At 47.8% G+C, this 56996-nt stretch carries 58 protein-coding genes and 3 pseudogenes (1 of these 61 running past the window's edge); 45 read left to right on the top strand and 16 right to left on the bottom strand.

The genetic code is table 11. The features are described 5' to 3' along the window. Both ushA and ybaK read left to right on the top strand, forming a co-directional pair. Positions 1-1370 carry the 3' portion of a bifunctional UDP-sugar hydrolase/5'-nucleotidase UshA gene (gene ushA, locus D908_RS02115; protein ID WP_005527142.1) on the top strand. Its footprint begins 292 nt before the window's first position, so only the last 1370 of its 1662 coding nucleotides appear in the window; its start codon lies beyond the left edge, outside the window; the stop codon is at positions 1368-1370. A gap of 141 nt (positions 1371-1511) precedes the next feature. After that, entirely contained in the window at positions 1512-1994 is a 483-nt protein-coding gene (ybaK, locus tag D908_RS02120) for a Cys-tRNA(Pro) deacylase (RefSeq protein WP_000186562.1), read from the top strand. 49 nt (positions 1995-2043) lie between these two features. Here ybaK and D908_RS02125 read toward each other — a convergent pair. Further along, a pseudogene (locus D908_RS02125) lies at positions 2044-3296 on the bottom strand (uracil-xanthine permease family protein). Between the two features lie 222 nt (positions 3297-3518). Between D908_RS02125 and D908_RS02130 the strand changes: the two are divergent. Beyond that, positions 3519-4640: a DUF2066 domain-containing protein gene (locus D908_RS02130; RefSeq protein ID WP_005527139.1), complete on the top strand. Its 1122-nt coding sequence runs from the start codon at positions 3519-3521 to the stop codon at positions 4638-4640. Positions 4641-4768: 128 nt separating this feature from the next. Here D908_RS02130 and D908_RS02135 read toward each other — a convergent pair whose 3' ends face one another. The 4 genes from D908_RS02135 to bepA are packed head-to-tail and all read right to left on the bottom strand — an operon-like array spanning position 4769 to position 7594. Beyond that, positions 4769-5185 carry a DUF2069 domain-containing protein gene (locus D908_RS02135; RefSeq protein ID WP_032467746.1) on the bottom strand — a complete coding sequence of 139 codons (417 nt, stop codon included), beginning with the start codon at positions 5183-5185 and terminating at the stop codon, positions 4769-4771. A 17-nt stretch (positions 5186-5202) separates the two neighbouring features. Beyond that, entirely contained in the window at positions 5203-5769 is a 567-nt protein-coding gene (gene wrbA / locus D908_RS02140) for an NAD(P)H:quinone oxidoreductase (RefSeq protein WP_000623688.1), read from the bottom strand. Further along, positions 5766-6116, bottom strand: coding sequence for an arsenate reductase (glutaredoxin) (gene arsC, locus D908_RS02145; RefSeq protein WP_005527138.1), 351 nt, complete (start codon positions 6114-6116; stop codon positions 5766-5768). Before arsC ends, wrbA begins: the two co-directional genes overlap by 4 nt. Positions 6117-6139: 23 nt before the next feature. Continuing rightward, on the bottom strand, positions 6140-7594 hold the full coding sequence (bepA, locus tag D908_RS02150) for a beta-barrel assembly-enhancing protease (RefSeq protein ID WP_032467744.1): 1455 nt from the start codon (positions 7592-7594) through the stop codon (positions 6140-6142). Between the two features lie 183 nt (positions 7595-7777). Between bepA and D908_RS02155 the strand changes: the two genes are divergently transcribed. The 3 genes from D908_RS02155 (at position 7778) to D908_RS02165 (ending at position 11127) form a co-directional block, all read left to right on the top strand. Next, complete coding sequence (locus D908_RS02155) at positions 7778-8014, top strand: sulfurtransferase TusA family protein (protein WP_000433301.1); 237 nt, start codon at positions 7778-7780, stop codon at positions 8012-8014. Then, positions 8007-9077, top strand: coding sequence for an AI-2E family transporter (locus D908_RS02160; RefSeq protein WP_000462618.1), 1071 nt, complete (start codon positions 8007-8009; stop codon positions 9075-9077). The genes D908_RS02155 and D908_RS02160 overlap by 8 nt, the downstream gene beginning before the upstream one ends. 178 nt (positions 9078-9255) lie before the next feature. Beyond that, complete coding sequence (locus D908_RS02165; RefSeq protein WP_005527136.1) at positions 9256-11127, top strand: methyl-accepting chemotaxis protein; 1872 nt, start codon at positions 9256-9258, stop codon at positions 11125-11127. Positions 11128-11224: 97 nt separating this feature from the next. Here the strand turns inward: D908_RS02165 and bcp are convergent, their stop codons facing one another. Together bcp and D908_RS02175 are read right to left on the bottom strand one after the other, a co-directional pair. Continuing rightward, positions 11225-11692, bottom strand: a complete 468-nt coding sequence (bcp, locus tag D908_RS02170) for a thioredoxin-dependent thiol peroxidase (protein ID WP_001094794.1) — start codon at positions 11690-11692, stop codon at positions 11225-11227. Positions 11693-11706: 14 nt separating this feature from the next. Next, a complete protein-coding gene (locus D908_RS02175) occupies positions 11707-12249 on the bottom strand; it encodes a glycine cleavage system transcriptional repressor (protein WP_000191988.1) in 543 nt (180 codons plus the stop codon). Between the two features lie 276 nt (positions 12250-12525). Between D908_RS02175 and dapA the strand changes: the two genes are divergently transcribed. Both dapA and bamC read left to right on the top strand, forming a co-directional pair. After that, positions 12526-13404, top strand: coding sequence for a 4-hydroxy-tetrahydrodipicolinate synthase (gene dapA, locus D908_RS02180; protein WP_000491220.1), 879 nt, complete (start codon positions 12526-12528; stop codon positions 13402-13404). Positions 13405-13461: 57 nt separating this feature from the next. Next, a complete protein-coding gene (gene bamC / locus D908_RS02185; protein WP_000672776.1) occupies positions 13462-14481 on the top strand; it encodes an outer membrane protein assembly factor BamC in 1020 nt (339 codons plus the stop codon). A gap of 104 nt (positions 14482-14585) precedes the next feature. On the opposite strand, the gene D908_RS02190 is transcribed toward bamC, so the two are convergent. From D908_RS02190 to D908_RS02205, 4 genes are read right to left on the bottom strand one after another with little or no spacing between them, the layout of a single operon-like run. Next, positions 14586-14798 (bottom strand): DUF2897 family protein, encoded by a 213-nt coding sequence (locus D908_RS02190; protein WP_000404234.1) that lies wholly within the window; start codon positions 14796-14798, stop codon positions 14586-14588. Position 14799: 1 nt separating this feature from the next. Then, positions 14800-15474: a M15 family metallopeptidase gene (locus D908_RS02195; protein ID WP_000123369.1), complete on the bottom strand. Its 675-nt coding sequence runs from the start codon at positions 15472-15474 to the stop codon at positions 14800-14802. Between the two features lie 2 nt (positions 15475-15476). Then, positions 15477-16610 carry a succinyl-diaminopimelate desuccinylase gene (dapE, locus tag D908_RS02200; protein WP_005527133.1) on the bottom strand — a complete coding sequence of 378 codons (1134 nt, stop codon included), beginning with the start codon at positions 16608-16610 and terminating at the stop codon, positions 15477-15479. Between the two features lie 31 nt (positions 16611-16641). Further along, positions 16642-16989 (bottom strand): ArsC family reductase, encoded by a 348-nt coding sequence (locus D908_RS02205; protein WP_000156586.1) that lies wholly within the window; start codon positions 16987-16989, stop codon positions 16642-16644. Positions 16990-17240: 251 nt separating this feature from the next. Here D908_RS02205 and D908_RS02210 point away from each other — a divergent pair, with 251 nt between their 5' ends. Beyond that, on the top strand, positions 17241-17528 hold the full coding sequence (locus D908_RS02210; protein ID WP_000423627.1) for a winged helix-turn-helix domain-containing protein: 288 nt from the start codon (positions 17241-17243) through the stop codon (positions 17526-17528). A gap of 67 nt (positions 17529-17595) precedes the next feature. On the opposite strand, the gene D908_RS02215 is transcribed toward D908_RS02210, so the two are convergent. Further along, the gene (locus D908_RS02215) at positions 17596-17952 is read right to left on the bottom strand and encodes a DUF2956 domain-containing protein (protein ID WP_000798561.1); all 357 of its coding nucleotides are present in this window, start codon (positions 17950-17952) and stop codon (positions 17596-17598) included. A gap of 142 nt (positions 17953-18094) precedes the next feature. On the opposite strand from D908_RS02215, the gene D908_RS02220 reads away from it, so the two are divergent. The 27 genes and pseudogenes from D908_RS02220 (at position 18095) to flhB (ending at position 44666) form a co-directional block, all read left to right on the top strand. After that, the gene (locus D908_RS02220) at positions 18095-18559 is read left to right on the top strand and encodes a DUF2919 domain-containing protein (protein ID WP_032467742.1); all 465 of its coding nucleotides are present in this window, start codon (positions 18095-18097) and stop codon (positions 18557-18559) included. Between the two features lie 65 nt (positions 18560-18624). After that, positions 18625-19533, top strand: a complete 909-nt coding sequence (locus tag D908_RS02225) for a Dyp-type peroxidase (protein ID WP_005527128.1) — start codon at positions 18625-18627, stop codon at positions 19531-19533. A 123-nt stretch (positions 19534-19656) separates the two neighbouring features. Beyond that, positions 19657-20793: a flagellin gene (locus D908_RS02230; protein WP_005527127.1), complete on the top strand. Its 1137-nt coding sequence runs from the start codon at positions 19657-19659 to the stop codon at positions 20791-20793. Between the two features lie 242 nt (positions 20794-21035). After that, a complete protein-coding gene (gene flaD, locus D908_RS02235) occupies positions 21036-22169 on the top strand; it encodes a flagellin D (protein WP_000290368.1) in 1134 nt (377 codons plus the stop codon). A gap of 231 nt (positions 22170-22400) precedes the next feature. Beyond that, a complete protein-coding gene (flaB, locus tag D908_RS02240) occupies positions 22401-23531 on the top strand; it encodes a flagellin B (RefSeq protein ID WP_000996994.1) in 1131 nt (376 codons plus the stop codon). 73 nt (positions 23532-23604) lie between these two features. Further along, complete coding sequence (gene flaG / locus D908_RS02245; protein ID WP_000405327.1) at positions 23605-24066, top strand: flagellar protein FlaG; 462 nt, start codon at positions 23605-23607, stop codon at positions 24064-24066. A 21-nt stretch (positions 24067-24087) separates the two neighbouring features. Continuing rightward, positions 24088-26088 carry a flagellar filament capping protein FliD gene (gene fliD, locus D908_RS02250; protein ID WP_000052029.1) on the top strand — a complete coding sequence of 667 codons (2001 nt, stop codon included), beginning with the start codon at positions 24088-24090 and terminating at the stop codon, positions 26086-26088. A 1-nt stretch (position 26089) separates the two neighbouring features. Then, the gene (gene fliT, locus D908_RS02255; protein ID WP_005527126.1) at positions 26090-26395 is read left to right on the top strand and encodes a flagellar protein FliT; all 306 of its coding nucleotides are present in this window, start codon (positions 26090-26092) and stop codon (positions 26393-26395) included. 10 nt (positions 26396-26405) lie between these two features. After that, complete coding sequence (gene fliS, locus D908_RS02260) at positions 26406-26816, top strand: flagellar export chaperone FliS (RefSeq protein WP_001214989.1); 411 nt, start codon at positions 26406-26408, stop codon at positions 26814-26816. Positions 26817-27048: 232 nt separating this feature from the next. Next, a pseudogene (locus tag D908_RS0119960) lies at positions 27049-28511 on the top strand (sigma-54 dependent transcriptional regulator). Positions 28512-28623: 112 nt separating this feature from the next. Beyond that, a complete protein-coding gene (locus D908_RS02265; protein WP_005527125.1) occupies positions 28624-29679 on the top strand; it encodes a sensor histidine kinase in 1056 nt (351 codons plus the stop codon). A 2-nt stretch (positions 29680-29681) separates the two neighbouring features. Next, positions 29682-31118, top strand: coding sequence for a sigma-54-dependent transcriptional regulator (locus D908_RS02270; protein ID WP_005527124.1), 1437 nt, complete (start codon positions 29682-29684; stop codon positions 31116-31118). A gap of 75 nt (positions 31119-31193) precedes the next feature. Next, positions 31194-31505 (top strand): flagellar hook-basal body complex protein FliE, encoded by a 312-nt coding sequence (fliE, locus tag D908_RS02275; protein ID WP_005527123.1) that lies wholly within the window; start codon positions 31194-31196, stop codon positions 31503-31505. Positions 31506-31520: 15 nt separating this feature from the next. Beyond that, entirely contained in the window at positions 31521-33260 is a 1740-nt protein-coding gene (fliF, locus tag D908_RS02280; protein ID WP_005527122.1) for a flagellar basal-body MS-ring/collar protein FliF, read from the top strand. Then, positions 33253-34299, top strand: coding sequence for a flagellar motor switch protein FliG (gene fliG / locus D908_RS02285; protein WP_001030088.1), 1047 nt, complete (start codon positions 33253-33255; stop codon positions 34297-34299). The genes fliF and fliG overlap by 8 nt, the downstream gene beginning before the upstream one ends. Positions 34300-34379: 80 nt before the next feature. Continuing rightward, positions 34380-35180, top strand: coding sequence for a flagellar assembly protein FliH (gene fliH / locus D908_RS02290; RefSeq protein ID WP_005527120.1), 801 nt, complete (start codon positions 34380-34382; stop codon positions 35178-35180). A gap of 3 nt (positions 35181-35183) precedes the next feature. Next, positions 35184-36503, top strand: a complete 1320-nt coding sequence (gene fliI / locus D908_RS02295) for a flagellar protein export ATPase FliI (RefSeq protein WP_000880265.1) — start codon at positions 35184-35186, stop codon at positions 36501-36503. Between the two features lie 17 nt (positions 36504-36520). Beyond that, on the top strand, positions 36521-36964 hold the full coding sequence (gene fliJ / locus D908_RS02300; protein ID WP_000367975.1) for a flagellar export protein FliJ: 444 nt from the start codon (positions 36521-36523) through the stop codon (positions 36962-36964). 192 nt (positions 36965-37156) lie between these two features. Continuing rightward, positions 37157-39109, top strand: coding sequence for a flagellar hook-length control protein FliK (locus tag D908_RS02305; protein ID WP_005527118.1), 1953 nt, complete (start codon positions 37157-37159; stop codon positions 39107-39109). Positions 39110-39143: 34 nt separating this feature from the next. After that, positions 39144-39644 carry a flagellar basal body-associated protein FliL gene (gene fliL / locus D908_RS02310; RefSeq protein ID WP_000797040.1) on the top strand — a complete coding sequence of 167 codons (501 nt, stop codon included), beginning with the start codon at positions 39144-39146 and terminating at the stop codon, positions 39642-39644. A gap of 7 nt (positions 39645-39651) precedes the next feature. After that, positions 39652-40701 carry a flagellar motor switch protein FliM gene (gene fliM, locus D908_RS02315; protein ID WP_000130775.1) on the top strand — a complete coding sequence of 350 codons (1050 nt, stop codon included), beginning with the start codon at positions 39652-39654 and terminating at the stop codon, positions 40699-40701. A gap of 72 nt (positions 40702-40773) precedes the next feature. After that, entirely contained in the window at positions 40774-41184 is a 411-nt protein-coding gene (fliN, locus tag D908_RS02320) for a flagellar motor switch protein FliN (RefSeq protein WP_001129784.1), read from the top strand. Between the two features lie 11 nt (positions 41185-41195). After that, positions 41196-41576 (top strand): flagellar biosynthetic protein FliO, encoded by a 381-nt coding sequence (gene fliO / locus D908_RS02325; RefSeq protein WP_032467741.1) that lies wholly within the window; start codon positions 41196-41198, stop codon positions 41574-41576. Next, positions 41554-42453 (top strand): flagellar type III secretion system pore protein FliP, encoded by a 900-nt coding sequence (gene fliP, locus D908_RS02330; protein WP_000831831.1) that lies wholly within the window; start codon positions 41554-41556, stop codon positions 42451-42453. Before fliO ends, fliP begins: the two co-directional genes overlap by 23 nt. A gap of 12 nt (positions 42454-42465) precedes the next feature. Next, positions 42466-42735 carry a flagellar biosynthesis protein FliQ gene (fliQ, locus tag D908_RS02335; protein WP_000187050.1) on the top strand — a complete coding sequence of 90 codons (270 nt, stop codon included), beginning with the start codon at positions 42466-42468 and terminating at the stop codon, positions 42733-42735. A gap of 8 nt (positions 42736-42743) precedes the next feature. After that, entirely contained in the window at positions 42744-43526 is a 783-nt protein-coding gene (gene fliR / locus D908_RS02340; RefSeq protein ID WP_000456296.1) for a flagellar biosynthetic protein FliR, read from the top strand. Positions 43527-43535: 9 nt separating this feature from the next. Beyond that, positions 43536-44666 (top strand): flagellar biosynthesis protein FlhB, encoded by a 1131-nt coding sequence (flhB, locus tag D908_RS02345; RefSeq protein ID WP_000840980.1) that lies wholly within the window; start codon positions 43536-43538, stop codon positions 44664-44666. Between the two features lie 7 nt (positions 44667-44673). On the opposite strand, the gene smrB is transcribed toward flhB, so the two are convergent. Then, positions 44674-45234 carry an endonuclease SmrB gene (gene smrB, locus D908_RS02350; protein ID WP_000041525.1) on the bottom strand — a complete coding sequence of 187 codons (561 nt, stop codon included), beginning with the start codon at positions 45232-45234 and terminating at the stop codon, positions 44674-44676. Positions 45235-45300: 66 nt separating this feature from the next. On the opposite strand from smrB, the gene prmB reads away from it, so the two are divergent. Together prmB and aroC are read left to right on the top strand one after the other, a co-directional pair. Continuing rightward, positions 45301-46233, top strand: coding sequence for a 50S ribosomal protein L3 N(5)-glutamine methyltransferase (gene prmB, locus D908_RS02355; protein WP_000357780.1), 933 nt, complete (start codon positions 45301-45303; stop codon positions 46231-46233). 229 nt (positions 46234-46462) lie between these two features. Beyond that, positions 46463-47548: a chorismate synthase gene (aroC, locus tag D908_RS02360; protein ID WP_005527110.1), complete on the top strand. Its 1086-nt coding sequence runs from the start codon at positions 46463-46465 to the stop codon at positions 47546-47548. Between the two features lie 100 nt (positions 47549-47648). Here the strand turns inward: aroC and D908_RS02365 are convergent, their stop codons facing one another. Further along, the gene (locus tag D908_RS02365) at positions 47649-48272 is read right to left on the bottom strand and encodes a trimeric intracellular cation channel family protein (protein WP_000927104.1); all 624 of its coding nucleotides are present in this window, start codon (positions 48270-48272) and stop codon (positions 47649-47651) included. 366 nt (positions 48273-48638) lie between these two features. Between D908_RS02365 and D908_RS02370 the strand changes: the two genes are divergently transcribed. From D908_RS02370 to D908_RS02380, 3 genes are all read left to right on the top strand, one after another. Beyond that, on the top strand, positions 48639-49169 hold the full coding sequence (locus D908_RS02370; RefSeq protein ID WP_005527107.1) for an elongation factor P hydroxylase: 531 nt from the start codon (positions 48639-48641) through the stop codon (positions 49167-49169). 39 nt (positions 49170-49208) lie between these two features. Further along, positions 49209-49472 (top strand): YfcL family protein, encoded by a 264-nt coding sequence (locus D908_RS02375; RefSeq protein ID WP_005527105.1) that lies wholly within the window; start codon positions 49209-49211, stop codon positions 49470-49472. Positions 49473-49667: 195 nt separating this feature from the next. Continuing rightward, complete coding sequence (locus D908_RS02380) at positions 49668-50195, top strand: NADPH-dependent FMN reductase (protein WP_005527103.1); 528 nt, start codon at positions 49668-49670, stop codon at positions 50193-50195. Positions 50196-50273: 78 nt separating this feature from the next. Here D908_RS02380 and mnmC read toward each other — a convergent pair whose 3' ends face one another. Further along, the gene (gene mnmC, locus D908_RS02385) at positions 50274-52289 is read right to left on the bottom strand and encodes a bifunctional tRNA (5-methylaminomethyl-2-thiouridine)(34)-methyltransferase MnmC2/FAD-dependent 5-carboxymethylaminomethyl-2-thiouridine(34) oxidoreductase MnmC1 (protein ID WP_005527101.1); all 2016 of its coding nucleotides are present in this window, start codon (positions 52287-52289) and stop codon (positions 50274-50276) included. 126 nt (positions 52290-52415) lie between these two features. On the opposite strand from mnmC, the gene fabB reads away from it, so the two are divergent. The 3 genes from fabB (at position 52416) to D908_RS02400 (ending at position 55973) form a co-directional block, all read left to right on the top strand. Then, positions 52416-53627 (top strand): beta-ketoacyl-ACP synthase I, encoded by a 1212-nt coding sequence (gene fabB / locus D908_RS02390; RefSeq protein WP_005527099.1) that lies wholly within the window; start codon positions 52416-52418, stop codon positions 53625-53627. 203 nt (positions 53628-53830) lie between these two features. Then, positions 53831-54976: a 4-phosphoerythronate dehydrogenase gene (locus tag D908_RS02395; RefSeq protein WP_005527097.1), complete on the top strand. Its 1146-nt coding sequence runs from the start codon at positions 53831-53833 to the stop codon at positions 54974-54976. After that, on the top strand, positions 54960-55973 hold the full coding sequence (locus D908_RS02400) for an aspartate-semialdehyde dehydrogenase (protein ID WP_000082622.1): 1014 nt from the start codon (positions 54960-54962) through the stop codon (positions 55971-55973). Before D908_RS02395 ends, D908_RS02400 begins: the two co-directional genes overlap by 17 nt. A 74-nt stretch (positions 55974-56047) precedes the next feature. Here the strand turns inward: D908_RS02400 and fcrX are convergent, their stop codons facing one another. Continuing rightward, positions 56048-56500 (bottom strand): ferric iron uptake transcriptional regulator FcrX, encoded by a 453-nt coding sequence (gene fcrX / locus D908_RS02405; RefSeq protein WP_001282829.1) that lies wholly within the window; start codon positions 56498-56500, stop codon positions 56048-56050. Positions 56501-56870: 370 nt separating this feature from the next. On the opposite strand from fcrX, the pseudogene D908_RS02410 reads away from it, so the two are divergent. Further along, positions 56871-56996 (top strand): annotated as a pseudogene (locus D908_RS02410) (DUF4442 domain-containing protein); the annotation flags it as partial.

The raw sequence follows: 56996 nt of genomic DNA, 5'->3' as shown, positions 1-56996 counted from the left end.
TGCAAGATGCTGAGCCTGATTTTAAAGGCATGAGCAAAATTGGTTACGATGCAATGGCGCTTGGTAACCACGAGTTTGATAATCCGCTCGAAGTGCTGTTTAAGCAAAAAGAGTGGGCGAACTTCCCAATGTTGTCTGCCAACATCTACGATAAAGCCACAGGCAAGCGTCTGTTTGCGCCTTACCACATCTTTGAAAAGCAAGGCATCAAAATTGCGGTTATCGGTTTAACTACCGAAGATACTGCAAAGATTGGTAACCCTGAATACATCGGCGGCATCGATTTCCGTGATCCAAAAGAAGAAGCGAAGAAAGTCATTGCTGAACTGAAGAAAAATGAGAAGCCAGACTTATTCATCGCGGTGACTCATATGGGTCACTACCAAAACGGTGAACACGGTGTTAACGCTCCGGGCGATGTTGCTCTTGCACGTTACTTACCAGAAGGCGAGCTGGACATGATTGTGGGTGGTCACTCACAAGAGCCAGTCTGTATGGAAGGCCCGAATCTGGTTAAGAAAAACTTTAAGCCAGGTGATGAATGTAAGCCTGACATGCAAAACGGTACTTACATCGTTCAAGCTTACGAGTGGGGTAAATACGTTGGCCGTGCGGATTATGAATTCCGTAACGGTGAGCTGAACATGGTGAGCTATGACCTGATCCCAGTAAACCTGAAGAAGAAGGTTGAAGTGAACGGTGAAAGTCAGCGTGTGTTCGCAACTTCTGAAATTAAAGAAGATGCAGCAATGCTCGATTTCCTGCGCCCTTACCAAGAGAAAGGCCAAGAGCAACTCAACATTAAGATTGCGCAAAGTAACGGTAAGCTGGAAGGTGATCGTAACGTAGTGCGTTTCGAGCAAACCAACCTAGGCCGTATGATCGCAATGGCACACATGCAACGTGCTAAAGCTGATTTCGCGGTGATGAACTCAGGCGGTGTGCGTGATTCTATCCAAGCGGGTGACATCACTTATAAAGATGTTCTGAAAGTTCAGCCGTTTGGCAACATTCTGACTTATGTTGATATGACTGGTCAGGAAGTACTGGATTATCTGAATGTTGTGGCAACTAAGCCTGTTGATTCTGGTGCGTATGCTCAGTTTGCTGGTATTGCTATGACGGTTGCGGACGGCAAAGTGTCAAACGTCATGATTGGTGGCAAGCAGCTACGTTTGGATGCAACTTATCGCTTCACTGTTCCAAGCTTCAACGCAGCTGGTGGTGACGGCTATCCAAAGATCTCTGAACACCCAGGCTACGTAAACACAGGTTTTGTGGATGCAGAAGTATTGAAAGACTTCCTAGAAGCTAACAGCCCAATCGATGTGAACCGTTTCGCTCCTGCGGGTGAAATTGTTTATCGTTAATAAGGTTTGACTCAGCGAGTCGAATTGCGTTTACTGACAGGCGGTGTGATTGCACCGCCTTTTTTATTTCTCCATATAACGATGGAGCTTAAGCTTAAACCTGCCTAGAAAGCAGTGTGAGTGTATGAGGACACGCGATTCATGACTCCCGCAATCAATCTTGCAAAGAAAAACAAAATTACCCATACCATTCATCAGTATGAACATGATCCTAACCATGCCAGCTATGGCTTAGAAGCGGCGCAGGCGCTTGGTCAAGATCCGAAGCGAGTGTTCAAAACTTTACTATTTTGCATGAATGGGGAAGAGAAGAATCTCGCGGTAGCGATTATTCCTGTGGATCTAAAGCTGAATCTGAAACTGGCGGCCAAAGCGGCAAAAGCCAAAAAAGCAGAAATGGCGAAACCAGACATTGCTGAAAAAACCACAGGTTATGTCGTGGGGGGGATCAGCCCTTTAGGTCAGAAGAAAGCATTGCCGACCTTTATTCACCAAAGTGCGGAAACACAAGCAACGGTCTGTGTGAGCGCGGGGAAACGTGGTTTGGAGATTGAGCTTTCACCGCAAGACTTAGCGCGCTTAACTCGTGGACAATTTGCTGATTTGTGCCAAGAGGATGCTTAACGCATAAAAAAACGGCCTCGTTAAGAGGCCATTTTTTACAATAGCGAAATTAATGACGCGCTTCTTCTTCCATTTGCGCATTATCAACCACATGGTTTTCACCCAAATCTTTAGGCAAAACGAGGTTTAGGACAATCGCTACAATACCGCACAAGCTCACGCCTTGTAGCTGAAATCACCCACACCAAACGCCATACCACCAATACCAAATACCAGAGTAACAGCCACAATCACTAAGTTGCGAGATTTGTGCAGATCAACCTGATTTTTGATCAGAGTATTCAAGCCCACAGTAGCAATTGAACCAAACAGCAGGATCATAATACCGCCCATGACTGGGACTGGGATAGTTTGCAGCAGAGCGCCTAGTTTGCCGACCAAAGCCAGAACGATGGCAGTGATTGCTGCCCAAGTCATGATTGCCGGGTTAAAGGCACGAGTCAGCATTACCGCACCAGTGACTTCACTGTAAGTTGTGTTCGGCGGCGCGCCCAGCATGGTAGCGGCTATTGTTGCCACCCCGTCACCTGTGATGGTGCGGTGTAAGCCCGGTTTTTTCAGGTAATCTTTGTTGGTCACATTCGAAATTGCCAGCATATCACCCACGTGTTCAACCGCTGGAGCAATCGCTACTGGGATCATAAACAGGATGGCGTTGATATTAAATTCAGGGAAAGTGAAGTTTGGCAACGCAAGCCAAGCGGCTTGTTCAACAGCAGCAAAACTTACAACACCCATCGAGAGTGACAGGACATAGCCGCTGACGATACCAGCCAAAATTGGCACGAGTTTGAAAAAGCCTTTCGCGAAGACACTGAAAACCACAGTCACCAAAAGTGAAATGCAAGAAATCCATAGTGCGGCTTGTGGGTCCACAAGCTGTACTGAGCCGTCACCAGTTTTGCCTAGCGCCATGTTCACTGCCGCAGGAGCTAGCCCCAAACCAATCACCATGATCACTGGGCCAACAACAACCGGTGGCAGGAGTTTATGAATGATCTCCACGCCACGCAGTTTAATCACTGCGCCCATAATAATGTACACCGCACCAGCAGCCATCAAACCACCCATAGTGGCTGGAATTCCCCAAGTTTGAATACCAAACATGATAGGAGCAATGAAAGCAAAAGAAGAGGCGAGGAAAATGGGGACAGAGCGGCGGGTTATCAATTGGAAAAGCAGAGTTCCTAAACCGGCACCGAAGAGTGCTACGTTTGGATCCAGTCCAGTCAACAGCGGGACTAGAACCAACGCGCCGAATGCAACAAACAGCATTTGCGCGCCTTGGATGGCATTTTTCATCGTTTTTTCCCTGATGCAAAATAAAAATTCGCGGGATTCTATCACTTCTGCAATCGATTGCGAGCTGAATGAGATCAAAAAATGACAGGATTATTAGTGCCCCATAAAAACGACGTGGATCTCGTCGCACAAATTCTGACAAACTCCTGTAAGCTCGTAGCCTTGCTGAACTAGGGATAGTTGCTTATCATCGACATTCAGTAAACAGAATGTAGGTATGGTATGCGCTATTTAGCTGTGTTAATGATGGGACTACTGACGTTTCCCGCATTCGCCCTCACCCGAGTCAACTTATATCAGACAGAAGTTGCGATAGATCCTCAACAAAGCAACGCTGATGCTGCCGCCCGTGTGCGCGGTATGGAAGAGGTGATTGTGCGCGCTACTGGCAGCCAAGATTCCCTCAAAAATGATGCGGTGCAAAAAGCGCTGCGCCAAAATAACCAATACATCACTCAGATCAGCACCCAGCAACAAGGCATGCAGCCTGTCATGCGTTTGCAATTTAGTGCGCCGCATATTCGCTCATTGCTGACTCAAGCTCAATTGCCTTTTTGGCCAGAAAACCGCAGTAACTTATTAGTGTGGCTGGTGGAAGAAGCAAACTATGATCGTAGTATCACGTGGGAACACGCGGATACGGCACTGCTAAATCAACTGAAAAACCGAGCTCGTTCTCGTGGCCTGCCGATCACGGTTCCCGTTGGGGATTTTGATGATGTGACTGGTGTGCAAGTGTCTGACTTGTGGGGCGGTTTCGTTAATCCAATCAGTGCTGCTAGCCAACGTTATCCAACCGATGCCGTGTTAGTGGTTCGTGCTCAAGGTTCAGACCTGCGTTGGAGTTTATTCGATCAATCAGCAGGTGCGATGTTGCAACAACCTAAAGCCCCGATTTCTGGCCAAGCTTCTGGTGAGCAAGCGGCTAACGAGATGATTGATGAAATCAGTGATTACTATGCGCGCAAAAGTGCAGTCGTGGTCAGCAGTGAATCATCACAATCGATCCTAGCGCAATTTAGCCCGCTTGATAGCGCACAAGATTTCTTTGTCGTTGAGAACAAATTGAAGCGTTTAAGCTCAGTGGCGTCGCTGGATATTCTGAAAATTCAGGGTACTCAAGTGACTTTCAAGGTTCATCTTCTGGCAAGTGCGGATGAATTTGCTAATGAAGTGGTGAGAATGGGGCAGGCTACATTGCTCGATATGCCACCGGAACAAGTTGTACCTGAAGAAACTTCTGAAACATCAGGAAGTGAAGGCAGCGAAATAAACGAAACAGAAGTTGCGCCACAACCTCAACCAGTTCAGCCTGCGACTCTCTACTTTTCTTGGCAAGGTTAAGCCTTGAGTTGAGAAGGTATCACGAATAAAAATAGCGCCCGTTGAGGCGCTATTTTTTATCTTTGCTTGTCGAGTACACAATTGATTTCTGGCTTCGAAGAGCAATTGGCACCTGATAAGCAAAAAGATCATGGGTGGTCAAAACGTGCTTTTTCCTGCTTCTCAACTTCAGAAAGCTTGGTCAGTTTTAATCCTAACTCCTTGCCACGTAAGCGAGCATAGAGTGTGTTACCGATAAACGCCGCAAAGGTGAGTAGTAGTTCAATCAATGCCAGCCAACGTTCACCACCATCTACATATAACAACGTCAAAGCATGCAAGAAATACAGCATCAACACAAAATTAGCCCAAGCATGGGTATAAGGTTTGCCTTTGATGATGCCGTACAGTGGCAGCAGCAGTGGGATAACCCAACCGATTGCAAGTGCATTGGCATTGAGGTGTGGATGAGGCGATAGCTTAAGCTGCCATAATACAATCCAAACCAACAAAGCAATGTTGGCGAAGAGAGCAAGCCAGCGATAAAACGCGGTGCGAGGCTGCATCGCGATGGAGGATGTGGTCATACGGATTCCTTTAACTGTTTGGCCACGTTGGCGAGGCGCTTTCCTAACTGGCGAGCCAGTTCTGCCTCTTCCGAAGAGAGCATTTTTTGTTGGTGAACATGGCTTGCGCCATAAGGTGTTCCACCGGATTGCGTTGTGTGCAGTGCTGGCTCTGAGTAGGGAATACCGAGAATCAACATGCCGTGATGCAGCAAAGGCAGCATCATAGTTTGCTGAGTGGTTTCTTGCCCACCATGCAGCGTTGATGATGAAGTAAATACGCAAGCCGGTTTATCAATCAGTGCACCACTGAGCCATAGCGGGGTCGTTTGATCCCAAAAATGTTTTAACGGTGCGGCCATGTTGCCAAACCAAACAGGGCTACCAAATGCCAATCCATCACACTGCTTTAATTCTTCCAAGCTGAGGTAGGGATCACTTGCGCCTTCGCTACCATCAATTTCGGCAACTGTACGCAGTAAGGCTTGGCATCCCGCAACGGATTCAATGCCACGAGCAATCTGACGAGCTAACGCTTGAGTGCTACCGTGACGACTGTAATAAAGTACAACAATGGAAATCATAGAATTTCAAGTACTTGCTCAGGTGGGCGACCATGACGCGCTTGACCATTAGAAACCACGATAGGGCGTTCAATGAGTTTGGGGTGCTCAGCCATGGCTGCGAAAAGATCATCATCACTGAGTTGGCTATCACCCAAATTCAGCTCTTTATACAGGTCGTCTTTGCTGCGCATCATAGCGCGCACATCCGACAGCCCCAGCTGTTGATAAAGGAGTTTGAGTTCTTCAACCGAAGGTGACTCTTCTAAATACTTGATGACTTGAGGAGCGATCCCTTGGCTTTCTAGGAGCGCTAAGGTTTCACGGCTTTTTGAGCATTTTGGATTATGGTAGATAACGACTGACATAGATTCTCCTTAATCAGATTTTATTATTGGAGGGATAAAAAGCGTTCGCGTTGAACCATCAACTGATCAATTCGCGCATCGTAACGTGCCTGAGCTAAGCTTCCTAGCTCAACTAATTGGCTGGCTTGAGTGTAAAACTGAATAGCTTTATTCCAGTTGGCTTGCAGCGCCATGATTTCTCCGCGCGCCGCGAGATCTTCTGCGCTATTACCTAAACGACTGTTGGATTCAGCCAGCAGCTGCCAACCGTTAATGTCATTCGGATTGTCATGGGTATAGCGTTGTAAAACGCGGATTGCATCAGCGAACTTATCTTGTTTGAGCAGTACGTTGGCGTGGTTGATGGTTAACACGGAATTATTCGGTGTTTGTTTTAACGCATTTTCCAGCAAGCGTTGCGCTTTAGCTGCTTGCTTGGTTTCTACATACAAGTCACTGATGGCATCCAGATAAAAATGGTTGTCTGGTTGCTCTTTCACTAATTGAGTAAGTAGTGGTTCAGCTTTATCAAACTGCTTCAGGTCGAGATAGACCAGAGCTTTGCCATATTGAATAGAAGGCAGCAGCGTTGCATCGATTTTTTTCTCGGTGCGCGCAAACCAATCTAATGCCGCATCCGCATCAATTCCTGCATAGCGGGCGATGATTCGAGCGCGAGCCAAATGATAATCCAAGTGCGGTGCGAGCTTGAGTGGCGGATACTGCCTTGCTCGCTCACGGCTATCGGTAATGCGGTCTTCCGGTAATGGGTGAGTCAGCAGCATAGGGGGCGGCTTGCTTGCGTAACGATATTCATCGGCTAAACGACCAAAAAACAGTGGCATCGCGTTCGCATCAAATCCGGCTTTGGCGAGAGTGGTGATACCAAAGCGATCCGCTTCTTTTTCATTGCTACGTGTGTAGTTGATTTGGCCTTGAATGCTGCCTGCCATGGTCGCGTTAATTGCAGCAATACCTGCTTCGGGGGCGGCAATCGCTAGTAACAGTGAACCTGCAAGTGCGGCAATCGTCGCGGGTGAGCGGCGTGCTTGCTCTTCCATGCTGCGTGCTAAATGACGTTGAGTCACATGGGCAATTTCATGCGCCATGACCGAAGCTAATTCACTTTCGCTTTGAGCGTGCAGAAACAGCCCTGAATGCAGTGCGACATAACCGCCAAAGAAGGCAAAAGCGTTGATATTACGGTCGCGGATCAAAAAGAAAGTAAAAGGCGTTTTGACATCATTAGCATTGGCCACCAAGCGATGACCTAAATTATCGATGTACTCATTGAGTACAGGATCGTTAATTACCGGTTGGTTATTACGCAGCATGCGCATGTAGGCATCGCCGTAAATTAGCTCTTGATCTATGGTCAAGGTTGAACCCGCTACCGTGCCGATATCTGGCAATTCGATGGTTTCAGTTTGTGCAACGGCTGGGAGACATTGAGCTGCAATGCATAAGCACAACAGGGTACGTGTCGGGAAGAATTTCATAATGGCTGCGAATACTCCGAGTTTATCTGCCAGTAAGACATAACCGATTCCAATTGGTTTCTCAATCCGGCCATGCTGTAGTGAATTTCCTGTCAAAATCCGCCACCTGCTTACGCACAATAGGTGTAACCCTGACTGAAAGCCGATACAATGTGCCACCTATATTAAGGATTAAGCGGCAGAATGGAACCGATTATTCTCGATTTGCGTGAGCAACGTTGCCCGATGGCTTTGTTGCTAGCTAAGCGGGCGACAGCGTCACTGTCTCCCGGTGAGTCGCTGACCATTTTGATTGCCGATCCCGCCTCACAACGTGACATTGAAAAGTATATGGCTCTGCAGCTACTTGATTGTCAGCGTACTCAAAAACACGATCATTGTTCGCTCATGGTTAGTAAGGAGACTTCGTCTAATGTTTGAAATGGTCAGTCGGTGGTATAAGCGACGCTTCTCCGATCCGCACGCAGCTAGTTTGGTCGCCATTTTACTGTTTGGTTTTATCACCATCTATTTCTTTGGGCACTTGATTGCACCTTTGCTGGTAGCGATTGTATTGGCTTATTTGCTCGAGTGGCCTGTTACTCAACTGCGCCGTTTACGAATTCCTCGTACTGTCGCGGTGGTCATTGTGATTACTGTGTTTACGGGCTTGATGATATTGGCGGTATTTGGTTTGGTACCAACGATTTGGAAGCAGGTGGGGAACTTAATCAATGATGTACCGAACATGTACAGCGGTACTCAACAGTTCATTACTTCTTTGCCTGAGCGTTACCCCGAGCTTGCGCATTTAGAAATCGTCGAATCGGTGATCAGTAACGCGAAAAACAAAGTATTAGGAATGGGGGAAACCGTGGTGAAAGGCTCGCTGGCTTCGCTGGTGAGTTTAGCAACCTTAGGTGTATATCTAATCTTGGTGCCATTGCTGGTATTTTTCTTGTTGAAAGATAAACAAGAAATGCTGCGAATGGCGAGCGGTGTTTTGCCTCGTAACCGTAAACTTGCGACAAAAGTGTGGGAAGAGATGAACCAACAAATCTCCAACTACATTCGTGGCAAAGTGTTGGAAATCATCATCGTAGGCACGGTGAGTTATATCACCTTCGCTATTTTAGATTTACGTTATTCGGTACTTCTGGCTGTCGCTGTTGGGCTTTCAGTGTTGATCCCCTATGTTGGGGCGGCTGCGGTAACCGTACCCGTGGCGATTGTGGCACTTTTCCAATGGGGGCTGACGCCACAGTTTTATACTTTGCTGATTGCTTACGGCATCATTCAAGCTCTGGATGGTAACGTGCTGGTGCCAATCCTATTTTCTGAAGCGGTTAACTTGCATCCGGTTGCAATTATTATTGCGGTGTTGGTTTTCGGCGGGCTATGGGGATTTTGGGGCGTGTTCTTTGCTATTCCGTTGGCAACGTTGGTTAAAGCGGTATGGAAAGCCTTGCCTAGCTTAGAAGATGAGCCTGAAGCGAGTATTTAAACCATCCCTACGGTTAACCTTTATTCTTATTTAAGCCTCACATCTGTGAGGCTTTTTTAACTTTGCGTTACTCATCTAATTGTAAATAAAAGCTAAAGGTTATACTCCTCATGGACGATATAGTTAATGTGTCGCATATTTCGCCGCAATAAAGAGTGCGGTATACATCGGAGTTGGTATGAAATTTAGTCATAAAATTGTGGCAGCGTCCTCTTTGCTGCTGTTGGTTGTTATTTCTCTGCTCTCCTTTCAGCAACAGACGACAGTTCGCAGCCAAGTTGAGTCCTTCGTCAATACCAGCTTAAAAGAGATGGTGGCAGGGGTAAAAAATACCATTGAAGCGGATTTGAGCAGTAAGAAAGCACTCGCTCAAACCACCACTGAGGTATTAGCTCTTGATCCCGATAATCGTGAATACGTTCGCCAAGTTTTAGAAACCCCGAAACTGAAACAAAGCTATATTGCTGTGGGTGTGGGTTACGAGAATGATGGTGCTGTTGTTGAAAACGATGATACTTGGGAAGTTGAAGCGGATTACGATCCACGCACGCGCCCATGGTACATAGATGCCAAACAACAAAGAAAGCTGGTCGTCACCGAACCTTATGTTGATGCCACAACCAAAAACACCATTATTTCAATTGGTACACCGCTTGTGGCTCAAAGCAAATTTGAAGGTGCAATCTTCTTTGATGTGGAGTTAACGGCGTTAGCGGACTTAGTGAACTCAATTAATCTGTTTGATGCGGGCTATCTGTTTATTGTGACTGAAGATGGCACCACCATCGCTCACCCGAAATCAGATCTGAATGGTGAGCCGCTCAATCGTTATTTACCGGGCGTTAAAATTCAGCAAGGAACTCAATCCATCGAGCACGATGGCAAAACCTACATTGTTAACTTCACGCTTGTACCAGAAGAAAAATGGTACATCGGTGCAGTGATTGATGAATCGATCGCTTTTGCTACGCTGGCTGAACTGCGTAATAGCTCCATCGTTTATACCTTAATTGGTGTCCTACTCAGTGTGATAGGGCTTGGTTTACTCATCAGAATGTTGATGAAGCCACTTGGGGTACTAAACCGTGCTATTCAGGATGTGGCTTCAGGCCAAGGTGACTTAACCAAACGTCTTGATACCAATACGGATAAAGAATTTGCGGAACTGGCTAGTGGATTTAACACCTTTACCCAGACTTTGCAGGGGCAGATTCAGCAACTCAAGGCAATTGGTTCTGAAATCATGCATGGTACAGAACAAACGGTGATGGGTGCTCAAGAATCGGCTCGAGCAGTGACTCAACAGTTACAAGAGCTAGAGCAACTTGCAACGGCGATGCATGAAATGGCGGTAACGGCGACAGAAGTGGCCAACAATGCTCAAGGTGCTGCCGCGGCAGCCCATGAAGCGGGTGAAGCTTCAATGGATGGCAGCAAGGTCGTGAGTGATACCACTCGCTCGATTGATGCGCTTTCAGCACGTATCGAACAAGCCGTTGAAGAGGTGAAAGGGCTGGAAATCGCGACAGGCAACATCGAAACCATCTTAAAAGTGATCAACGATATTGCTGACCAAACTAACCTATTGGCACTGAATGCTGCGATTGAAGCTGCACGTGCAGGAGAGTCTGGTCGAGGCTTTGCTGTAGTTGCTGATGAAGTTCGTACTTTGGCGCAACGTACTCAGCAATCCACTACAGAAATCCGAAGCATGATTGAACAGCTACAATCTGGTGCGAATGCGGTTTCGGTGGCGATGAAAGAGAGCCAACACACGGCGGATGAAGCAGTCGTCAAAGCCAAGCTGGCAGATGAATCATTGCAGCGTATCCGTGGTGCGATTCAGCGGATCAGCGATATGAACATGCAAATTGCTTCTGCTGCTGAAGAGCAGAGCTTGGTGGCGGAAGAGATCAACTCCAATACGGTGAAGATTAAAGATCTGTCGACGCAAGTGGCAGATGCTGCGGCAGGGGCAAGCATCGCGATGGAAGTGCAAACGGAGAACGTTCGTGAGCAAGACAGTTTGCTGAATAAGTTTATTGTCTAATCGTTATGTACCAAAGAAAAAGGCCAGTCATCGACTGGCCTTTTTCTTTAATCTATATCGCGTAGGCATGAAAGCCTTATGTAAAGGGCACTACTCTCTATTTATTGTTGAGGTAGTTAAGAACCACTTCATGGTGGTTGGTGGTTTTAAACTTATCGAAAACCTGCTCAATCACACCTTGTTCATTAATCAAAAAGCTAATGCGATGTAAGCCATCGAAAACTTTGCCCATGAACTTTTTCTCACCCCATACACCAAATTGTTCAGCCACTTGGTGGTCTTCATCAGACAACAGAGAGAAATTGAGGTTATCACGCTCGATAAATTTCCCTAGTCGCTTCACCGGATCAATGCTTACTCCAAGAACTACGACATTGTGCGCTTGTAATTCGGCTTGAATGTCACGTAGACCTTGCGCTTGTACTGTGCAGCCGGGAGTCATGGCTTTAGGGTAAAAGTAGAGCAGCACTTTTTTGCCTGCAAAATCAGCAAGCGTTACTGGATTGCCATCTTGATCGGGCAAAGAAAAGGTAGGGGCTGGAGTTCCAGCAGTAAGAGTGTTCATAGTGATCCCTTTGATTACTGACTGTTTTTTATAAAGTTAAGTGAACCTTGAACATCAAGTTTTTCACACAGAGCATCAAACTCTTCCTGCAACTGCATCAGGTTACAACCAGAATCCACACGCGCACTGATCGCGATATGGAACTGATCTTGTTCACTCTGCAGCTTGTCTTTACTGATGGTTTGCGCGCTCAGTGATGCCATACCGATTTGGCGTTCAGCGAAGAACTGGGTGAATTTCTCAGTCAGTCCCATTTTGTCGTCAGACTCGACGTACACTTCAACGGTATAAGCATGATTTTGATGATCATGAGGTGAAGTACGTTTCATCATGGTGATCAGATCATGTTGCTGACCAAGCAAAGGTAGCGTTGTTTCGACACGCGTGATGTTGCTCGGAGAGCCTGAAATTAACATCAATAGAGTAAATTCTTTTCCAAACAAAGCGATACGGCTATCGATGATATTGCAACCAGCTTGGGTAACCAGTCGAACCACTTCATTACAAATGCCGGGTCTATCGGTACCCACGGCGGTGATCACAAGATGCTGAGTCATACTGTCACTTTTGAGATGATTTTCGGGCATGTTAACACAGTTAAAGTATAGAAAAACCGTGACCAAGTGCGTTTTTCCGTGCTACCACACTGAAAATGACAGGCGTTTGACACCTGTCGAGAAGCGAGGTGTATAAAGGCGATATGCCCAGATGCCGTTTTAATGAGGGCATCTTATCAATATTCATCCGCATGGCGATTTAAGCCTATTTCTCCGCTTGTCTTTTTTTAGCGCCATGCATTACCATGCTGAGAGTATCAGATTAGGGAGATAGACATGTTTTCAGGAAGTATCGTTGCGTTAATTACCCCATTTACTCCAGACGGCGAGGTTGATTACGTCAGCCTTAAAAAGCTGGTTGATTTCCACGTTGATGCAGGTACCGATGCGATTGTTTCGGTCGGCACTACGGGCGAATCTGCCACGCTAACAGTCGAAGAACACGTTAAGGTAGTAGCGAAAACGGTGGAATTTGCTGAAGGTCGTCTGCCTATTATTGCGGGGACAGGAGCCAATGCGACTCACGAAGCTGTCACATTCAGCCGCCTGCTCAATAATACTGGCATTTCGGGTTACCTGAGTGTTACGCCTTACTACAACAAACCGACTCAAGAAGGGTTGTTCCTACACTACAACGCGATTGCACAAGAAACCGATATTCCGGTGATTTTGTACAACGTACCAGGACGTACTGCGGTAGATATGCGTCCTGAAACGGTGGCTCGCCTTTCTGAAATCAAAAACATCGTGGCTCTGAAAGATGCGACGGGTGATTTAAGCCGTGTCGCTAAACACCGTGAAATGTGTAAAGACGGTTTTGTTCTGCTCAGTGGTGATGATGCTACTGGCCTTGAGTTTGTGAAGCTCGGTGGAGAAGGCGTGATTTCCGTGACCAACAATATCGCTGCAGCTGATATGGCGAAGATGATGCACTTGGCTTTGGCTGGGAAGTTTGAAGAAGCAGAAATCATCAACCAACGTTTGATGACTCTGCATAAGAACCTGTTTATCGAATCAAGCCCTATTCCAGTTAAGTGGGCAGCGCACAAGATGGGGCTGATCGCAAATGGTGATCTGCGTCTACCTTTGACCCAACTTTCGGAACAAGCTCGCCCAATCGTTGCCCAAGCACTGTCTGAAGCCTGTATTTATTAAGGCGCTATCCATTACAATGCCGGGGTATCATTACCCCGGCAATTTTTAGGAGTTTCAATGAAGTTTTCTCGCCAGCTAGTTCTCGGTTCACTGGCTGTTTTGGTTTTAAGTGCTTGCTCCAGCAGTCCAACGCAGCGACGCCAAGCCAAAAACGATTTCGACTACCTCGAAACCACAGAATTAAAGCCTTGGGTATTGCCGCAAGGGGCAACCCCGCAGTTTTATCCTAACTATGATATCCCGCAAGGTGAATTCCACGGTGGTGTTGGCAGCGTGGTTGATATTCGCCCGCCGCAGCAAGTGCTGGAATTGATCCCTGGTGCCCGCGCAGAACGTCAAAATGGCGAAGTGACCTTATGGATGCTGCGTCAAGATGAAGCGAAAAAGGTGTGGGATACAGCATTAAAAATGATTGCCGAGCGTAATATCCCGCTGCGCAAGCAAAGCGATTCTGTCGTTGAAACGGACTGGGTAGATTGGGTTTCAGAAGATGAAGATGTCACCATTGGTAGCCGCTACTTAATGTCGATGGTGGAAAGTAACAACCGTTACGGTTTCAAAATCTCGTTGGTCGGTTGGCGTGAAAATGGTCAAGTTCAAACGGTAACCACCACCAATAAAGAGCGCTATAACGCCTTCATGACGAATTTGGTAACGACGCGTTATGATGCGGATGTGCGTGAAGAAGCGGCTCGTCGTGCTCAAGAGCTTGTGAAACAAATTCCGATCACTATGGGTGCTGACCGCAGTGGTTTCCCGGTAATTATTGCTCGAACATCTTACGATGTGCTTTGGCCGCGTTTACCAGATTTACTGCCGAAAATGGGCTTTACCATTGAAGAACGTAACCAATCACAAGGTACGGTAAAAGCGAAGTACGCATCACCAGATGATGAATTCTGGCAAGGCATTGGCGTTAAACCGATTGAGCTTAAATCGGGTACTTACACCTTCTTGTTTGGTGACTTAGGTAACCGTACTTCGATTAACGTGACTGACTCTTCAGGAAAACCTGTTAACGAAGCACTGCTTAAAGAAATGGTTCCTGTACTTTCCGCGGTAGTAGATAAGAAGTAATGTGAAAGGGGGCGATTTGATGATGTCCTCATTTCAAAACGAATAGCACAGTAAAAAAAGAAGGGATGCAACTGCATCCCTTCTTTTTTGAACTTCATCAGTGACTATGGCTTGTCTTCGGGTTCGGTCGGCTGTTTGGAAGTATCTCTAGACGGAGGATTGCGCTGTTGGTCGAGTTCATTCAATCGATCCAGTTCGCTCTTCTTATCCATCTGTCCAAATTTCATATTGGCCGTGTATTTCAGCGCCGCGATATTACCGACAATGACAGCGACGACAATCAGAGAGATGACCCAAGGGTTAAATAGTATCTCCATGTTATACCTCACAAATGTTAGTGATGAAGCGCTGATAAATTTCCGGCAACATCGTTTGGATTGCCGTTTTACCTTCAATGGCTGCTGCTGAGAGTTGCTGGTTCAGTAATGGCTCAGTGAGTGCACTTAAGCATTGCTGAGCAGTTTGTCTATGGCTGATGTGCCAAGGTTCAAAACCAATCCCTTGCCCGTGCTGGTAGGGCAGGAAGAAGCCAAACTCAGCAAGATGAGCGTTTAACCATTGATAGAACTTGCTTTGATGGCCACTCAGGTATTCCCAAGGTTCAAGCAGCAAATCGGTATTTTCAGGCAGAGCATCTCGATCGTAGACGTCAAAATCGGTTCCCCAATGGTGACGGCTCGCGCCCGGTAATGCTGACCAACGCAAAATCGCTAGCACTTTTTCTGCTTCACTCAGCGTTGCTGCATCCAATGGTTGGCTTTGTTCATCCAGTATCGGTTTCTGGCCTGACATTTTCAGATTCCAGATTGCAAGTTGACGTTCAAAAGAGCGAAAACCGCTCGCAATACACAGATTAAACCCAGCATTATGCGCCGCTTGTTTGAGGGCTAAGAGATCAGCACTCACTTGCGGATGAACTTGAAACGCTTTTTGTCCTATGAGAACCGACACCAAATGTGTGTCGGTCTGCCCTGTCAGCTGCTCTGCCGTCATAGTTAGCCTAGAAGATGGTTTAAGGTTTTTTGGTACATATCGGTTAATTTTTCCAAATCAGTGATCCGCACGCACTCATTGACCTTATGGATCGTCGCATTGACCGGGCCGAGTTCCACCACTTGAGCGCCCATTTGTGCGATAAAGCGGCCATCGGACGTTCCACCCGTAGTCAGTAGTGCAGGGGCTTGATGATTCACCTCTTCAACCGCAGCAACGACAGCGGCGAGCAGTTCACCAGCGTCGGTCAGGAATGGTTGACCGCTGAGTGTCCATTTCAGGTCGTAATCCAATCCGTGAGCATCCAGCACTGAATGTACGCGGCGTTTGATCTCTTCATCAGTCAGTTCTGTGCTAAAACGGAAGTTAAACTGCACATCAAATTCACCCGGGATCACGTTAGAAGCGCCAGTACCGGCTTGTAAGTTCGGGATTTGAAAACTGGTTGGTGGGAAATAAGGGTTGCCTTCATCCCACTGAGTGGCCGCCAGCTCAGCTAAGGCCGGTAGAGCTTTGTGCACTGGGTTGTTGGCTAGATGCGGATAAGCCACATGGCCTTGAGTTCCTTTCACCTTTAAATCACCCGTGATGGAGCCACGACGGCCATTTTTCACTACATCACCTACAGCTAAGGTACTGGATGGCTCACCCACGATGCACATATCGATCATCTCATTACGTGCCATCAGAGTTTCCACTACACGCACTGTGCCGTTGATGAAAGGACCTTCTTCATCCGATGTGATCAAAAAGCCAATCGAACCTTGATGATTCGGGTTTTCAGCGATAAAACGCTCAACCGCCACAATCATACAAGCCAATGAGCCTTTCATGTCCGCTGCACCGCGTCCATGTAAGAAGTCATCAATGACTGTTGGTTCAAACGGCGGGGTATGCCACTGAGCAAGAGGGCCTGCGGGCACGACATCGGTATGGCCAGCAAAGACAAATAGAGGAGATTGTGTGCCGCGGCGAGCCCAAAAGTTGGTGGTGTCTTCAAACACCATGCTTTCAATTTCAAACCCAAGCGCTTTTAAACGCGCAATCATCAGATCCTGACATCCTGCATCTGCAGGTGTGACGGATTGGCGGCTAATGAGATCTTTTGCCAGAGCCAGTACTGGGCTATCTGTCATCCTTGAAATCCTTGTATTAAGAGAAAAGAGCTTAAGAAAAAAGAGCGCGGTACTGCGCATCGCTAAAGCCAAGGTGAAGCTCATCTTGACGTTGTAAAATCGGGCGTTTGATCATCGCCGGCTGTGCAACTAACAATGCCACGGCATTGTCGGCATTCAAAGCTGCTTTTTGCTCATCACTGAGCTGGCGGAAAGTCGTTCCGCGTTTGTTGAGCACTTGTTCCCAGCCTAATTGATCACAAAATCCAGTGACGAGCTCTGGTGTGATGCCATCTTTGCGGTAGTCGTGAAACTGGTATGAAATACCCTCTTGCTCCAACCACTTACGCGCTTTCTTTATCGTGTCACAGTTGGGAATGCCATACAGAGTGATAGTCATGCTTATCCTTACTTTCGTCCTAATTCAAATGCTGAATGGGTTGCTTGGCAAAGCTTAGCTCGGCGCAACCTTGATTATTGTGCGTTCAATCCTAACAGGAAGGTCAAGCCGAGACAAAAGTGTGATGTAGATATTTCACGCAAAGAAAAAATAACCCTTCAAGAGAAATCGATTGGCAAGTTATTGATCAAACGCAACACATGGCACGGTAAAACGGAAATAATGAGCACAGCACACTTTAGGAGGTATCAATGGAATTGAGTCCTGTATTTGCAAGGCGCTTGTATTTAGCTCTGTTAGTGGAAAGCCTTGAGCGACCAAATGTCCCTAAACTGATTGAAAAGACGGGCTGGCCTCGTCGAACCATTCAAGATGTCATCAAAGCAATGCCGGGTATCGGGATTGAGTTGAGTTTCGTGCAAGATGGTCGCAGACATAACGATGGCTATTACCAACTCTCTGATTGGGGGCCGTTTGACAGTCAATGGGTCACTGAACGCAAGAAAGACATTGCGGCAAGCCTAGGATTTTGTGCTTAAAGCCAGCGTTGCTGGCTTTTTTCTTATCATCACAAACCCATCAATCAATGTGATTGGCTTTCTCTTATTAACTGTTCTGCCATAGCCAGTAAGCGATAAAACCCACCCAACTGATCACCAATAATGCCCATGCGATTTTAGCTTGGTTGGTTTGTGGGACATCCATCAGTTCTGGTGTGTATTCTTCACTATCATGAATTTCATCTGTGGATGATAGCTTGGCTTTTAATGCTTTCTTACGCAGCTTATCCGCCTGTCTGTGCTTCTCTTTTTGCTGCTTCTTGTAGAGTGCAATACCCTTTTCGATACCTTGTGCAATAAGTTTGGTCTGCTCTTTGGTTTGTCCTGGGCGCTGAGTGGCTCTGGTGATTTTAAGGGCTTCTTGTTGAGTTTGCTCGGAAGGAATAGGCGTACTATTTTTCATTATCTGCTCGAGTTAATAACGCTGGTGGGCTAAGACTAGCATGTGAGCCGTAGGTAAAAAATGGCGTTTGGCAAGAATTAGCAGTGGTCATTTGGATGATTTCCGCTAGAGTGGAAAGCCCGTGCTTTGTCGGTAGAATTCCGTGCGTTATTCGATAGAACAGTATGATAGTCAAGGATTTTTAAAAGCGCCGATATGGCTATGGCTAGGATGGCTGTTTTTGATCCGCGCTTGGGTGATGTTTGTGATGGCAGGAGTCAGTCGTGAACATGGATCACGCTTACTCTCTTTAATCTATCCAGACCATTCATTATTGTATGTGGGACTTGCGATGAGTGTGCCTATTCTTGGCCTGATGTGGTTAATTACTTTACGTAATCACCAGCGAATGTGGGTTAACCGAATCGTGGCTCAAGGGCGCGCAATAACCTCGCTGATCGTAATCGGTCAGTTTGTTCAAACCGCTTTTCATGTTTACTTGCAACATGGCGCATTTCACTGGGCTAATGCTTTGACGTTAGTCTTGCTGCTGTGGTTTGGCATTTATCTTGTGCAGAGCCGCCATGTGCAAGACAGTTTACAAACACCGGTGTTGGATAAGGCATGATCGCCATCAACGTCGAGATTTTACTTTTTATTACACTGAGCAAAACCTAAAAGTGAGGACTCATTATGTTTAAGTCACAGACCGCAATCTTGCCGGAAGCTGGCCCGTTTGCCCTGTACACACTGATTAAAGTTCGCCAGAACCACGCCAATGTTTTGCAAGCGCTGAAGGCTTTACCCGCATTAATTGAAGAAATTAACCAAAACCAACCGGGTGCAGAGCTGACTCTGTCATTGGCTTTCAGCAAAGGTTTTTGGGAGCAGCTTGATATGGCTCTTCCTCCTGAGTTAATCGACTTCCCTGAATTAGGGGAAGGGGATGCTCATGCTCCAAGTACAGATGTTGATGTGCTGATCCATTGCCACTCTACGCGTCATGATTTGCTGTTTTATGCCCTGCGTAAAGGGATCAGTGATATCGCTGAAGATATTGAAGTGGTGGATGAAACCTACGGTTTCCGTTACTTAGATGCGCGTGACATGACTGGTTTTATCGACGGTACTGAAAACCCGAAAGCAGAGAAACGTGCGGAAGTGGCTTTGGTAGCCGATGGCGAATTTGCGGGTGGCAGTTATGTGATGGTGCAACGTTTCGTGCATAACCTACCTGCGTGGAACCGACTCAATTTGGCGGCGCAAGAGAAAGTGATTGGCCGCACCAAGCCTGATTCGGTCGAGTTAGACAACGTCCCTGCGGCTTCGCATGTTGGCCGCGTAGATATTAAAGAAGAAGGCAAAGGGCTGAAGATTGTTCGCCACAGCCTGCCTTATGGCAGTGTGAGCGGGGATCACGGCTTATTGTTTATTGCTTACTGCCATACGCTGCATAATTTCAAAACTATGTTGGAAAGCATGTACGGCGTAACCGATGGTAAAACTGACCAATTGCTGCGCTTTACCAAAGCAGTGACTGGTGCATATTTCTTTGCGCCATCCCAAGCGATGCTGCAAGAGCTGGCGCTAAAGAATCAGTAATGCAACACGGTTGCATATTTTGCATCTTAAAGCCGAGCCCAGTGCTCGGTTTTTTGATTAAAGAAAAAGCACTTCACACCGATAAAAGAACAAGTAAGCAATAGTGTAAGGAGTGCAGCAGCCATGGCCATGACGGTAAACACCAATGTGTCAGCGCTGGTAGCACAGCGACATCTCAATTCTGCTTCCGAGATGCTAAGCCAATCTCTGGAGCGCCTTTCTTCTGGCAACCGCATTAACAGCGCTAAGGATGATGCAGCCGGGCTGCAGATCTCCAATCGTTTGGAAACGCAAATGCGTGGCCTGAGCATTGCTGTACGCAATGCCAACGATGGCATTTCGATTATGCAGACCGCAGAAGGGGCGATGCAGGAAACCACACAACTGTTGCAACGCATGCGCGATCTCTCTTTGCAATCGGCGAATGGCTCAAATAGTTCAGCCGAAAGAACTGCATTACAAGAGGAAATGGCGGCTTTAAACGATGAATTGAATCGAATCGCCGAAACCACCTCTTTTGCTGGGCGAAAATTGCTCAATGGTCATTTTGAAAAAGCCAGTTTCCAAATCGGAGCCAGCAGTGGTGAAGCGGTGCAGCTTTCACTGCGTAATATGCGTTCGGATAGTTTGGATATGGGCGGTTTTAGCTATGTAGCCGCTGCGATGGCAGATAAGAAATGGCAAGTCGCTAAAGGCAAACAGCAACTCAATATCAGCTACGTCAATGCACTCGGAGAGAATGAAAACATTCAGCTCCAAGCTAAAGAAGGCGATGATATTGAGGAGTTGGCCACTTACATCAATGGCCAAACCGATAAAGTGTCTGCCTCCGTTAATGAAAAGGGGCAGTTACAGCTCTATATTGCGGGTAAAGAAACTGCAGGAACTTTGTCATTCAGTGGAAGCTTAGCGAACGAATTACAGCTCAATTTATTGGGGTATGAAGCGGTCGATAATTTAGATATCAGCAGTGCAGGTGGCGCGCAACGCGCTGTCTCGGTGATTGATACGGCGCTGAAATATGTTGATGGACATCGCTCGGAACTTGGGGCACTACAAAACCGTTTCCACCACGCGATCAGCAACCTAGATAATGTGCATGAAAACTTAGCGGCATCCAACAGTCGAATTAAAGATGCGGATTACGCGAAAGAAACCACTCAAATGATCAAGCAGCAAATCTTGCAGCAAGTGAGCACTTCAGTGCTGGCACAAGCTAAACGACAGCCAAAATTTGTTCTCTTTTTGTTGCGTAACTAAAGATCAAGCTGACTTTATCGTCCGCGTTTTTGAAACCTTGAGCGTCAAAGTGCAAATTTTGTTCATTTTATGTGTTTGATGCCTAATTTATCGCCAAACAAACTTTTTTATTAAAAAATCGAAAATTTTCCCTAAAGGATTTAAAAACCGCGCCGTTATAAAAGGTAACTTTGAGAGAACTACTTTGGTTTTCCGAGACGTCGGAAACCGGATACATCGGAAAATCAATTGGAGAAATCACCATGGCAGTAAATGTAAATACCAACGTAGCAGCAATGACAGCTCAACGTTACTTGAACGGTGCAACTAACGCACAACAAACTTCAATGGAGCGTCTATCTTCAGGCTTTAAAATTAACAGCGCTAAAGATGATGCTGCCGGCCTACAAATTTCTAACCGCTTGAATGTACAAAGCCGCGGTCTGGATGTGGCAGTACGCAACGCGAATGATGGTATTTCAATTGCTCAAACCGCAGAAGGTGCGATGAATGAAACAACCAACATTCTGCAACGTATGCGTGACTTGTCACTGCAATCTGCGAACGGCTCGAACTCCAAATCTGAGCGTGTAGCGATCCAAGAAGAGATCACCGCACTGAACGATGAGCTGAACCGTGTTGCTGAAACAACGTCATTCGGTGGTAACAAACTACTGAACGGTACCTTCTCAACCAAGTCGTTCCAAATCGGTGCAGACAACGGTGAAGCGGTAATGTTAAGCCTGAAAGATATGCGTAGTGATAACCGCATGATGGGTGGTACCAGCTACGTTGCGACAGAAGGTAAAGACAAAAACTGGAAAGTGGAAGCTGGCGCGAACGATATCACCTTCACGTTGAAAGATATTGATGGCAACGATCAAACCATCACTGTTAACGCAAAAGAAGGCGATGACATCGAAGAAGTAGCGACTTACATCAACGGCCAAACAGACATGGTGAAAGCGTCTGTTAACGAGAAAGGTCAACTGCAAATCTTTGCTGGTAACAACAAAGTAACAGGCGATGTCGCTTTCTCCGGTGGTCTGGCTGGTGCACTGAACATGCAAGCGGGTACCGCTGAAACCGTTGATACTATCGACGTGACTTCAGTAGGTGGCGCACAACAATCTGTAGCGGTTATCGACTCTGCACTGAAATATGTAGATAGTCACCGTGCTGAACTGGGTGCATTCCAGAACCGTTTCAACCATGCAATCAGCAACTTGGATAACATTAACGAAAACGTTAATGCTTCTAAGAGCCGTATCAAAGACACCGATTTCGCGAAAGAGACAACCGCTCTTACCAAATCGCAAATCCTGTCTCAAGCGTCAAGTTCAATCTTGGCTCAGGCGAAACAAGCGCCAAACGCGGCACTCAGCCTGTTGGGTTAATCCCCACTCCGAAAAAATCCAGCTTCGGCTGGATTTTTTTTGCATTTGGTTTCATGAATCAGTGTTTAACTTCACGAAAGTGGAGGGGATTTTCTTTTTTCAAAAAAAAGCCACAAATTTCTCTAAAGGATATTTATTTCTCGCCGTTACAGGATACGAGAGAAATGAGGTAAACCGACGTGAGGTGAGAGACACCGAGGTTTACCAACTTATCCGCCTAAGGAGATCAATATGGCAATTAATGTAAACACGAACGTGTCTGCCATGACCGCACAGCGCTATTTAAATGGCGCTGCTGATGGTATGCAGAAATCGATGGAGCGTTTGTCGTCCGGCTACAAAATCAACAGTGCCCGAGACGATGCCGCTGGTCTGCAAATATCTAACCGTTTGACATCGCAAAGTCGTGGTTTGGACATGGCGGTGAAAAACGCCAACGATGGTATTTCTATCGCCCAAACTGCTGAAGGGGCGATGAACGAAACGACCAACATCCTCCAAAGGATGCGCGATCTTGCATTGCAATCCTCTAACGGTTCGAACTCTTCTTCTGAACGCAAAGCGATTCAGGAAGAAGTGTCCGCCCTTAATGACGAGCTGAATCGTATTGCAGAAACCACCTCATTCGGTGGTAACAAGCTGCTCAACGGTTCATTTGGTAATAAATCGTTCCAGATTGGTGCCGATTCAGGTGAAGCGGTGATGCTCTCTATGGGCAACATGCGCTCTGATACGCAAGCCATGGGCGGTAAAAGTTATCGTGCTCAAGACGGGAAAACCGCAGACTGGCGCGTAGGCGCTGCAACCGATCTTACCCTGAACTACACTGATAAACAGGGTAATGCACAAGCGGTGACCATTAATGCCAAACAAGGTGACGATTTAGAAGAGCTTGCGACCTACATCAACGGTCAAACCGAAGACGTTAAAGCGTCGGTTGGTGAAGGCGGAAAACTGCAACTGTTTGCTTCATCACAACGTGTTGATGGTGATGTCACCATCGGTGGTGGACTAGGCGGTGAAATCGGTTTTGAAGCTGGCCGTGATGTGACAGTCGCGGATGTCGACGTTTCAACCGTCGCAGGTTCGCAAGAAGCAGTATCGGTACTGGATGGTGCTTTGAAGGCGGTGGATAGCCAACGCGCTTCATTGGGTGCATTCCAGAACCGCTTTGGTCATGCGATCAGTAACTTGGATAACGTCAATGAGAACGTGAACGCGTCTCGCAGTCGCATCCGTGATACTGATTATGCTCGTGAAACCACGGCGATGACTAAAGCGCAGATTTTGCAGCAAGCGAGTACCTCCGTGCTGGCGCAAGCGAAGCAGTCACCATCTGCAGCTCTGAGCTTATTGGGGTAACCCTTTGAGCGGTATCGAGCTAGTAAGTAACTTGTGGTTTAAACGTTACTTATAAGGTGGAAGGGAGATTGTTATGGAAATACCATCCTACGCATCGAACATCCAGCCTTACGGCTCACAAAGTGGCATTAAAATTGCTTCGGAAAACGATAATGCAAAAAGCGTTTCGCTTTCAGGGGATAACAGTCGCTCGGTTTCGCGTGCAGATAAATTATCTGAACACTTTTCTGAGCAGGTCAGGGCAAGGCAGCAAGAATCGGTTGAGACTGCAATGGAGCAAGCTAAACAGCGCCAGCGTCTCAACGAGGAGCAACTTGCCAAAATGGTGGATCAAATGAACGAGTTCGTGAAATCCATCAACAAAGGCCTGTCTTTCAGATTGGATCAAGAATCCGGGCGTGAGGTGGTTACCATCTATGAAGCTTCGACGGGTGATATCATTCGTCAGATCCCCGAGGAAGAGATGCTTGAAGTATTGCGCCGCCTCGCCCGTGAACAGGATCATCGATCCGGTTTGCTGATGGCGAAGGTGTAAAACGGTTTTTGAGGTGATTGAATGAGTTTAGGCCCGATGGGGATGAATACTGGCTTTGACATCAATGGCATGGTCAGCAAAATTGTCAGTGCGGAGCGCGTACCAAAGCAGCAACGCATTGACAATGAGCGCACCAACATTGATACCAGTATCAGTGCCTATGGTCGACTCAGAGAGTCGCTGGATACGATGAAAAATCTGATGACCCAGTTTCGTCAGGAGAAGGCTTTTGCTGTGCGCAAAGTCGACACCAGTGATGAAAAGGTTGTCTCCGCGACTGCCACCACGGAAGCTATTGCTGGCAACTACTCCGTCGATGTGTTGCAGCTTGCTCAAAGTCATAAAATTGCCTCTGAAGTGTTAGACAAAGAGGCAAAGTTTGGCCCGGGCAAGCTGCAAATTTCGCTGGGGGACAAGAGTTTTACCCTGGATGTGCAAGCCAATTCAAAACTCGTTGATATTGTCCGTGGTATTAACGGTGAAAAATCCAACCCGGGTGTTCGAGCATCCATCATTAACGATGTCGAAGGGCCGCGGCTGATTGTTGCCTCCAATGTGTCGGGTAAAGACAACAGTGTAAAAATGTCTGCCCAAGCAGAGCCTGGCAACCCACTCAAACAGCTTGAATACAAAACATTAGAACAGCGGGTTCGTGATTTAGAAAAAGCACGCGCCCAAGCACAACAATTGATCACTCCACTCACCGCTGAGCAGCAGAAAGTCGCCGCGAAAGTTGCTGAGAAAATCGGCGATGCCGCACGCTTAGTCGATCAAGAAGTCGCGCAAGAAATTCGTACCGCCGCCCAGCATGCACAAGGGGCAGTGGGAGAGACCGCGAATGCCGGTGAGTTAACTGACAGTGCCGTGAAAGCAGCCGCGAGTGCGGCAAGCGAAGCCAAAAAATACATCAAACCAGAAGACAGAATCCCCGGCTGGAGTGAAACTGCTTCAGGAACCTTGCTTGATTCCTATTGGGAACCCGAAGAAGAGCTTGATGCGAAAGGCAGCGAGAAAGCGTCTGATGTACCCGGTTGGAGCAATACCGCATCTGGCACGCTGCTCGATTCTTACGTAACTCCCAAGGAAGCACAGCAAAAGCTGGAGCAAAAACTGGCTCAAGAAAAGGCTGATATTGAAGCTGCGATTCGCAGCGGAAAAATGACGCCAGAGGAAGCCAAAGCTCAAGCACGAGCTAAGCTGAGTCCTGAAGAACGAGCCTACATTGAGCAAGTAGAAAAAGCCCAAGCAGCATTGAATGCTGCACAAAGTGCGTTTGATGGTTACGGCGGCATGACGGAAGTGCAGTCGGCGCAAGATTCTATGGTTGTGTTGGATGGCGTCGCAACCTTATCTAGCAATAACAACATCATTGAAAATGCAATTGATGGTGTGAACTTAACCCTGAAAGGGAAAACCGAACGCAACCAAACGCCAGCAGAAATTGGTATTGAGTACGATCGCGATCGCGTGCGTACCGACATTGAGCAGTTTGTCGCGGCTTACAACCAGTTTTTCCAAACCAGCAAAGAGCTGGCAGGTGTAGATCCCCGCACTGGACAGGCTGGCCCTCTGGCGGGAGACAGTATTGTTCGTAGCGCAGATTCACGCTTAAAAACCGTCTTTTCATCTAGTATTGATCAAGCGCCAGACAACTTAAAATCGCTCACTGAGTTTGGTATCACGACAACCCGACAAGGGACGCTAGAAATCAACTATGATATGCTCAACCGCCAACTGAATAACAACTTCACCAAGTTGGGTGATTTTTTTGGCGGTAATCAGGGCTTCGCTAAACGAGTCGAAGATGCCATTGCGAGCATGACAGGTGTTACCGGTTCAATTCGGACACGTGAAAAGAGCTTAAATGAGCAAACCTATCGACTGGATGATGATCAACGTGCCTTGGATCGTCGTATGGAGAGCTTGGAAAAGCGTACCCACTCTAAATTCAGTGCCATGCAAGATGCGACCAGCAAAATGCAATCTCAGCTTGCTGGCATGATGAACGCATTAGGTGGCTAATGTGGAAGCAGAACTGCAACGTTTGAGTGATCTCGATCAACAAATCGCAACTCTTCTTACCGAAGATGACAGTCATGCTGAAGATATTTTGCAGTTGGTCGATAACAGGGAACAGCTATTGCATAGCTTATTAGGCTATTTAGCCGAGCATCCCGAACTGGCTCAGTCAGAATCGTGGCGCGAGGCGATTGGTAACACCCAACAACTTGTTGAGCAGATGCAGTTAAAAACGGCGGCGATTGGAAAAACGCTTCATAAATATCGCCACGGAAATAAATCGCTTCAACAATACAAAAAGTTTTTATAAGAGGAAGACTATGCGTGGTTCTTTACAGGCTTACAAAAAAGTATCAGTGGATAGCCAGCTAAGCGCGGCCTCACCGCATAAAATCGTCCAGATGTTAATGGCTGGAGCCATTGAACGCCTTATTCAAGGAAAGGCTGCTATGCAGCAAGGCAACATTCCTGTGAAAGGTGAGCGTTTAGGTAAAGCGTTAGACATCATCATCAGCCTGCGTAGCTGCTTATCGATGGAAGATGGTGGTGACATCGCCAAGAATCTCGATCAGCTGTACGACTTTATGGTTAACCAAATTACCCAAGCGAACCATAAAAATGATCCACAGCTTTTGGATGACGTGATTGATATTATTCGCGAAATAAAATCCGCCTGGGATCAAATTCCACCGGAATTCCATAATCTGACGGCGGCAGAAGTGGGTATCTGATTTCCGCTGTGGAAACTTTTAACAGATATCACACCCAGCAAATGCTTGGTTGCCTTATTTGCTGATTTTAATAGAATAGAAGCCACTTACTAGCCAAGTGGCTTTTTTTGTTGCTGATTTCCACAAATTGTCTATCGTTTATTCAGGTTCTATAACAAAAATGAATCACCTGAAAATGATGTTCAAACGGTGCAACCACAACTTCTTATAATAAAGGCAAATAATCTCACCTATGCAGAGTTTAGCGAAACTACTTGTGATTGAGGACGATGCCGCGATCCGGCTCAATCTCAGCGTCATTTTAGAATTTGTAGGAGAGCAGTGTGAGGTCATTGAGTCTACTCAGATTGCCCAAGTTAATTGGTCTGCAGTGTGGGCGGGGTGTATTTTAGGTTCATTGCGTGGTCAAACGCTTTCTCAAGAATTAATTCAATCTTTGACCAAGGCAAACCATATTCCGCTACTCATGCGAATAAACAGCCATTTTCTTTAGAAGAATTTCCCAATTACGTTGGTGAATTAGATTTTCCACTCAATTACCCACAATTGAGTGATGCTTTACGCCACTGTAAAGAATTCCTCGGACGTAAAGGTTTTCAAGTTCTCGCAACCGCACGTAAAAATACCCTATTTCGTAGCCTTGTTGGGCAGAGCATAGGAATTCAGGAAGTCCGTCACCTGATTGAACAAGTTTCAAGCACTGAAGCGAATGTGCTGATCTTGGGGGAATCTGGTACGGGTAAAGAAGTGGTGGCACGCAACATTCACTACCACTCAGGGCGTCGCAATGGCCCTTTTGTTCCAATCAACTGCGGTGCGATTCCTGCTGAATTGCTGGAAAGTGAGCTGTTTGGTCACGAAAAAGGGGCTTTTACCGGGGCGATCACCTCTCGTAAAGGTCGTTTTGAACTGGCTGATGGTGGCACACTGTTTTTAGATGAAATCGGTGATATGCCGATGAGCATGCAGGTCAAACTGCTGCGAGTGCTGCAAGAGCGTTGCTTTGAACGTGTGGGTGGCAATAGCACTATCAAAGCCAATGTACGTGTCATTGCGGCGACGCACCGTAATCTGGAAGAGATGATCGAAGAGCAGAAGTTCCGCGAAGATCTTTATTACCGTTTAAACGTGTTCCCGATTGAGATGCCAGCACTGCGTGCTCGCATAGACGATATTCCTTTGCTACTGCAAGAATTGATGACACGTATGGAAGCAGAAGGTGCGCAACCTATCTGCTTCACACCACGTGCAATCAATTCAATGATGGAACACGATTGGCCGGGTAATGTGCGTGAATTAGCCAACTTGGTTGAGCGTATGGTCATCCTGTATCCAAATAGTCTGGTGGATGTAAACCATCTGCCAACTAAATATCGTTACAGCGATATTCCAGAATTCCAGCCAGAACCAAGCCGCTTTAGTTCGGTTGAAGAGCAAGAACGCGATGTTTTAGAAGGCATTTTTGCAGAAGATTTCAACTTTGAAGAGCAGCATGAGTTTTCGGACATCGATGCACCACAAGCTCTGCCGCCGGAAGGGGTTAACCTCAAAGAGTTGTTGGCAGATCTGGAAGTCAATTTAATCAACCAAGCGTTGGAAGCTCAAGGTGGTGTTGTCGCCCGAGCGGCGGATATGCTGGGCATGCGTCGCACTACCTTGGTTGAGAAAATGCGCAAATACAACATGCAACGTTAGTAAAGACCATAGTCAATATATTGGCATGACTTAACTTTTTGATTTTAAAAGAAAATGGCTTGGCATGACTTTTGCGTGTCAAGCCATTGTTGCATTTAAAAACAGAGAGTGGATGATGAGCAGCGCAGTGCAAGAGCAGCATTCCCATTTAGACTCGTTAGAAGATCAAGTTGAGCGCTATAAACAGGTGCTGGACGTGATGCCAGCTGGGGTCATTTTGCTTGATACCCAAGGCATAGTTCGTGAAGCCAACCCAGAGGCGCAGCGTTTGCTCGACGTGCCGTTGGTGGGGGAGAAATGGTACAGCGTAATCCAAATTGCTTTTGCACCCCGCGAAGATGATGGTCACGAAATCTCTCTACGTAATGGTCGCAAAGTGCGGTTGGCGATTTCAGCTTCAGCCACGGGGCAGCTTATCCTCATCACCGATTTAACCGAAACGCGTTTATTGCAGTCGCGGATCAGTGATTTACAGCGTCTTTCCTCATTAGGCCGAATGGTTGCCTCATTAGCACACCAAGTCCGCACGCCACTTTCCAGTGCCATGCTGTATGCCGCCAATCTTGCTGCGCCCAATCTGCCGCCTGCGACTCGTGATCGCTTTCAAAGCAAGCTCGTTGATCGGTTGCATGATTTAGAAAAACAGGTCAACGATATGCTGCTCTTCGCCAAAGGGGGCGATAATAAAGTCGTCGCGCCATTTTCAATTGGTGATTTGGCCACTGAATTCATACCAATGGTCGAAACCGCGCTGAAAAATAGCCAGATTGACTATGGCCAAGAAGTGGAAAGTGAAGAGACCATGCTACTTGGCAATGCCAACGCGTTAGCCTCTGCTCTTAGTAACTTAGTGATGAACGCAGTACAAATTGCTGGCAAAGGCTCACAAATTGATGTGTTTTTCCGCCCTGTGAATGGCGAACTCAAAATTTCGGTGCAAGATAATGGCCCAGGTGTGCCAGAGTCGTTGCAACACAAGATTATGGAACCTTTTTTCACTACTCGCTCACAAGGGACTGGCCTTGGTTTAGCGGTAGTACAAATGGTTTGTCGTGCCCACGGTGGGCGATTGGAACTGATATCCCAAGAGGGAGAGGGCGCTTGTTTCACCATGTGCATTCCCCTAGAACGTCAGGCAGATAGCTCAAACTCAGAGACTGGAGAGTGAAGATGGCTCAAAGCAAAGTCTTAATCGTAGAAGATGATGAAGGTCTTCGCGAAGCATTGATCGACACCTTAGCCTTAGCGGGTTATGAGTGGCTGGAAGCCGATTGCGCGGAAGAAGCACTGCTGAAACTCAAATCGAACAGTGTCGATATTGTGGTCTCCGATGTGCAAATGGCGGGGATGGGTGGCCTGGCGCTATTGCGCAGCATTAAACAGCATTGGCCAAATATGCCAGTATTGCTGATGACTGCCTACGCCAACATTCAAGACGCCGTATCGGCAATGAAAGACGGCGCTATTGATTACATGGCTAAGCCATTTGCTCCAGAAGTTCTGCTCAACATGGTTAGTCGCTATGCTCCGGTTAAATCGGATGACAATGGTGATGCGGTGGTCGCGGATGCCAAGAGCCTTAAGCTTCTCGCATTGGCTGACAAAGTGGCGAAAACCGATGCCAACGTGATGATTTTGGGGCCAAGTGGTTCTGGTAAAGAAGTGATGTCTCGCTACATTCATAATGCCTCACCACGTAAAGATGGCCCGTTTATCGCGATAAACTGTGCGGCGATTCCAGACAACATGTTGGAAGCAACCCTCTTTGGTTACGAAAAAGGTGCCTTTACTGGTGCGGTGCAAGCCTGCCCCGGTAAGTTCGAACAGGCACAAGGCGGCACCATTTTGCTTGATGAGATCAGCGAAATGGATTTGAACCTGCAAGCTAAGCTGTTGCGTGTATTGCAAGAACGCGAAGTGGAGCGTTTGGGGAGCCGTAAAAGTATCAAGCTTGATGTTCGTGTGCTCGCGACCAGTAACCGTGACTTGAAACAGTATGTCCAAGCCGGGAATTTCCGTGAAGACCTTTACTACCGTCTGAATGTGTTCCCACTAACGTGGCCTGCGCTGTGTGAACGTAAGGATGATATTGAGCCACTCGCCAATCACCTTATCGAACGTAACTGCAAGAAATTAGGCTTACCAGTGACAAGTATTGCACCAAGTGCCGTCGCTAAACTGCTGAATTACCCATGGCCGGGCAACGTACGTGAACTGGACAACGTGGTACAGCGTGCGCTGATTTTAAGTGAAAATGGCCATATCCAGAGTGATCACATTCTGCTCGAAGGTGTCGATTGGCATGATGCCAGCAGCTTGCAGCAAGCGGTAGAAGGGGAGTCAGTTGCGGCTCCGCAAATCAAGCCGATTGCAGAACCAGAGCCTTTCAAATCTTTAGCACAAGCTGCAGGAGTGCCAAACTCCAGCTCACAAAGCTCGGGATTGGGGGGCGAACTGCGTGACCAAGAGTTTGCTATCATTCTTGATACTTTGGCTGAATGTCAGGGACGCCGTAAAGAGATGGCGGAAAAGCTTGGCATCAGCCCTCGTACTCTGCGTTATAAACTCGCCAAAATGCGTGATGCAGGAATTGATATTCCCGGATGAGGGCATGGCATATAAATTGCTCTTTAGAGTTAGGAACAGAATTTTTGAGTCAAAGAATTGGCATCAGAGGTAGCAATGAGACTTGACGGTTTAAATAGCGAAATGCAAGCGATGATGTTCGAGGCGATGAATACTCAGCCAGCTTCGACAGGTCAGAAAGTTGGCGCGGACTTTGGCGCAATGTTGAACAACGCGATCAACAACGTCAATGGTCTGCAAAAGACCTCTAGCGACTTACAAATGCGTTTTGATCGTGGCGATGAAGGGGTTTCACTTTCTGATGTCATGATTGCCCGTAACAAGTCGAGCGTGGCCTTCGAAGCCACCATTCAAGTACGCAATAAATTAGTTGAAGCGTACAAAGAACTGATGAACATGCCAGTATAACTTGGGTAGCAAACTGTGGCTGATGATAAACAAACAACCGATCTTGCGTTGACCAGCAGTGGTGAGCATGCCTTGATGGCTGGCTCAGATGTTGACCACGATACGCAAAATCCAGATATCAACGAAAAAAGTAGCAAGATGGACTTTACCGTTGGTGATCTCGATTTATTGCGCCAAGTGGTGCTCGTACTCTCCATTTCGATCTGCGTTGCCCTTATCGTCATGCTGTTCTTTTGGGTTCGTGAGCCGGACATGCGTCCACTTGGCGCTTACGAAACCGAAGAACTGATCCCAGTACTGGATTACCTCGATCAACAAAAACAGCAATACAAACTCGATGGCAATACTATTTTGGTGCCTGTCAGCGATTACAACAGCCTCAAGTTGTCCATGGTGCGCGCTGGGTTAAACCAAGAGCGTCAAGCGGGCGACGAAATTTTGATGCAAGACATGGGCTTTGGGGTTTCACAGCGTCTTGAACAAGAACGCTTGAAGCTCAGCCGCGAACGCCAACTGGCGAAAGCCATCGAAGAGATGCGTCAAATCAACAAAGCGCGCGTATTACTCGCATTGCCTAAGCAGAGCGTGTTTGTGCGCCAAAACCAAGAAGCTTCCGCTTCTGTTTTCCTCAGCTTGCGCACGGGCGCCAACCTCAAGCAAGAAGAGATTGATGCCGTTGTCGACATGGTAGCCAGTGCCGTTCCGGGTATGAAACCGAGCCGTGTGACGGTGACGGATCAACATGGTCGTTTGCTCAGCTCAGGCTCGCAAGATCCGGTTTCTGCTGCACGCCGTAAAGAACAAGAGCTCGAAAAACAACAAGAAGAAGCATTGCGTGGAAAAATTGACTCAGTGCTGATCCCGATTCTTGGTTTGGGCAACTACACCGCGCAGGTGGATATTGAACTGGATTTCAGTGCCGTGGAGCAGACACGCAAAGTGTTTGACCCGAATACTCCAGCGACACGCAGTGAATACACACTGGAAGACTACAACAACGGTAACGTAGTGGCAGGTGTGCCGGGAGCGCTTAGTAACCAGCCGCCAGCAGATGCTTCTATTCCACAAGATGTAGCACAGATGAAAGATGGCTCAGTGATGGGGCAAGGTTCGGTGCATAAAGAAGCGACCCGTAACTTTGAACTTGATACCACTATTAGCCATGAGCGTAAGCAATCTGGCGTGGTGAATCGCCAAACCGTAGCGGTTGCAGTGAAAAGTCGCTCTAACGTTAATCCGGATACGGGCGAAGTCACTTACACCCCACTCAGCGAAGCTGAGATCAACTCCATTCGTCAGATCCTGATCGGCACGGTAGGCTATAGTGAAAATCGTGGAGACTTGCTGAATGTCTTGAGCATGCCATTTGCTGAGCCAGAAGTAGAACAGATTGCTGATGTGCCAATTTGGGAACATCCAAACTTCAACGACTGGATCCGCTGGCTCGCCAGTGCACTCGTGATCATCATTGTGGTCTTGGTGCTAGTACGCCCAGCAATGAAGAAACTTATCAACCCTGCGGCAGATTCGGATGATCAAATGTACGGTCCGGATGGCATGCCAATCGGTGCTGATGGTGAAACCAGCTTGATCGGTAGCGATATTGATAGCGGTGAACTGTTCGAATTTGGTTCAGGCATTGATTTGCCTAATCTTCACAAGGATGAGGACGTGCTGAAAGCAGTACGTGCTTTGGTGGCAAACGAGCCAGAACTCGCGGCTCAAGTGGTGAAGAACTGGATGCAAAATGGCTAAAGATAATAAAGATGGTGGAGAAGTGGTCGAATCAACCATTGATATCAGTGAAATTCCAGGCGATGAAAAAGCGGCAATTTTGTTGCTCAGTCTAAACGAGGAAGATGCCGCAGGCATCATTCGCCACCTCGAACCTAAGCAAGTACAGCGCGTTGGTAGCGCAATGGCGCGCGCTAAAGATTTAAGTCAAACCAAAGTATCTGCGGTACACCGCGCCTTTTTGGAAGACATTCAGAAATACACCAACATTGGTATGGGCAGCGAAGACTTCTTACGTAATGCCTTGGTTGCGGCTCTCGGTGCCGATAAAGCCAATAACTTGGTGGATCAAATTTTGTTGGGCACAGGCTCCAAAGGTCTGGACTCACTCAAATGGATGGATCCACGTCAGGTGGCCAGCATTATTGTCAACGAGCACCCGCAGATCCAAACCATCGTATTGTCGTACCTCGAGCCAGATCAATCAGCGGAAATTTTGGCGCAGTTTGCCGAGCGTGACCGTTTAGATCTGTTGATGCGTATCGCCAACTTGGAAGAGGTGCAGCCTTCAGCACTGGCCGAGTTGAACGAAATCATGGAGAAACAGTTCGCGGGTCAAGCGGGTGCACAAGCGGCCAAAATTGGCGGCCTGAAAGCGGCTGCGGATATCATGAACTATCTGGACAACAACATCGAAAGCGTGTTGATGGATCAGATGCGCGAGCAAGACGAAGATTTGGCAACACAGATTCAGGATCTGATGTTCGTGTTCGAGAACTTGGTCGAAGTCGACGACCAAGGTATTCAAAAATTGCTGCGTGATGTTCCACAAGATGTATTGCAAAAAGCCCTCAAAGGGGCAGACGATGGATTGCGTGAGAAGATCTTCAAGAACATGTCGAAACGTGCTGCTGAGATGATGAAAGACGATCTGGAAGCCATGCCGCCGATCAAAGTATCGGATGTGGAAGCAGCACAGAAAGAGATCTTGGCAATTGCTCGTCGCATGGCCGATAACGGCGAAATCATGTTGGGCGGTGGTGCTGACGAATTCTTGTAATCAATACGGATCTGCGTAAGCAGATCCGATTCACGTCGATGGTTTTTTACATTGAACCTGCTGCATGATTGAGGATCACAATGTCTGGTGAAAGAAAGCGCGGTTTTATTCGCCCGGGCGCAGATGATGCGACTGTCACTCCTCAAAAATGGGGGCTGCCTGACTACGGCGCAGATACCCATAAAGCGGCCAAACAGACCGCTTTCAATTACGATCCGGGCTGGATTCCTCATTTTGATGAACCCGAACAGGAAGCCGCACACGAATTAACCGAAGAAGAAATTGCCCTGATCCGCTCTGCTGCTCAGCAGGAAGGCTTTGAACAAGGGCTAGCCGAAGGTTATCAGCAAGGCCTTGAGCAAGGTAAAGCAGAAGGCTTGCAAGCTGGCCATCAAGAAGGGCATGCACAAGGCTACCAAGAGGGTGTTGCCGAAGGGCAAGCGTTGATCCAAGAACATGTACAAACCTTTATGGCACTCGCTAACCAGTTTGCTCAACCATTGGATCTGCTTAATGCGCAGGTTGAAAAACAGTTGGTGGATATGGTGCTGGCGCTCACGAAAGAGGTGGTGCATGTTGAGGTGCAAACCAATCCGCAAGTGATTCTTGATACGGTGAAAGCCTCTGTTGAGTCGCTCCCTATTGCTGGACATGCGATTACACTCAAACTCAATCCTGAAGATGTAGAGATCATTCGCCAAGCGTATGGTGAGCAGGAAATTGAAACCCGCAACTGGACCTTGCTCAGCGAGCCCGCATTGAGCCGTGGTGACGTGCAGATTGAAGCGGGAGAATCGAGTGTCAGCTATCGCATGGAAGATCGGGTGCGCAGCGTTCTAAAAAGTTTTTGCGGCGTCAATCGTCACCATCCCGGAGAGTAACTGATGTTGGCTTTAGCGGATCGTCTTGCTCAGTACAAAGTGGAAGGACACACCACCAGACCGATGGCTTCGGGCAAACTGGTGCGTGTCGTCGGCCTTACGCTGGAAGCCACAGGCTGCAAAGCACCAGTGGGTAGTCTGTGTAAAGTCGAAACCATGACCGGCGAGATGGAGGCGGAAGTGGTTGGCTTTTCTGGCGATAACCTCTTTTTGATGCCAAGCGAACAGATCATCGGTGTCCTTCCCGGTGCGAAAGTCACACCAATTACTGCTGAATCTGGCTTGCCAGTGGGGATGGAACTGCTCGGTCGAGTGATTGACGGGGTTGGTAATCCGCTCGATGGTCTAGGTCCTATCTACACGGATCAGCGCGCATCGCTCAATGCAGCACCGATTAACCCGCTTGCTCGTAAACCGATCAGCGAACCTTTGGATGTCGGCATCAAAGCCATCAATGGCCTACTGACTGTAGGCAAAGGGCAGCGGATAGGTTTGTTTGCCGGCTCCGGTGTGGGTAAATCGGTCACGCTTGGCATGATGACCCGAGGCACAACAGCTCAAGTCGTTGTGGTTGGGCTGATTGGTGAACGGGGACGTGAAGTTAAAGAGTTTATTGAAGAGATTCTTGGTGTGGATGGTCGTCAGCGCTCTGTCGTGGTGGCTGCACCTGCTGACTCTTCGCCGCTGATGCGTTTAAAAGGTTGCCAAACCGCACTCACCATCGCCGAATACTTTCGTGATCAAGGCTTAGATGTTCTCCTGCTAATGGATTCTCTAACCCGTTTTGCTCAGGCACAGCGGGAAATTGCGCTGTCTGTCGGCGAACCACCCGCTACTAAAGGTTATCCACCTTCCGTGTTTGCCAAACTTCCTGCACTTGTGGAACGAGCAGGTAACGGTGGCCCACATCAAGGCTCCATTACAGCATTTTTTACGGTATTGACCGAAGGTGATGACTTACAAGATCCGATTGCTGATGCCTCTCGAGCGATTCTCGATGGTCACATTGTCCTGTCACGGGAAATGGCGGATGCAGGTCATTATCCAGCGATTGATGTTGAAAAATCGGTGAGTCGGGTAATGCCACAAATCACCACCGATGAGCATTTACTCATGTCCAAAGCGGTGCGGCAGATCCTCTCTGTCTGCCGTAAGAATCAAGATCTTGTTTCGATTGGTGCTTATAAACCTGGTACCGATAAAGCGATTGATGCGGCCTTCACCCTCAAACCTAAGCTGGATCAGTACTTGCAGCAGGCGATGAAAGAAACCGTGCCTTATGACATGTGCGTTAACATGCTACGCCATGTTCTGAGTATGTAACGACGGAGCCACCGACTATGGATAATGCATTAGATTTTTTGCTTGAACAGGCTCAGGAAGGGGAAGACAAAGCGGTGCTGGCGTTGAGTAAAGCGCGCAGCGAGCTAGAGAGTTACTACCTTCAATTACGCCAAATTGAGCAGTATCGTTTGGAGTATTGCCAGCAGTTGGTGGAGCGCGGCCAATCGGGTTTAACGGCCAGCCAATATGGTCACCTAAACCGCTTTCTCACCCAGCTGGATGAAACATTGGCCAAGCAGAAGAGTGCAGAGCAGCACTTTCGTATGCAGGTCGAAAACTGTGAGCAGCATTGGATGAGCATGCGTCAAAAGCGTAAGTCCTACCAATGGCTGCTTGAGAAAAAGCAAACTGAACGTCAACTACAACAAGAAAAACGCGAACAGAAACAGATGGATGAATTTTCCACTCTGATGTTCAACCGTCGCCGCCTCTCTTCTTAATCCATTCAGCTAAAACCTGAACCGGTGTTAGCTATTCTTATCTTTCTGTCATTGTTTTAGTGTTACTTGGCGTGCTTCTTGCTTTGTTTTCACAAAAGGGGTTTACCCCCAAAGTTACCGATGAGTTGAACAGCATGGGTTGGCCAGTGTTGGTTATACCCTGACTCAAAATCCACTGTGCGAGTAGCAAATATGAATGTGAATCTCACCCCACCGGTTGAACCGGGCAAAGTTGCCTCTGTGAGTAAAAGCGGCGCAGTTAGCGCTGAGGCTGCGGAGACGGAATCGTCAGGTGGCTTTTTTGCTCAGTTACACGCCTTGATTTTCGGTGATAAAACTGCTTCCGATTCAGCCCTTTCTCCCGAGAGCGAAGCCGAAATCGTCGCTGATGTGTTGATGAATCCTGAAGGAGAATCAACCTCTGTAACGGATAGCAATGATGTAGAAATCAGTGCTGCTAGCTCTGACTTACTCAGTGAAGAGGGGGTGAAAGTCACAGGTACACCAGCAGAACTGAAAGCACAGCCATTGCTGAAGGGCGAAGCGGGTGAAACAAGCGCTGCTGATGAAAAGCTAGATGCGCCTATTCCTCCTTCGATCGCCAAGTGGGTTGCCAAACCCGAGTCAGCCGATGATGCGCTGGCGAGCCATGAACTAAAGCGTAAAACCGCACAAGCCATGAGTGAAGGCGATGAAATTCTAGGGCGTTTGCAAGAGGCCAACCAAGCGCTGACTAAATCAAACGGCAAAACTTTGCCAGTGCAAAACGGCCAAGCTTTAGATAAGCACACCGCAGAATTAACGGCGAAAGAGGTTTTGGCTGAAGAAGTATTGCCACAGGTTGAGCAAGCTAAGCTGAAAGCGGCGATGCCACTAAACACTGGGGAAATGGATGAAACCAACGCTTTGCCGAGCGATGATGAGACAGCGAAAGATGAACTCATGGCGGCAACATTAGTGGGCGGCGCGTTGGCAGGTGCGAATGCACTTCAAACGGATCCTAAAGATGCGGCTGCTCTAGTGGATGAGCTGCCAGTCGAGCCTGCGCTTGCGCAGTCTTCTGCTGTAGTAAAATCAGAAGCAGCGATGATGGGTGATGAGATCGCGGCGATGGGTAAAGCGCCACGTACGACTAAACCTACTCAGGCTGTGATGAATGGTTTACCACAAGCACCAAACGATTTACTCAATGCCGAAGGTACGGTTGCTGAGAGTGGTAAAGTTGCCATTCCTTGGGCAAGCCAAGTACCTACTGAGGCTGAGTGGTCATCGGTATCGCCTGAGCTTAAAGATCAGACTTTAGATGGTGCAAAGCCAAAAGCTTTAGCACCGAACACATTGGCACAATCGGTAGCACAAGGGTTAACGCCAGCACCCGCGCATCTGACTGGTGCTGAGCGGGCGGCGGCTATTCCAACTAACCCAGCGGCTGCAACACCTGTTGATATGGCTGCACTTGCTCCACAAGCCGTGGCGGCAAATCCTATGGTCAATCCTGCTTCAACAGTGAATCCTGAAGTCATGGCAAGTTCCGCAATGTTAGCCGCGCTAGGTGGTCGATCCTTAGCTGGCGGTGATGAACGCCGTGTCACGGCTGAATCTGGTCAAGAGGGATTAGCCCAACAAATTGCTGCCGCCGCGGGGCAAGGTATGGGACAAAGTCAGGCTTTAAACCGCGCAGAACCTCAAGCGGTACAAACCAACGCAACGCCTTTGCATCTGAACAAAGAGATGGCGGCGGATCAACTCGCTGAGCGAGTTCAAATGATGATGTCGAAGAACCTGAAAAACATCGATATTCGCCTCGACCCTCCAGAAATGGGTCGTATGCATATTCGCATGAACATGCAGGGTGATGGCGCTACCGTGCATTTCACCGTAGCGAACCAACACGCGAGAGATGCGTTAGAGCAAACCATGCCGAGACTACGTGAAATGTTAGCTCAGCAAGGAGTCCAGTTGGGTGATACCTCAGTACAACAGCAAAGTGCAGGACAACAACAGCGTTATGCTGGGCAAGAACAGTCGGGTTTTGGTCAAAGTGCACGCAATGAAAGGCACAATAGCGAAGAAAACCTTGATACCGACGTCAAACTTGATTTGAATGTGGCAACAAAGCGTGATGGAATCAGTTATTACGCTTAAACTTATACAAAATTAACCACATACAGAGGCAATTATGGCCGAAGAACAACTCTCGGATGCTCCCAAAGGGAAAAAGAAACTGCTGATCATTATTATTGCTGCCGTGGTGTTGTTGGCTGGCGGTGGTGGTGCAGCATTTTTCATGATGGGTTCTGGTGATGGAGAGGCTGCTGCCCAAGCTGAGCAAAAAGCGGAACAAGCTGCTACGCCAGCGGATCCGGTTTCCTACGTCAATATCGCTCAACCGTTTGTGTTTAATGTGACAGGGGATGACCGAGATCGTCTGGTGCAAATCAAAGTTCAGTTGATGGTGCGCGGTAGCGAAAATGAAAACCTTGCGCGTTATCACTCCCCATTAGTAGAAAGCTCCTTGTTGGCCACTTTTGCTTCTGCCACCGTAGAGCAACTGCGTACCCCGAGTGGCCGAATTGAGCTGCGTGATAAAGCAACTGAAGACATCAAAGCGGCGCTCAATCAAGCCGTGGGCAAACCCGTTATTGAAAAAGTGCTATTTACCGACTTTGTAATGCAATAGGTGAAATGTGACTGATTTATTAAGCCAAGACGAAATTGATGCGCTACTCCACGGCGTTGATAGTGTCGATGAGGAAGAAGAAGAATTACCCAAGTCGGTCCCCGGCGCGGTAAATTTCGATTTTTCTTCCCAAGATCGTATCGTCCGGGGTCGAATGCCGACTCTGGAGCTGATCAATGAACGTTTTGCTCGCCACCTACGCATCAGTCTCTTCAACATGCTGCGCAAAACCGCTGAGGTATCGATCAACGGTGTGCAGATGATGAAGTTTGGTGAATACCAAAATACGTTATATGTACCCACCAGTTTGAATATGGTGCGTTTTCGCCCCTTAAAAGGCACCGCTTTGGTGACCATGGAAGCGCGCTTGGTGTTTATTCTGGTAGAGAACTTCTTCGGGGGCGATGGTCGCTACCACGCGCGGATTGAAGGCCGTGAATTTACCCCAACCGAGCGACGCGTTATTCAACTGCTGCTCAAAATCGTGTTTGCTGACTACAAAGAAGCGTGGTCTCCGGTTATGGGGGTTGAGTTTGAATATCTCGATTCCGAAGTAAACCCGAGTATGGCGAACATTGTCAGCCCGACGGAAGTGATTGTTGTCAGCTCCTTCCACGTTGAAGTGGATGGTGGCGGTGGCGATTTCCACATGGTGATGCCGTATTCCATGATGGAGCCAATCCGTGAGTTGCTTGATGCAGGTGTGCAGTCGGACAAAATGGAAACCGACGTGCGTTGGAGCACTGCTCTGCGTGAAGAGATTATGGATGTGCCCGTCAATTTCCGAGTTAACCTGCTCGAAATGGATATTGCGCTGCGTGATTTGATGGAGCTGCAAGTCGGTGATGTTATCCCGATCAAAATGCCAGAACACGCGGTGATGTTTGTTGAAGAGTTACCGACTTACCGCGTTAAAATGGGTCGATCCGGAGAGAAGCTCGCGGTACAAGTTTCCGAAAAAATCAAACGCCCTGATGTGGTGAAAACGGATCTCGCCTTCCTCGGTAAAGACATTATGGCCGAGTTTGAAAACGCAGAAGAAGACGAAATCGAGTAGTCCGTTACACGTGATTAGGATGACATCGCTGTCACCCAGCGAATGAAGATCAGAACCAATAGGTAGTTGAAGATGGCAAAAAGCGAAGATGAAAGATTGGCTGAAGAGTGGGCAGCAGCATTAGGTGAAGACCCGAATGCGCCCGATATTGATGTGGATGAAATATTGGCAGCTCCACTCGAAGAGTTAAAAAATACCGCGCCACCGATCAGTGATGACGAACGCCGCAAGCTGGATACCATCATGGATATTCCAGTTACCATCTCGATGGAGGTCGGACGCTCTAAAATCAGTATCCGTAACCTGTTGCAATTGAACCAAGGTTCCGTAGTTGAGTTAGATCGTATTGCTGGTGAATCACTGGATGTGATGGTCAACGGCACGCTGATTGCGCATGGCGAAGTGGTGGTGGTGAACGATAAGTTCGGTATCCGTCTGACTGACGTGATCAGCCAAACTGAACGTATCAAGAAACTGAGATAGCCAATGCGAAAATTGGCGGCTCTGATTCTTATCCCTGTTCCCGGGTTGCTGCGACAAGCAGCCAACTGGATTTGGCGACCACTTTCGGGTCGCTTTTGTTCGTTATTGCCCTGATCTTTTTACTGGCTTGGTTACTCAAGCGAATGCGTGTTCCTGCCTTCGGCCAGCAAAAAGGGCTGAGTATTGTCAAACAGTTGCCCGTCGGTACCCGAGAGCGGGTGATGATCATTCAAGTGGGCGAAGAGCAGTATTTGATTGGGGTGACCACTCAGTCGATTCAATTGCTGGCCAAACTCGATAATCCACTCACACAGGAGGAGCTGCCTGCAACCCCTTTTTCTAACCAGTTGATGCAGCTACTGAAAAAAAATGAAACGGACTCAAAGACTTAATTTGACCTCTTGGTTGACGACTGGATTACTCACTTGGCTGCTCTCCGGCATGCTAGGTTTTGCTTCGCTCGCTTTTGCTGAAGAACCGCTCAATACCGGAATTCCATCGACTGCGGCGGGGGCATCTTCCGTCACCGTTACAGCACTTGAAAAAGAACAAGGTAACGCCAAAACCATCGCGTTGGGCAGTAGCAGCGGGGGAAGTGGCATTCCTGCGTTCACCATGACCACTAATCCGGATGGCAGTGAAGATTACTCGATAAACCTACAAATTCTTGCACTGATGACCATGTTGGGCTTCTTGCCTGCCATGGTCATCTTGATGACCTCATTCACCCGTATCGTGGTGGTGATGTCGATCCTGCGGCAAGCCATGGGTTTGCAACAAACGCCTTCTAACCAAGTGATTATTGGTATTGCACTGTTTTTAACGTTTTTCATTATGGCTCCGGTGTTTAACCAGATTAATGAGCAAGCGGTGCAGCCTTATCTCAATGAACAGATCTCTGCGCGCCAAGCGTTCGATTTAGCGCAAGAGCCGATGAAAGCCTTCATGCTCAAGCAGACCCGAATCAAGGATCTGGAAACCTTTGTTGAAATGTCTGGTTCTCAAGTGACAGCCCCTGAACAAGTTTCCATGGCGGTGCTCATTCCTGCTTTTATTACGTCGGAGTTAAAAACCGCGTTCCAGATTGGTTTTATGCTGTTTTTGCCCTTTTTGATCATCGACTTGGTGGTGGCTTCGGTACTCATGGCGATGGGTATGATGATGCTCTCGCCTATGATTGTTTCCTTACCTTTTAAATTGATGTTGTTCGTGTTGGTGGATGGTTGGAACCTGATCCTGTCGACCTTGGCGGGCAGTTTTGCCTTGTAGCGGGGAAGCAGCATGACACCAGAGATATTTGTCGAACTGTTCAAAGAGTCACTCTGGCTGGTGCTGATTATGGTGTGCGCCATCATCATCCCCAGCTTGCTGATTGGTCTAGTGGTTGCGATTTTTCAGGCCGCGACCTCGATTAACGAACAGACACTGAGTTTTTTGCCGCGTTTGATCATCACCTTATTAGCGCTGATGTTCTTTGGGCATTGGATGACGCAAATGCTGATGGACTTTTTCTACAGCATGATTGAGCGCTTGCCGCAGGTTCTGTACTAGGAGCACTTATGGAGTATCCAGCCAGTGTCGTCCTCGATTTCATCGCCAACTATTTCTGGCCGTACACGCGTATTGCGGCCATGTTGATGGTGATGACGGTTACTGGTGCGCGCTTTGTGCCTGCGCGTGTGCGTCTTTATTTGGGGTTGGCCCTGACCTTTGCGGTGATGCCGGCGATTCCGGCGGTGCCTTCTGATATCGCTTTGCTTTCACTGCAAGGATTCATGATCACTTTTGAACAGATTGTGATTGGCATGGCAATGGGCATGGTGACTCAGTTTTTGGTGCAAATTTTTGTCATGCTTGGTCAGATTCTCGGTATGCAATCGAGCTTGGGTTTTGCCTCCATGGTTGACCCAGCCAACGGACAAAACACGCCGTTACTGGGTCAGATGTTTATGCTGTTGGCCACGCTGTTTTTTCTCTCCAGTGATGGCCATTTAAAAATGATCCAACTGGTGGTGTTCAGCTTTAAGAGCCTGCCAATTGGTAGCGGTTCACTCACTACGGTCGATTATCGCGAATTAGCCTTGTGGCTTGGCATTATGTTTAAAGCGTCACTCGCGGTATCGCTTTCCGGCATTATTGCGCTATTAACCGTGAACCTCTCGTTTGGGGTGATGACCCGTGCTGCGCCGCAGCTCAACATCTTTTCGCTCGGCTTTTCGTTTGCGCTCCTCGTCGGTCTGCTGCTGTGTTGGTACATACTCAGCGGCCTGTACACTCATTACGAAATCTACTGGCAAGAGACGGAAGAGCAGATCTGTCGTCTCATTCGCTTGAACTGTTAGGAGGCTGATTTGGCAGAATCCGACGGCCAAGAAAGGACCGAAGAAGCCACCCCCCGAAGGTTGCAGCAGGCCAAGGAAAAAGGCCAAGTTGCGCGTTCGAAGGAGCTGGCTTCTGTCTCTGTATTAGTAGTAGGTGCTGTTTCGTTGATGTGGTTCGGCGAAGCATTAGCCCAAGGCCTATTCACGGCTATGCAGCGGCTTTTTTCGCTCGACCGTGAAGAGATTTTCGATATCGGAAAACTGTTCGACATCATAGGTGGGTCGCTGGTTAATTTGCTTCTACCACTGCTGATGATTTTGATCACCCTGTTCATTGCCGCCTTGATTGGTGCCGCTGGAGTGGGGGGGATTAACTTTTCCGCTGAAGCGGCGATGCCTAAACTCTCCAAAATGAATCCGCTCAGTGGATTTAAGCGAATGTTTGGTTTGCAAAGCTGGGTTGAGCTGCTCAAGTCGATTCTAAAAGTCATGTTGGTGGCTGGCGTGGCTTTCTATCTCATCGAAGCTTCGCAAAAAGATCTGTTTCAACTCAGTTTGGATGTGTATCCGCAAAACATCTTTCATGCGCTCGACATTCTGCTCAACTTTGTACTTCTGATCAGTTGTTCATTACTGGTGGTGGTAGCGATTGATATTCCATTTCAGATTTGGCAACACGCCAACCAACTGAAAATGACCAAGCAAGAAGTGAAAGACGAGTACAAAGACACCGAAGGTAAACCAGAAGTGAAAGGCCGTATTCGTATGCTGCAACGTGAAGCGGCGCAGCGGCGGATGATGGCTGCACTGCCGCAGGCGGACGTGATCATCACCAACCCGGAGCACTTCTCGGTTGCGCTACGTTATAAGCAGAATACCGATAAAGCCCCCGTGGTGATTGCCAAAGGGGTGGATCATATGGCGTTAAAGATTCGTGAAATTGCGCGGGAATACGATATCGCGATTGTTCCCGCACCGCCTTTAGCGCGAGCCTTGTATCACACCACGGAGCTTGAACAGCAAATTCCGGATGGTTTGTTCGTGGCGGTCGCCCAAGTGCTGGCGTTCGTCTTCCAGTTAAAACAGTACCGTCGCAAAGGTGGTCAGCGGCCGAAACTCAACGAAGAGAATATGCCGATCCCACCGGATATGCGTTACTAAAGATTTTCTATTTCTCAGGAATAGACAGCAGCACTAATAGCGCGCCATCGCCGCCAAATTCGAGTGGGGCTTGGTGGAACGCGAGTACATCGGGGTGCTGTGCCAGCCACAGTGGAACATTCTGTTTTAAGATGTGCTTGCCAATGCCATGCTGCACGCAAGCACAATGCACATTCTCTTTTAGGCAGTAGGCGATCATCGCCCCCAGTTCGCGTTTCGCTTCTTGTTGGGTCATGCCATGCATATCCAAAAACACATCTGGCACATACACCCCACGGCGTAGCCTTTTCACTTCGTACTTGGAAACATCGCTACGTGCGTAACGCGTTGGGCCTTCATCACTCAGATGGGGCATAAACTCATCGGAGAAATAGAAATCGTTGTCGGAAGCTTCACGCTCGGTACGGCGGATTTCTTTTTGCTTGGGATTTCTGTTTGGCGCGTGGAGTATGGTATCCTGACGCAACTTTTTTACGCCCTTTACTTCGTCACGAAACAGTGAGAAATCGTCTTCAAGATTATCTTTATCGCTCTTGTTATTGGTAATTCGGTGATCGTTTTTGCTCATTAGGGTGACGTGTTTTTGCTACTGTAAATTGATGACGCGGTATTGTAGCGCTTTTTGGAGGCAATTTTGGATAAGATTTTCGTTGAGGAAGCGGTTTCTGAACTGCATACCTTGCAAGACATGATTCGTTGGACTGTGAGTCGATTTAACGCTGCTAACCTGTTTTATGGTCAAGGCACGGATAACGCTTGGGATGAAGCGGTACAACTCATTCTGCCAACGCTCTATCTGCCGATTGATGTGCCTCCACATGTACTGAGTTCACGCCTGACCAGCAGCGAGCGCCTGCGTGTGGTTGAACGCGTGATCAAACGTATTAACGATCGTACGCCAGTGGCGTACCTGACCAACAAAGCGTGGTTCTGTGGTCTTGAGTTCTTTGTTGACCAACGTGTTCTGGTACCGCGTTCTCCGATCGGTGAACTGATCCAAAACCGTTTTGAACCTTGGTTGATTGAAGAGCCAACGCGCATCATGGATTTGTGTACCGGCAGCGGCTGTATTGCCATTGCTTGTGCGAATGCTTTCCCTGAAGCCGAAGTGGATGCGATTGATATCTCGGTGGATGCGCTGCAAGTGGCAGAGCAAAACATTCAAGATCATGGTCTAGAGCAGCAAGTTTTCCCAATCCGTTCCGATCTGTTCCGCGATCTGCCGCAAGAGCAGTATGACCTGATCGTGACCAATCCACCTTATGTGGATCAAGAAGACATGGATAGCCTGCCAAGTGAGTTCCGTCATGAACCTGAACTTGGCCTTGCAGCAGGTAGTGATGGTCTGAAACTGGCACGCCGTATTCTGGCTAATGCGCCACTTTACCTGAAAGAGAACGGGGTTCTGGTGTGTGAAGTAGGCAACTCCATGGTGCACATGATGGAGCAGTATCCACACATTCCATTTACTTGGTTAGAGTTTGAAAATGGCGGTCACGGCGTATTTTTGCTGACTCGTGAGCAGCTTATCGACTGTGCTGCGGATTTCGCGCTGTACAAAGATTAATGATGACACGCGGAACTTATTCCAACGCCGACCTTTGAGTCGGCGTTTTTCATGGTGCACAGTTAGCCGAAAAACCTTGGCTAAGGTAGTGAATAACACCATTAGCCCGTGAAAACGGTCGAATCTGGTCATTTTTAGGACTTTACATCACAAAGTATTAACGCCACTATGAAGCCACGAAGAACAGTTAATCAGTGAAACCCGAGTTTCACTGTGCATTGAGGAAGTCATGGCAGGAAACAGTATCGGACAACATTTCCGAGTCACCACATTCGGAGAAAGTCACGGTATCGCACTGGGATGTATTGTGGATGGTTGCCCACCGGGGCTGACTATCTGCGAAGCGGATTTACAAGTGGATCTCGACCGTCGTCGTCCTGGCACATCACGCTATACCACTCAGCGTCGTGAGCCGGACGAAGTCAAAATTCTCTCAGGTGTATTTGAGGGAAAAACCACAGGCACATCGATTGGGCTTTTGATCGAGAACACCGACCAACGCTCCAAAGATTATTCAGATATCAAAGATAAGTTCCGTCCCGGACACGCGGACTACACCTATCATCAAAAATACGGTGTGCGTGATTATCGCGGTGGTGGCCGTTCATCGGCGCGTGAAACTGCCATGCGTGTAGCGGCAGGAGCGATTGCCAAAAAATACCTACAGCAAGAATTTGGCATTGAAGTGCGTGCTTACTTGTCGCAAATGGGTGATGTCGCGATTGATAAAGTGGACTGGAATGAGATTGAAAACAACGATTTCTTCTGCCCTGATGTTGATAAAGTGGCCGCCTTTGATGAGCTGATCCGTGAGCTGAAAAAAGAAGGCGACTCGATTGGCGCTAAAATCCAAGTGGTTGCTACAGGCGTTCCGGTTGGATTGGGTGAACCTGTGTTTGATCGTCTGGATGCGGATATTGCCCATGCGTTGATGAGCATCAACGCAGTGAAAGGGGTAGAGATTGGTGATGGCTTTGATGTAGTGCGCCAAAAAGGCAGCCAACATCGTGATCCTCTCACTCCGCAAGGCTTTCGTTCTAACCATGCGGGTGGCATTTTAGGTGGCATTTCTAGCGGGCAGGATATCGTAGCCAATATCGCCCTGAAGCCGACTTCCAGCATTACCGTGCCGGGCGAGACAATTGATGTCAACGGTGAGCCAACCGAGCTTATCACTAAAGGTCGCCATGACCCTTGTGTCGGCATTCGCGCAGTACCCATTGCAGAAGCCATGTTGGCAATTGTGCTGATGGATCATCTGCTGCGTCATCGTGGTCAGAACCACGGTGTAATGACAGCAACACCGAAAATCTAGCTTTATCTTTAGAGTTCATGGCTTTAAATGCAACAACGCCCTCAATCGAGGGCGTTGTCATATCCGCGACTTAACTGCAAATCGCATAGATAAGGGATGGTTAGTGAATCGAATTCTCGGCTTCCAAATGGAAAGAGGGTAGACGCCATTTAAAACGCACTGCTGCCATACGCAGAGTGTAACCAACCACGAGAGTCACCACGGTGCTCACTACATCACTGACACCAAACTCAAGTAGGGTCAGATATAGTCCAGATGCCATTAGAGCAATCGACGCATACAATTCTTCATGCAATACCAAGGGCGGCTGACGGCAGATCAAATCGCGTAGCAAACCACCAAACACACCAGTCACCACCGCAGAAACCAAACAGATGCCAGGGTGTAAGCCCATGCGCATTGCTACTTGCGTGCCGATGATTGAAAACACAATCAGGCCCAGCGCATCAAGACGAATAAATAAGCCTTTAAGCTTGATCACCCACTTGTATACCCAAGTGGTCAGTACACCTGCCACACAAGTAATTGCAAGATACTCAGGATTTTTTACCCAACCTAAAGGGTAGTGACCAAGCAAAATATCGCGCACTGTGCCACCACCAATCGCGGTTGCGCTAGCGACCAGCATTACGCCAAACCAGTCCATTTTGCGACGGCCCGCACTCAACGCTCCGGTCATGGCTTCCGCCGTGATCCCAATTACATACAAAATACTTAGCAGCATGTATCACCTCATTCAACAGCAGAGGATATACTCTTCCTACTTGAAGTTGCAGCGGTGTTGGCTGCGTCCACTCCCCCTAATCACATAGCTTATCTATGCTCATAGGGATGAGTTCACTTGCCGCCTACCTGCAACTCTAAGTAGTTTGGTATAGAAAAATTAAGGCGAAATTTTAGGGTTTATCTTAGAGAATAAACAATGATTTTTTATAAGGTGAAGGTGGTTTGAATTAGTAAAACTAATGAATTGATTGTTAGTCTCAAACAAACGTTTTCCTAATAGCCATCTTCTGTGTGAGGCTTAGCTCTTTACCCGATGAGAAAAAGTCTCCAGAATGCACGCTGTCACCAACATTTACCATGTACTATGAACCATCAATACCAAGACTTAATTGAAATTTTCAACCAGACTTTTTACTGCGACAACAACACCAAATTAGAGTTGGGCGGCGATGAGCCGATCTACTTACCTGCCGATGAGCAAGTGAGTTATCACCGGATCATTTTTGCACGTGGTTTTTATGCCTCTGCCTTGCACGAGATTGCCCACTGGTGTGTTGCAGGGCCGCAACGACGTCTGTTGGAAGATTTTGGTTACTGGTATGAACCGGATGGCCGTACAGCGCAAGTGCAGGCGGAGTTTGAAAAAGTTGAAATCCGTCCACAAGCTTATGAATGGATTCTAGCGATGAGTGCAGGCTTCCCCTTTACCGTGAGTTGTGACAACCTCAACGGAGATTTTGAGCCGGACCGTCTCGCATTCATGACCAAAGTCCACCGCGAAGTGCTCAATATTCTTGAACAAGGGTTGCCGCTACGAGTGAAAATGCTGTCGGATGCGTTACGCGCCTTTTACCACACTCCGGTCTTGTCGCCAGAGCACTTTACTGTTAAATGACCGTTTGTGAAAAACCGTTTACGAAATAACGAGAACCTGATGATTATTGAATTTGAAGAAAAACTTCTGGAACTGATTGATGCTCAAGTAGAAAACGCGTCTACTGACGAACTGTTTGCGGGTGGATACTTACGTGGGCACATTTCACTTTCTGCTGCGCAGTGTGAAGAGGAAGGTGTGACTGAACTAGATACATTTAAGCAGCGTATTGAAGAAAGTTTAGAAGAGGCACGCTCTGAATTGAGCCCAGCTGATCGTGTCATTGTTGCCCAACTTTGGCAGCAGCTTGCCGCACAAGCTTAACTGAACCATTAGGCTTTATCGCTAAAGCCGCCGCCTGTAAAGCGGTGGCTTGATAGATTTCCCCAAGTTTTCTTCTCACACATCGATAGCCTGAAAGTTGTTCAAACTTTCTGAACAACTAAGTACAAAAATCAGGCTTGTTGCATATCTGTTTCCCGATTAATCTTTGCCTAACATTAGTCAGGGGAAAACACCATGAAAATCATTGCCTTCGGTGCTAGCACCAGCTCAACCTCTATCAATAAAGCACTTGCTACCTTTACGGCTAACCTTGTTGAAGGCGCACAGGTACAAGTTTTGGACATCAACAACTATTTAGTACCAATGTTTAGTGAAGATCTGGAAAAAGAGATTGGTCATGCAGAAGGTGCACAAGGTTTCTTGCGTGATCTTGCTCAAGCTGATGCTTACGTTATCTCTTTCGCCGAGCACAATGGCCATTACCCTGCGGCGTACAAAAACTTGTTCGATTGGGCAAGTCGCATCAATCGTGCGATGTTTGGTGACAAGCCAGCGGTTTATCTTGCGACATCTCCGGGCCCTAGTGGTGCAAAGTCTGTTCTTGCCGCGGCAACCGCTTCAGCCCCTTTCTTTGGTGGTAACGTGAAAGCTTCAGTTTCTGTTCCTAGCTTCTATGATAACTTCGATTTAGAACAAGGTGCGGTGACTAACCCTGAAATCGTGGCTGAGCTCAAAGCGGCGGTGGCTAAGCTGTCAGCTTAAGCAAAAAAGTATTAAGTCCTAAATGAACAAAGCCTCGCAGTGCGAGGCTTTGTTTTTGAGTTGATTGAAGGGGCTAGATTAAGCTTTCTGAGTCAGAGCCTTTCCTTTACGAAGCTTTCGTACCCACATGCGGCAAGGATGCAACTGTTCCAACAAATCGACGCCCAATGGCAGAGGATCGCCGCACATTTGCGAAGCGAGAAGTTCAGCCATGAGTGGCGCACTACTTAAACCACGTGAGCCAAGCCCTGCAAACGCATAAAGTTGCGGGTAGAGTGCAATTGGCTCTGCTTCGGTTTGCTGAGCTAAATCTCGGTATTGCTCGGTAATTTTGATAAATTCGCCGACATTGCCGACAAAAGGCAGATGATCGCGGCTGACACAGCGCACGCCTTGGCGTGATTGATTGCCGCTGATATCCACTTCTAATGGCCAAGTTTGCTCTGGCAGGCAGTGAATCAGCTTTTGCGCATTTTCGCGTTGTGCTTGCGGATCAAAAGTCGCATCAAGGTGCTGGCGATCATAACTTGCCCCAATACAGTGATGTCCATTTTGTTGGCTGACCGGAGTCATATAGCCATCGTAACAGAGCACGCTATTGATATTACTTAGTGTGTCGGTAGTCGGAATATGGCTGACCTGACCTTTCACCTTACCCAGTGGCAAGTGAGCGGTTTGTGCCACGCTGTCAAACTGATGGCCACTGGCAATCACCACGCACTGATGCTGCATTACCTTATCGCCGTAGTGCAATTGCCACTGCTGTGTCTCTGGCTGCCAAGTCAGAGTATCAATCGGAGAGTGATAATGCGCGGTGAGCCTGCCTTGCTGCTCTAAGAGATGGATTAAGCCTTGAGTCAGCTCTGCTGGGCAGAGCCAGCCACCGAGCGGATAATGCACACTGGCTTTATCCACTGGCACGCCGACTTGTTGGTTGGTTTGCTCTGCGGATAAACCATGTACTAATTGTTCTGGGAAATCGCCCTCAAGTATGCTGGTGAGCTTTTGGGTTGCCTTTACATCCCACATTAATTGGGTAACACCGCACCAATCGTGGTCAAAGGTTATCTGCTCAGCCGCTTGTTCAATAAATTGACGCGCAAAAAGAAATGCCGGAGCAAACACTCGTGAAACAGAGTTGTGATCACCACTGAGCAGTGGATAGACCGCACCTTGTCGGTTACCTGATGCGCCTTGTGCTGGTTTTTCATCGGCGCAATAGAGGGTTACTGAAATGCCGCGTTTGGCTAATGTTGTCGCGAGGGTTGCACTGGCGACTCCACCACCGATAATCGCCACATCTCGTAGGCCGTTGGTGGCTTCTAAACGAAATTCTGGCGCAATATTGGTGTACGGAGCTTTCTCATTCAGACAGCCAGCAATCATTTCTCGTTTGGTACCAAAGCCTTTGACTTTTTTCATCGCAAAGCCCGCGTCAATCAAACCGCGGCGTACAAAACCAGCCGAAGTAAAGGTAGCGCAGGTACAACCGTTTTTCGCCAGTTTGGCCATACCTTCAAACAGGTTTTGGTTCCACATTTCTGGGTTTTTGCTGGGAGCAAAACCATCAAGGAACCATGCATCGACTAAACCTTGCTTTTGTGTCGCCACTTTCGGCAGGCAGTCTTTGATATCCCCAAACCAGAGATCGAGCGTGATGAGTCCATCATCCAACACAATCCGCTGGCATTCTGGAATCGCTAAAGGGTAGTGCTTATGCAGTTCTTGCGCGAATTCTGCCAGTTCCGGCCATGCTTGATGCGCTTGAATTAAATCGTGTTTACTGAGCGGATATTTTTCAAAGCTAATGAAATGCAGCTCTTTGAGTTTTGCATCTGGGTTGGCTTGGCGAAACTCCACAAACGCTTGCCACACTGCCAGAAAATTCAGGCCAGTACCGAAGCCGGTTTCCGCAATCACAAATCGCCTTTGGTCATCGTTGTGCCATCTTTGTGGGAGATGATTTTGCTCAAGGAACACATAACGTGTCTCGGCTAGACCATTGACGTTAGAGAAATAGACATCGTCAAATTGATCGGAGACGGGAGTTCCTGCTTCGTTCCAGCCGAGCTGGGCGTGAGAAATGGATGACATAATGAACAAATTCTATGAAATCAGGCTGAATATGGGTCGAGATTGTACGAATTTATGGGAAAGCTGACCACTTCTGTTATCCTTCTTCGATATCATCTAGCCAAATTTACATAATAGGAATGTTACATGAAACGAGTCGTCATCACCGGTATGGGTATTATTTCGAGTATCGGTAACAACGTCGAAGAAGTTTTGGCCTCACTAAAAGCTGGCAAGTCAGGCATCACCGCCTCTGAACAGTTTAAAGAGCATGGTTTGCGTTCACAGGTTTGGGGTGATTTAAAAATTAACCCGGAAGAACATATCGATCGTAAGCAAATGCGCTTTATGGGTGATGCGGCTGCGTATGCATACCTATCTCTTGAACAAGCGATTGCTGATGCGGGTCTGACCCCAGAGCAAGTTTCTAACGACCGTACAGGTATCGTTGCCGGTTCTGGTGGTGCTTCTTCTGAAAACCAAGTCATCGCGGTGGATACTCAGCGCGAAAAAGGCGTGAAGCGTGTGGGGCCTTACATGGTACCACGTACTATGTCTTCAACTGTTTCTGCATGTTTGGCAACTCCATTCAAAATTCGCGGCGTAAACTACTCAATCAGCTCCGCTTGTGCCACTTCTGCACACTGCATTGGTAACGCGCTAGAGCTTATCCAACTGGGTAAACAAGACATTGTGTTTGCGGGTGGTGGTGAAGAGCTGTTCTGGTCACAAACCATGATGTTTGATGCGATGGGCGCACTTTCAACCAAATACAACGAAACACCAGAAAAAGCTTCGCGTACTTACGATGCGGATCGTGATGGTTTCGTTATCTCTGGCGGCGGCGGTATGGTTGTGGTTGAAGAACTGGAACACGCACTGGCTCGTGGCGCAAAAATTTACGGTGAAATCGTCGGTTACGGCGCGACATCGGATGGCTACGACATGGTAGCACCATCGGGTGAAGGCGCAGTACGTTGTATGAAGATGGCGATGCAAAGCGTTGATAAAATTGACTACATCAACACTCATGGCACTTCAACACCAGTGGGCGACGTGAAAGAACTTGGCGCTATCCAAGAAGTGTTTGCAGGTAACAGCCCTGCGATTTCTGCAACCAAAGCGATGACTGGTCACGCATTGGGCGCAGCAGGCGTACATGAAGCCATTTACTCAACTCTGATGCTGCACCACGGTTTTATTGCTCCAAGCATTAACGTTGAAACTTTAGATGAAGCTGCGCAAGGTCTGGATATCGTGACTGAAATGCGTGAGCAAGAGCTGACAACAGTGATGTCTAACAGCTTTGGTTTTGGTGGTACAAACGCAACTTTGGTTATCAAAAAATACCAAGGTTAAGCGCACCAAACCCATCATAGTTTCCAGAACAGATTAGTATCGCTAATCGAACAGACGCAGACTCTGTCCCATGGAGAGCGGGATAGGATCCTTTTGTTCTGGATGTTTGCCCGGCGGCTTAGGTCGTCGGGTATTTTTATTCTCGACAGCCTCTGCGCTTTTCTGCACAATGCCTGCAACTTTGATTGCCGCAAATTCCCACTATGAAAATTCTGATTGATGAGAACATGCCTTACGCACAAGCGCTGTTTAGTCAGCTTGGCGAAGTGATCTTAAAACCCGGCCGTACTTTAACTGCCGATGATCTGATTGATGTCGATGCCTTAATGATTCGTTCGGTAACGAAAGTAAATGAGGCACTGCTAGCTAAAGCAAACCGCTTGAAGTTTGTTGGAACCGCGACTGCGGGGATGGATCATGTTGACCAAGCGCTGCTGACTGAGCGTGGTATCTTCTTTACTGCTGCACCAGGCTGTAACAAAGTGGGTGTCGCGGAATACGTCTTCAGCGTGCTGATGGTACTGGCGCAGCAACAAGGGTTCTCGGTTTTCGATAAAACTGTAGGCATCATTGGTGCAGGTCAAGTCGGCAGCTATCTCGCGCAATGCCTCTCTGGCATCGGAATTAAAGTGTTGATTAATGATCCCCCTAAGCAAGCGCAAGGTGATGAGCGAACATTTACCGAGCTTGAAACCTTACTTAAAGAATCGGATGTGATCACTTTGCACACACCCATCACACGCGAAGGTGAGTGGCCGACCCATCATTTGATTGATGCAGCGATTCTTGAGCAATTACGTAGCGATCAGATTTTGATTAATGCGGCGCGTGGCCCTGTGGTGGATAACGCGGCGCTTAAAGCGCGCTTGCAAAAAGGCGATGGTTTTACCGCCGTATTAGATGTGTTTGAATTTGAACCGCAAGTGGATATGGAATTGCTGCCACTCTTGGCATTTGCAACCCCGCATATTGCAGGTTATGGCCTTGAAGGTAAGGCGCGTGGAACGACCATGATTTTTAACAGTTATTGCGAGTTTCTCGGCAATGCACATTGTGCTAACCCAGCGAGTTTGTTGCCAAAAGCACCCGTGCCTACGGTTTACTTGGACCGGGCATGGGATGAAGAAACGCTGCATACGCTGACTCAAATTATTTACGATGTGCGTAAAGATGACGCACAGTTTCGCCGTGAGATTCACCAACCCGGAGCGTTTGACTTAATGCGCAAACACTATTGGGATAGACGTGAATACAGTGCGGTGACACTAGCTGGAGGCGCGGATTGCAATTTAGCACCTTTGGCTAAACTCGGTTTTCAAGTAGAGGTATGTGATGAGCCAACAATTTAATGTTGCCATTTTTGGCGCAACGGGCGCAGTAGGCGAAACCATGTTGGAAGTGCTGCAGGAGCGAGAGTTTCCTGTTGATGAGCTTTTCCTGCTGGCGAGTGAGCGCAGTGAGGGTAAAACCTATCGTTTCAACGGTAAGACGGTGCGTGTACAAAATGTCGAAGAGTTTGACTGGTCACAAGTCCATATCGCGCTGTTTTCAGCGGGTGGTGAGCTTTCGGCTCATTGGGCTCCAATCGCTGCTGAAGCGGGTGTGGTTGTGATCGACAATACCTCGCACTTCCGTTACGACTACGATATTCCACTGGTGATTCCTGAAGTGAACCCTGAGGCAATTGCTGAGTTTCGTAATCGCAACATCATTGCTAACCCTAACTGCTCAACCATCCAGATGCTCGTGGCGCTAAAGCCGATTTACGATGCGGTGGGTATTGAGCGTATCAATGTGACGACTTACCAATCAGTCTCTGGTGCGGGTAAAGCGGGGATTGATGAGCTAGCAGGTCAAACGGCTAAACTACTCAATGGCTACCCAGCGGAAACCAATACCTTTAGTCAGCAAATCGCTTTTAACTGTATTCCACAAATCGATCAGTTTATGGACAACGGTTACACCAAAGAAGAAATGAAGATGGTGTGGGAAACCCAGAAAATCTTCAATGATCCTTCCATCATGGTGAACCCAACTTGCGTACGTGTACCTGTATTCTATGGTCATGCTGAAGCGGTGCATGTGGAAACTCGTGCTCCGATTGATGCGGAACAAGTGATGGACATGCTGGATCAAACCGATGGTATTGAGCTGTTCCGCGGTGCAGATTTCCCAACTCAAGTGCGTGATGCTGGTGGCAAAGACCATGTATTGGTTGGTCGTGTGCGTAATGACATCAGTCATCACAGCGGTGTGAACCTGTGGGTAGTGGCAGATAACGTGCGTAAAGGTGCGGCAACCAACGCTGTACAAATTGCAGAGCTGTTAGTGCGTGACTATTTCTAAGTAGCGCGGCCCATGGCATAAGCAATAAAAAACCCACCGCTTGGTGGGTTTTTGCTATTTAGCTTACTAAGTGATTATTTCTTTGGCTTATGAGCGTTAGGATTGTCTTTGCAGCTGCCTTCGCTACCACATTTGCCGTACAGGTAAAGGCTATGGTTAGTCAGTTGCACATTGTATTTTTCCGCGATCTCTTTTTGACGTTGCTCGATGACATCGTCAGAAAACTCAATTACTTCACCACAATCAAGACACACTAGGTGGTCGTGGTGGTGCTGAGTTGAAAGTTCAAAAACTGACTTGCCGCCTTCAAAGTGGTGGCGAGTCACGATACCTGCATCATCAAATTGGTTGAGAACTCGGTACACTGTGGCAAGACCAATCTCTTCGCCGAGATCAATCAACTTTTTGTACAGCTCTTCAGCACTAATATGTTGGCACTCTGGCTGTTGTAAAACTTCTAAAATCTTAAGCCGTGGGAGGGTAACTTTAAGACCAGCATCCTTTAGCGCTTGGTTATTGTCTGACATATACTTTCCTGTTGATGTTCTGCAGTGATACATCCGTTCTACTTGAGGTTGCAATCGTATTGGCTGCGTTGTCAAACCCACTTCAGAGTCTCTGTCTGTGGGGATTCACTCACTTGCCGCTTACCTGCATCTCAATTCGTTTGGGTATAACAGAAGTCAATGTTGTTTTGCATTATAGGTGAGTCACAGCGAACAATAAACCACGAACTTCAAGAGGTTAATGGGAAACCTGCAAAGTCGAGTCAAATCACTGAACAAAGTGCTCTTACCAGTTACAATTAATTAACAACAATAGTATTAATACTGTGGGCAGTAGCCTTGATGCATTTATTTGATTGCTGCCTTAACCAAAGTCTAGGGCACTCAGAGCATGAATAAAACACTCTCCAAGCTTTATCAACCGAATATTGTGAAGTGGGCACTAAACTCTTGGCCTCCTTTTTGGGGGCTGGGATCCGGGATTGATTTCATCAGTGCTGACTTCCGAGAGGTGCGA

It is taken from the genome of Vibrio mimicus CAIM 602, from assembly GCF_000338875.1.
GTDB lineage: Bacteria > Pseudomonadota > Gammaproteobacteria > Enterobacterales > Vibrionaceae > Vibrio > Vibrio mimicus.
This window is presented reverse-complemented; position numbering and strand designations above follow the sequence as displayed.

Excerpts from the sequence above, each read along its gene's own strand:
- arsC (WP_005527138.1), bottom strand. The coding sequence starts at position 6,116 with ATGTCAGTCGTTATCTACCATAATCCAAAATGCTCAAAAAGCCGTGAA.
- fliJ (WP_000367975.1), top strand. The coding sequence starts at position 36,521 with ATGGATAATGCATTAGATTTTTTGCTTGAACAGGCTCAGGAAGGGGAA.
- fliL (WP_000797040.1), top strand. The coding sequence starts at position 39,144 with ATGGCCGAAGAACAACTCTCGGATGCTCCCAAAGGGAAAAAGAAACTG.
- D908_RS02190 (WP_000404234.1), bottom strand. The coding sequence starts at position 14,798 with ATGGAGATACTATTTAACCCTTGGGTCATCTCTCTGATTGTCGTCGCT.
- D908_RS02210 (WP_000423627.1), top strand. The coding sequence starts at position 17,241 with ATGGAATTGAGTCCTGTATTTGCAAGGCGCTTGTATTTAGCTCTGTTA.
- fcrX (WP_001282829.1), bottom strand. The coding sequence starts at position 56,500 with ATGTCAGACAATAACCAAGCGCTAAAGGATGCTGGTCTTAAAGTTACC.
- D908_RS02135 (WP_032467746.1), bottom strand. The coding sequence starts at position 5,185 with ATGCAGCCTCGCACCGCGTTTTATCGCTGGCTTGCTCTCTTCGCCAAC.
- fabB (WP_005527099.1), top strand. The coding sequence starts at position 52,416 with ATGAAACGAGTCGTCATCACCGGTATGGGTATTATTTCGAGTATCGGT.
- D908_RS02370 (WP_005527107.1), top strand. The coding sequence starts at position 48,639 with ATGAACCATCAATACCAAGACTTAATTGAAATTTTCAACCAGACTTTT.
- fliR (WP_000456296.1), top strand. The coding sequence starts at position 42,744 with ATGGAGTATCCAGCCAGTGTCGTCCTCGATTTCATCGCCAACTATTTC.
- dapA (WP_000491220.1), top strand. The coding sequence starts at position 12,526 with ATGTTTTCAGGAAGTATCGTTGCGTTAATTACCCCATTTACTCCAGAC.
- fliD (WP_000052029.1), top strand. The coding sequence starts at position 24,088 with ATGAGTTTAGGCCCGATGGGGATGAATACTGGCTTTGACATCAATGGC.
- fliH (WP_005527120.1), top strand. The coding sequence starts at position 34,380 with ATGTCTGGTGAAAGAAAGCGCGGTTTTATTCGCCCGGGCGCAGATGAT.
- D908_RS02395 (WP_005527097.1), top strand. The coding sequence starts at position 53,831 with ATGAAAATTCTGATTGATGAGAACATGCCTTACGCACAAGCGCTGTTT.
- D908_RS02230 (WP_005527127.1), top strand. The coding sequence starts at position 19,657 with ATGGCCATGACGGTAAACACCAATGTGTCAGCGCTGGTAGCACAGCGA.
- D908_RS02215 (WP_000798561.1), bottom strand. The coding sequence starts at position 17,952 with ATGAAAAATAGTACGCCTATTCCTTCCGAGCAAACTCAACAAGAAGCC.
- wrbA (WP_000623688.1), bottom strand. The coding sequence starts at position 5,769 with ATGATTTCCATTGTTGTACTTTATTACAGTCGTCACGGTAGCACTCAA.
- fliQ (WP_000187050.1), top strand. The coding sequence starts at position 42,466 with ATGACACCAGAGATATTTGTCGAACTGTTCAAAGAGTCACTCTGGCTG.
- D908_RS02400 (WP_000082622.1), top strand. The coding sequence starts at position 54,960 with ATGAGCCAACAATTTAATGTTGCCATTTTTGGCGCAACGGGCGCAGTA.
- flaG (WP_000405327.1), top strand. The coding sequence starts at position 23,605 with ATGGAAATACCATCCTACGCATCGAACATCCAGCCTTACGGCTCACAA.
- D908_RS02205 (WP_000156586.1), bottom strand. The coding sequence starts at position 16,989 with ATGACTATCACTCTGTATGGCATTCCCAACTGTGACACGATAAAGAAA.
- D908_RS02375 (WP_005527105.1), top strand. The coding sequence starts at position 49,209 with ATGATTATTGAATTTGAAGAAAAACTTCTGGAACTGATTGATGCTCAA.
- D908_RS02130 (WP_005527139.1), top strand. The coding sequence starts at position 3,519 with ATGCGCTATTTAGCTGTGTTAATGATGGGACTACTGACGTTTCCCGCA.
- flaD (WP_000290368.1), top strand. The coding sequence starts at position 21,036 with ATGGCAGTAAATGTAAATACCAACGTAGCAGCAATGACAGCTCAACGT.
- smrB (WP_000041525.1), bottom strand. The coding sequence starts at position 45,234 with ATGAGCAAAAACGATCACCGAATTACCAATAACAAGAGCGATAAAGAT.
- fliN (WP_001129784.1), top strand. The coding sequence starts at position 40,774 with ATGGCAAAAAGCGAAGATGAAAGATTGGCTGAAGAGTGGGCAGCAGCA.
- fliE (WP_005527123.1), top strand. The coding sequence starts at position 31,194 with ATGAGACTTGACGGTTTAAATAGCGAAATGCAAGCGATGATGTTCGAG.
- D908_RS02165 (WP_005527136.1), top strand. The coding sequence starts at position 9,256 with ATGAAATTTAGTCATAAAATTGTGGCAGCGTCCTCTTTGCTGCTGTTG.
- D908_RS02160 (WP_000462618.1), top strand. The coding sequence starts at position 8,007 with ATGTTTGAAATGGTCAGTCGGTGGTATAAGCGACGCTTCTCCGATCCG.
- D908_RS02365 (WP_000927104.1), bottom strand. The coding sequence starts at position 48,272 with ATGCTGCTAAGTATTTTGTATGTAATTGGGATCACGGCGGAAGCCATG.
- D908_RS02155 (WP_000433301.1), top strand. The coding sequence starts at position 7,778 with ATGGAACCGATTATTCTCGATTTGCGTGAGCAACGTTGCCCGATGGCT.
- D908_RS02195 (WP_000123369.1), bottom strand. The coding sequence starts at position 15,474 with ATGACGGCAGAGCAGCTGACAGGGCAGACCGACACACATTTGGTGTCG.
- flaB (WP_000996994.1), top strand. The coding sequence starts at position 22,401 with ATGGCAATTAATGTAAACACGAACGTGTCTGCCATGACCGCACAGCGC.
- D908_RS02225 (WP_005527128.1), top strand. The coding sequence starts at position 18,625 with ATGTTTAAGTCACAGACCGCAATCTTGCCGGAAGCTGGCCCGTTTGCC.
- fliI (WP_000880265.1), top strand. The coding sequence starts at position 35,184 with ATGTTGGCTTTAGCGGATCGTCTTGCTCAGTACAAAGTGGAAGGACAC.
- bamC (WP_000672776.1), top strand. The coding sequence starts at position 13,462 with ATGAAGTTTTCTCGCCAGCTAGTTCTCGGTTCACTGGCTGTTTTGGTT.
- fliP (WP_000831831.1), top strand. The coding sequence starts at position 41,554 with ATGAAACGGACTCAAAGACTTAATTTGACCTCTTGGTTGACGACTGGA.
- bcp (WP_001094794.1), bottom strand. The coding sequence starts at position 11,692 with ATGAACACTCTTACTGCTGGAACTCCAGCCCCTACCTTTTCTTTGCCC.
- aroC (WP_005527110.1), top strand. The coding sequence starts at position 46,463 with ATGGCAGGAAACAGTATCGGACAACATTTCCGAGTCACCACATTCGGA.
- D908_RS02305 (WP_005527118.1), top strand. The coding sequence starts at position 37,157 with ATGAATGTGAATCTCACCCCACCGGTTGAACCGGGCAAAGTTGCCTCT.
- D908_RS02265 (WP_005527125.1), top strand. The coding sequence starts at position 28,624 with ATGATGAGCAGCGCAGTGCAAGAGCAGCATTCCCATTTAGACTCGTTA.
- dapE (WP_005527133.1), bottom strand. The coding sequence starts at position 16,610 with ATGACAGATAGCCCAGTACTGGCTCTGGCAAAAGATCTCATTAGCCGC.
- D908_RS02175 (WP_000191988.1), bottom strand. The coding sequence starts at position 12,249 with ATGACTCAGCATCTTGTGATCACCGCCGTGGGTACCGATAGACCCGGC.
- mnmC (WP_005527101.1), bottom strand. The coding sequence starts at position 52,289 with ATGTCATCCATTTCTCACGCCCAGCTCGGCTGGAACGAAGCAGGAACT.
- D908_RS02380 (WP_005527103.1), top strand. The coding sequence starts at position 49,668 with ATGAAAATCATTGCCTTCGGTGCTAGCACCAGCTCAACCTCTATCAAT.
- ybaK (WP_000186562.1), top strand. The coding sequence starts at position 1,512 with ATGACTCCCGCAATCAATCTTGCAAAGAAAAACAAAATTACCCATACC.
- fliS (WP_001214989.1), top strand. The coding sequence starts at position 26,406 with ATGCGTGGTTCTTTACAGGCTTACAAAAAAGTATCAGTGGATAGCCAG.
- D908_RS02270 (WP_005527124.1), top strand. The coding sequence starts at position 29,682 with ATGGCTCAAAGCAAAGTCTTAATCGTAGAAGATGATGAAGGTCTTCGC.
- fliG (WP_001030088.1), top strand. The coding sequence starts at position 33,253 with ATGGCTAAAGATAATAAAGATGGTGGAGAAGTGGTCGAATCAACCATT.
- bepA (WP_032467744.1), bottom strand. The coding sequence starts at position 7,594 with ATGAAATTCTTCCCGACACGTACCCTGTTGTGCTTATGCATTGCAGCT.